Raw genomic sequence first — 42,199 nt, forward strand, 5'->3', positions numbered from 1 at the left:
AACATCCGACCGCGTCAAACCCTCGAATGGGACACCCCAACTGAAAGACTGACCAAACTAATCGACGGTGTTGCACTAGCAAGTTGAAACCGCCCCCTCCTAAAGAGCGTTATCTGTACAAAAACTCGCTAGCGGTTGGCGCGGAACCGCTCTGGTGCCACCCCGCCGTCGACGATGTCCTTCAGAACCCGTCCAATGGCCGGGGTGAACTTGAACCCGTGCCCCGAGAAACCGGCGCCCACCACCAGAGGACCGAAACCGTCCAGCACGAAGTCCTCGTTGGGGGTGGTGGTGTAGGTGCAGCTGATGGGCACCGCGGTGGAAGGGTCGACGCCGGGGAGCCACTCCTCTGCGTATCGCACCAAGGCGTCGAGCTGCTGGGGGATGGGCTCAAATGTGCGCTCATCGGGGTCCATGACGGGTCCGACGCCGTGCCAGCCGGCCTTGACGCCCTCGCCGGGAGTGAGCATTCCGTAAACGGGGCTGAACCAGTATTCGTAGAGTTCGTTGTTCGGGTCGGGGTCGGGATTGTGGTTGAAGCTGGGCCACACCAGTGTGTTGTCAGTGGGGGTGAAGTGGGCCGGTTGCTCCTGCGTCACCACCATGGCTGGGAGCTTGACCAAGCCATCGAGGACTTTCGGGGTCCAGGCCCCAGCGGTGACCACCACGCGGTGAGCCGTGTATTCGGTGTCCTCCGTCACGACAACCACGGAATCGGCGCCGTCGACGCGGATGTCGCGGACCGGCGTCGAGTACTTGAAAACTGCACCCTGGGCCTCGGCTGATGTACGGAGTGCAACCAACGCATCCGCCGAACGGACCCGTCCCGAGCCCGGCACGAAGAGGACGTCCGTGGCGAAGTTCATGCCCTGCCAGCGATCGGCGGCCTCGGAGGCGGAGATGAAGTAACTTTCGATGCCGCGTTCCTGGTGCGCTTCCTGGACCAGTTCCAGCTTGGGGACGTTCCCGTGGTTCGCGAGCCCCACCAGGTCCAGCAGGGGTGCGCCGTGTTCGGCAGCGAGTTCGTCCCACAGGATTTTGGACTCGGCCAGGAGGTCCAGGTAGTCGGCCTCGGCGTAGGCGGTGTTGAAGTTGCGGGTGGCGCCGTGGGAAGCGCCGATGTGATGGCCTGCTTCGAACTGTTCCAGGAGGACTACCGATTTGCCTGCACGGGACAATTGCCATGCGGCCGCTGATCCCATCGCTCCGCCACCCACAACAACAACGTCAACCTGCATGCCCGCTCCATCCACAAAGTCCGCAGCTCCGACCAGAGCCACCTCTTATTCTGCCCCCACTCACCCAACTAGGGGACAGCACCTGCTCCAATGGGGGCTCAGTGCGACGTTTGCTGTCCCCTAGTTGGGTTCACGGGGGTCAGGCAGCCAGGCGGCGGCGCACCCATGCGGAGAACTGGTCCACCACGATGATCAGGACCAGCACAATCAAAATGTGAGTCAGCATGGAATCGAAGCGGAACGACTTGATGGACTGGTTGATCAGGAGACCGATGCCGCCGGCGCCCACCAAGCCCAGAACCAGTGACGAGCGCACGTTGACGTCGAACCTGTACAGCAGCAGGCCCACGAATTGGGGGATCACCATCGGCAGCGTGGCGTTGAATACCTGCTGGATCCGGTTGGCGCCCGCAGTCCGGAGCGCCTCCTGCGGCCCGGCGTCGATCTCCTCCATGGACTCAGCCCACAGCTTCCCCATGACACCGGTGTTGTGGCAGATCAGGGCGAGGACGCCGGCGAACGGACCAAGCCCCACGGCCGTGACGAAGATCAGCGCGAACACGATGTCCGGCACGGCCCTGAAAAAGGACAGCACCGACCGCGAGGCTTGGTACACCATCGGATGCGGGCTGGTGTTGCGGGCGGCCAACGCGGCCAGCAGCAACGCGGACGGCACCGACAACGTGGTACCAAGCAGGCCAATCCACAGGGTCACCAGCGTCGCGTCAAGCCCAGGCTTCAGCGTCCGTTCCCAGCTCAGGTCCGGCGGAAACGCGTCGCCGATGAACGCCGCCATGCCTTTCCAGCCATCCACCAGCAGCTCAGGTTTGAAGCCCGTCCCCTGAATGGCCACAGCGTGAAGGCCGACGACGGCGGCAACCACTGCCGCCGTCGTCATCCACCGCAGCGGCTTCTTCGGGCGGATCAGAGCCACGCGGGTCCTGCCATTGGGGTGCTGTTGCGCAACAGCGGGGGTCAATGCCTGGGGCGTCATGCTGCAGTGCTCCTGTCCGGGGCGTACAACGCGTTGAGGTGCTCGGCAGTGACGTCTGTTGAGGGAAGGTCAAAGCTCATGGATCCGTGAAGCAGCCCGATGGACCGGTCCGCGTAACGAAGGGCAAGATCCGGCTGGTGCAGGACAGCCGTCACGGCCAGACCCTCGGAGTGGGCGAGTTCGCGCAGCAGGCCCATGACCTGTTCAGCCGCGTGTGGATCCAGTGCGGAGACGGGCTCGTCGGCTAGTACGACGTCGGCCCGCTGGCAGAGTGCCCGGGCGACAGCCACGCGCTGCTGCTGGCCGCCGGAGAGCCGTCCGACGCGGTCGAAAGCGCGGTCAGCGAGACCCACACGGTCCAGGCAATCCAAGGCTTCCTGCTGGACATGGGTAGGAAAGAGCAAAGGTGTCAGCGACCTGGCGGTGGGGATTCGTGCCAACGCTCCTGCGCACACGTTGTCCAAGGCGGTGCGGCGGGGGACCAAGTGGATCTTCTGGAAAATCATCGCCGTGCGCTGCCGCGTCTGCTGGAGGTCCCGCCCCTGGAGGGTGTTCAAGGCGGAACCGCCGATGCTGATGGTTCCGGCGTCGGGAGCGGTGATGCCCATGACACAGCGCAAGGTGGTGGATTTCCCCGAGCCGTTGGCGCCGAGGAAGGCAACAAGCTCCCCAGCAGCTACGGAGAAGCCGACGCCTTGAAGAACGGTCCTGCCGCTGAAGGACTTGACCAGGCCTTGCACGGAGAGCGTCATCACAGATCCTTTTCCGTGAGGTTCATGGTCTTCGCGAGCTGGAACAGTGGCGTGTAGTTGTCCTTGGTGACCTCGAGAAGCGGCCCAGGAGGGGTGACGTCCAGGAACTCTCCTACCTTGGCAACGTCCTCCGGTGAGAGCGATAGGAAGGCATCCTTGACGGCTTTCTTGAAGGCCGGATCCGCGTCGCCCCGGACGGTGATCGGATCGTTTGGGATGGGGTCGGAAGTCCACACCTTGCGGTAGTCCTCTTGTTTGAAAGTGCCCGCTGCGATGGCCGTGGCGAGGGTCTGGGAGTTGATCTCGGCGGCGTCGACCTTGCCGTTGGTCAGCGCCAGCAGGGCTTCTGGATGGCCGCCGGTGTAATCCATCCGGAGGTCTGCATCTGCGATACCGGCCTCGCGAAGGCCGAAGCGGGGCAGGACGTCGCCGGAGGTGGAACCCACGCTGCCCAGGGCGAGGGACTTGCCCTTGAGATCGCCGATGGACTGGATCGGGCTGTCCTTGGGGACCCAGACTCCCGCCGTGTAGCTGCTGAGCTCCTTTTCGGCCGTGCCAAAAGACACCAGTGGCTCGGCACCGGCCTTCGAGTCGGCGAAGACGTAGCCGAGGGGACCGAACTGGCCCAGGTCCAGCTTGCCGTTGCGCATGGCCAGTACTTCGGCCGCGTAGTCCTCCACCACCTGTACGTTGACGGGGCAGTCGAGCTTCTTGGACAGTGCGTTGGCCAGTACGTCATAGGCGGGCTTGAGCTTGGCAGGGTCCTCGTACGGCTCGATGCCGAAGGAGATACCGCCGTTGGGGCAGGATGCGGACTCGGGTCCGGAGGAGGCGGACTCGGCTGGGCCACCACATGCCGTCAATGCCAAAGCTGAAGCGAGGGCAAGCGCGGAGCCGGTCAAGAGCGTGCTTTTCATGGGAATCCTTTTAAGTTGGGGGAGTCATTACAGTCGTGAAATGTTGCGATGTGCCAAGCCGAAGGAGAGGGTCATGCCAACGCCGGAAGTCACGGAGACCACTGTGACGCCGGGCTGGACGTCGCGGACCAGGAGCGGTGCGACATCGGAGGATGCATAGACGCCCTGCCATCTTTGGATGATTTCCAGGGGCGCACCGATCCGGGAAGAGATGTCGGAGTTGAGGGTCCTGGTCACGGATTCGTCCAGGAACGGATCAGCGGTGGGGTGGTAATGGTGCGAATCGCCCAGGATGATGGTTCCGTCGGGGCGCTGGGTGAACATGACGTTGGCGCCGATGTCCAGCAGCCCGGGTTGGTTGGCCCGGACCTCGTCGCGCAGGGCTGCGGCAGCCGGCATATCGGTAAAAGCGGGGTACCGGAGCATGGATGTCGCAGTCAGCACAGCAGGAGCAAACTCGACGCCGGAAGGTTTTGCCGCGAAGGACATCTGCAGGGCACAGCGCTGGATTCTGTGCTCAGCGGCGAGATCAGGAAACAGATAGTCCACGTCGTGCCCGACGCAGACGAACACGTGCTTGGCGTACAGCTCCCCACGGGAAGTCTGGACGGTGGTCACCTCGCCTTCGCGGCTGAAACCGAGCGCCGCTGTGTTCCAGCGAAGTTCGACGCCGGGCTGGCGGCCAAGCCACTCGGCCAACCTTGCGACGGTGGTGCGGGGATCTACGCGCAGGTCGTCCCGGAGGAAAGCACCGCCGACCAGGCCGGGCCAGGCGCCCTGGTGAGTGCCGCCGTCGTGCATTGCTTCTGTGCCGGAACCGAGCCGGGCGCGTGTGTCCGCTGCCGTGAGCAGCTGGACCTGGCCCGGTTCCCGGACAGCGGACAGTTCGCGCAGGACGGCGAGCTCGGCGTCCGTCCGGGCCAGGACCACGGCGCCAGCCTCAGCGGCCCAGAAGCCCGCCCGCTCGGCGAACTCCAGCCAATACTTCCTTGAGGTTTGTGCGAGTTCGTACAGTTCACCGGACTGTGCGGTGATGCAGCAGTGGCCGAAGTTGCGCACTGAGGCGCCAATGGCGTGATGGTCGCGCTCGACGATGGTGACACTCAGGCCGTTGGCGACCGCGTGGGCTGCATGGGCAAGGCCGACGATGCCGGCGCCAATAATGACGACGTCGGTGGCTCGCCTGGCGTTGTCGGCGATGGCCGTGGTGGGGGTGCTTGGGTTGTTCACACCATTGACCTTGGCGGTACCGGGAAGTGGAATCAAGCCAAAATGCGACTTGTATAGACAAGTTAATTCAAATTTAACCTCCGTTCACCTGATTTCGCGTGCTGTTCACTAAGCAAAGCCGATTTACAGCGGGATTCGTCGATTCCAACTTGTATGATCAACTCGTGAGCAACCAGCAAAACACGCCCCTCCACGTCCAACTCAGCGAGGAATTCATGCGTCGCATCACGGACGGTGAGTGGCCTCCCGGCTTCCAGATGCCCAGCGAAGCGGAGCTGTGCCGGGAGTTCGGAACATCGCGGGGGCCGATCCGCCAGGCGCTCGCCTTCCTGCGCTCGGAGGGTGCGGTGACGGGTGGGCGGGGACGACCCCCGATGGTGCGTTCGTCCGTGCCGTCGCAGTCGTTCTCAACGTTCAATTCGTTCACGGAGTGGGCCGTCGGTATCGGGCGAAAGCCGGGGCAGCGGACGCTGGAGGTAGCGCGCAGGGAGGCAAGTCCCGAAGCGGCCGAAGCCCTCGGACTGACTCCCGGGACCATGGTGGTGGAGCTCCTGAGAGTGCGTTCTTTGGACGAATTGCCCGCCATGATTGAACGCACCACCTTCATCCTGGAAGTGGGCCGGAAGCTGTTCGATTTCGATACCGATTCCGGTTCCATCTTCGCGTTCCTCAAGGGACAGGGCGTAGACCTGCACAGCGCACGGCACACCATCGACGCCGTTGCGGCCAGCGAGGAAGACGCCGAGCTTTTGGGACAACCCGAAGGAATCCCGCTGCTGCGCGAACGCCGGGTCACCCGCTCCGCTGACGGGCAACCCTTGGAATATTCAGAGGACCGCTACTTGCCCTCCCTCACCAACTTCACCATCGACAACACCGCGGAGCGCCGGGCCGCCCTGGTTCGCATTCCCACCGAAGGAGCCACTCCATGATCAAGCTAGTTGCCTGCGATATGGCCGGAACCACCATCGACGAACACGGCGACGTCTATGTTGCGCTTGCCCGCTGTGTGGAAGAAACCGGGGTGTCCACAACACCCGAGGCTGTGCAGGAGTGGATGGGAGCGGACAAAGTCGAAGCCATCACTGCCCTCATCACAGCAGGGGGCGGAACGGCCGACCCCGCTACTGTCGGCGCTGCGTTCACACGCTTCAAGGAACTGCTCGCCGGGTTCTACGACGACAATCCTCCCGTCGCCCTGGAGGGTGTGGAGGAGGCCTTTCGCGAACTTCGGCTTCGGGGCGTGAAAGTCGCGTTGACCACCGGCTTCTCACGCGACGTCGCGGACCCCCTCCTGAAGCGGCTGGGATGGGGAGTTGGCCCCGGAGAGCTGCTGGACGCCGTCGTGTGTTCCGACGAAGTAGCCGCCGGCCGACCGGCGCCTTTCATGATTCATCGGGCCATGGAACTGACCGGGGTGCAGGATGTCCGTGCGGTCATCGCTGCGGGAGACACCGTGAATGACCTCGCCGCTGCCAACAACGCCGGGGTTTCCGCCGTCGGCGTTCTGACGGGGAAGCTCGGCCGCGAAGCGCTCGCAGCGCATCCGCACCACCGCATCCTCGCCGGGGTGAAGGACATCCCCGCGCTGCTCCATTCACCCAACTAGGGGACAGTACGTGCTCCACTGGAGGCTCATTGCGACGTTTGCTGTCCCTCAGTTGGGTAGCTGCGGTTGGGTTGGCGCGGCGACCGCGGGCATGGAAGATTGGAACCCGTGAAATTCCTTCACCCGTCACCCACGTCCTCTGCCCGCGGCATCACGATCCTGCGGGTGGTGTTTGGTGCGCTCGTCTTGGTCCACGGAATCCAGAAGCTCATGGCCGGCCACGCCGCGTTCGCAGCGTCCGTTGCTGCCATGGGTGTGCAGAAGCCGGAGATCGTGGCCTGGCTGGTCATCGCCGGGGAGGTTGGCCTGGGATTGCTCCTGGTCCTCGGGGCACTGACCCGTGTCGCCGGATTCCTTGCCGCGATCATGTTCGCGGGGATCTGGTTCGTGACCGAAGCCGGAAAACCCCTGCTCACGGACAAAGCGGGCGTGACTGCGGAGCTGCTCATCATCTACTTCGCGGTGTCTGTTGCTTTCGTCTTCCTGGGATCCGGTGCCTTCTCGCTGGACCGCAAGCTCGCCAGGCAGCCTGCCCGTCGGTGAACTTAACCTGGGCGCGTTAAATCAGCGGGCATCGTTGGGGTAGCGGACGCCCAGTTGCGAACGAACGCCGTCGAAGAGGCGCATCACGTGGATGGAGTCCTCCAACGGCATCACGGGACTCTCAAGAAGCCCTTGCTGGACACAGCGGGTCACCTCGCGCAGCTCGTAGGTGTAGCCGACGCCCACGACGTCGAAACGCTCGGTCCGCGGCTCGTCCCACCCGACGCGGACGAGCAGCTCGCGGGGATTGTTCACGGATCCCACTGTCTGGAGGAAGCCGAGGCCGCCCGCTACCGTGGCGGTCCTTGGCCCATGCGCCATCAGGGACGACGTCAGCTGCGCCTGTGCTCCTGTGTCGTAGCCCAGGGTCAGGGCGTTTTGGGTATCCACTCCGTCCTCGTTCAACGAACCGATTGCGGTGACCGACTGCGGAAAACCCAGCGTCCCCAAAGCCCAGAGCAGGGGATACACGGTGATGTCCAAGAGTGCTCCGCCGCCGTCGTTCAGGGCCCAGATACGGGCCGACGGATCATACGGTGCCGGGAAGCCGAGGTCCGCGCTGACCCACTGGAGCTCACCAAGCTCGCCGGAGGCAGCAATCTCGAACGCGCGCTGCATGCTGGGAAGGAACCGGCTCCACACGGCCTCCATGAAAAACACGTTCTGCTCGCGCGCAATCGCCGTCAGCTCCATGGCTTCACGGGCGTTGATGGTCAGGGCCTTCTCACAGAGGACGTGCTTCCCGGCGCGCAATGCGGCTGAAGCAATCTGGAAGTGCTGGGCATGGGGCGTCGCCACATAGACCACGTCCACGGCAGGATCGTCGAACAGACGCTGGTAGCCGGGAACACCGGCGTCGTCCCCGTACGCCTTCGTGAAGCCCAACGCGTGGGCGAAGGCGTCGGCGGCCGCCTGGGTGCGGGAGCTGACGGCGTAGAGCTCGGCATCCTCGAGCAGCGACAGGTCCTTGGAAACACTGTTGGCGATGTTGCCAGTCGAAACCACGCCCCAGCGCAATCGCCGGCCTGTGGCTGCCCGGGGATCCTGGTTGGTCTGGGAGGAAAGCCACGGCACGGCGATGGGGAGAGTCATGAGTCTCATCCTCTCATTACCGAAAGCGCCCGGAGAAAGCTCTGATAGCGTCCAGCGGGAAAACGTGGTCATTTTTTGGGGGAATTGTGGAAACGAATATTGGAAAGCCGTCGGCAGGCCCGCGAATTGCGTCAATAGTGCTCGCAGTGGTGGGGACGGTGCTTTCGCTACCGCTGGCAGCGCTAATGGGATTTTCCCTCGGCTTTTACCCGAGCCGGATGGAATGTACTAACGAAACGCTGGGTTCGGGATGCTACGAAGGTGATCTGCTGAACGCTGCCATCCTGTTTGCGCTCGTTTTCCTGCCTTTTCTGCTGCCGACAATCATCATTGCACTGCTCCAACGCAAGACCCGAAAATCCTCTGACCTCATGCCTCTGATCGTGCTGTGCCTCGTGCCCGGAGTTGTGATTGTCCTCTGCGCCGTTCTCGCTTTGGTGTCACCAGGCTCCCTCTGAAGCCCGACACAGTAAGTACTCTGTCCGTCCCGGGAATGCCCGCCACCGGTAACAACCTCGTTTAGGCTGAGGGCAATCATCCCTCGCAGAGGTTCTGTGGGGAGTTACCGAAATGGAGCAGGGATGGGTATTTTTCGGCGTGTGATTTTGCCGGTTGCCTGGTTGTTGGTTTTCGCGATAATCGCCGTGGCTTTGGTCAAGATTGCCTTTGTGGATGGTTTGAAATCGGCGGCTTCGGAGCCCGCACCGCTGGCCCAGGTGGATATTCCCACGGTCCCGGCGACCAGGGCCACCGTCACCAACACCGTCCAGATCAAGGGGACCGTCCAAAGTGACCCGGCCGAAGCCGTCCGCAGCACATCGGCGGGGAAAGTGGTGCAGGTTTTCGTTGACCAAGGCGCCACCGTCGCCAAGGGAGACGCGCTATTCCAGGTCAAGGCGGAGCGCGCCGTCGCCGCCGCCCAACCGCCTTCCCAGGACGGTCCCGCAACTGCCGCCAAACCCGTGTACGACTACTTCAACATCCTCGCCCCACGTGCCGGCACACTGCAGCAGCTCACCACGCTCGTGGACCAGCAGGTCAGCGTGGGGGAGTCCGTTGGAAGAATCGATCCCGGTACGTACACAGTGGCCGGCCCGGTTTCCGCCGCCCAACAGTATCGCCTCCTGGGCAAGCCCGGTCCCGCCGAGATCGCGCTGGTGGGTGGACCGGCTCCGTTCCAGTGCGCCCAAGTGACCCTCAAGAACAACGCATCCGACGACGGCGGGGCCTCCTCGGGCGGTTTGGCCTCCGCTGGCGGGGGAGCCGGTATGGCAGTCGGCGGAGCCATTGCCGGACCCGGTGGAGGTTCCGGGACCCAACCGGACGGGGGCGGCAACCCGACGGGGACCATCAGCTGTGCGGTCCCGGCCAATCAGCAGGTCTTCGCCGGCCTGGGTGCCACCCTGACCGTGAGCGCCGGCGTCGCGCCTGATGTGGTGACGGTTCCCCTCACCTCCGTCAAGGGCAGCGTCAAGGACGGCATTGTGTGGGTTGCCAGTAAGGCAGGCGCCGGTGCTCCGGAGCAGCGCACCGTGCAGCTCGGTTTGAACGATGGCAACGTGGTTGAAGTGACGTCGGGGCTTACCGAGGGCGAACAAGTCCTCGAGTTCGTTCCCGGCGCCCCCGCTGCCCCGGAGCCCATGATGGGGCCCGGACAAGGCACCTACATTCCGGCGGGCTAAGCATGGACGCTACTGCTACCAAAGAAACCCTGGTCAGCCTTCGATCGGTCACGCGGTCGGTCACGCTGCCGGATGATCAACAGCTGCACATTCTTCGCGGCATCGACCTCGAGGTGCTCAGCGGGGACCATACGGCGATCGTGGGTCGCTCCGGCTGCGGCAAATCAACGCTGCTCAACCTCCTCGGCCTGTTGGATGTCCCGACTTCCGGCGAGCTCGACTTCATGGGCCAACCATCGCAACGGCTCAGCAGCAACGCCCGGGCCCGGCTGCGGGGCTCCACGGTGGGTTTTGTCTTCCAACAGTTCAACCTGCTGCCGGGTCGCAGCGCCGTGGACAACGTCATTACTCCGCTCTTCTATGCCCAGGGCAGGGAGTTCCGCCGCCGCCGCGAACTCGCTATGGACATGCTGGACCGGGTCGGGTTGTCCGCCCGGGCGCACACGATGCCCAACATGCTCTCAGGCGGTGAACAGCAGCGCGTTGCCATCGCACGTGCGCTGGTTCGCCGGCCGAGGCTCATCCTGGCCGATGAGCCAACCGGTGCACTGGACGTGGAGACCGGCCAGGCTGTCATGGCATTGCTGGACACAGTTGCCACGGAAACGGCTGCCGCCTTGGTAACAATTACCCACGACACCAACGTCGCCGCACTTGCCCGTGCTTGCTACCGGCTCGACTCCGGGGTACTGGCTCCGCTGGCTCCGCTGGCGCTCGCAGAACCGCTCGCAGAACCACTCGCAGAGTCAGGAGCCCACGCATGACAGGCTTCATATCAACGCTGGTGGAAGCGTGGCAGGAACTTCGCATCAACAAAGTCCGCATCCTCTTGGCGCTGCTGGGGGTGGCCCTGTCCGTGGCGGCGCTGACGTCCGTGGTGGGCCTCGGCAACCTCGCCCGCGAAGGCATGAAGGTGCAATCCGAGCGCGACGGCGGCCGCGTGGCAACCTTGACATTGAGCGTCAACGGTCCGTCCTCTCCTGATGCTCAGGAACTGGACAAGGTCTACGAAGGTATTCAGCAGCGCTACGGAATCACCACCTCCACCCACGTGGGCCGCACCCAGACAGGCTTCCAATTTCCCCGCGGCGTGACAGCCGTGAACATGACCATCGTTGACTCGGGCTACGGCATCATCCACCGTGTGCCGCTCACGCAAGGTAAATGGTTCGAAGCCGACGACGACCAAAGGCTGGCCCCCGCCATCGTGGTCTCGGAAGCCTTTTACAACCGGGCCGGCAGGCCAAACCTCGCTACCAATCCCACAGTTCGCATCCCCGGTGACCTTCCGGCGACGGCGGTGATCATCGGCGTCGTACCTGACACCTGGCCTGACACCCCACCCGCGGCCTTCATCCTCACAAAGGGCGCAGTCATGACCGGGATGAAACCGGACATGTCCGAGTTCAAACTCTGGGTGGGGGAGGAACAGGCAGGCGCCCTGCAGTCCGCGATCACTGCAGACCTGCAGGGCCAATTCCCGGGATATTACGCCCAGGCCCAACGCGTTGACTACGCGGCCTATGGTGATCCGCTGGGGCCTGCACAGTGGATCGTCGGCGGCGTAGCCGGACTGGTGCTTCTTCTTGGAGCCGTGGGAATGCTCAACATTTCCATGGTCACAGTGCGTTACCGGGTCCGCGAGATCGGCATCCGCCGCAGCTTTGGCGCCACTTCGGGCCGAATCTTCGTGGGGGTCATGATGGAGTCCGTGGTGGCCACCGCGGTAGCAGGGCTCGTGGGCGTCATGGCGGCGATCGCCGTGGTGAAGAACCCATGGATTCAATCGAAGGTGGCCCCAGGCCTGACGGAGTACCCGCCGTTCCCCATCGATGCCGCGCTATTGGGCTTTGGAGCGGCGGTCCTTGTGGGCGCACTCGCCGGAGCCATTCCCGCGCTCGTGGCGGTGCGCGTCAAGGTCATCGACGCGATCCGCTTCTGACCTCCTCGGTCAGCCTGCCCTGTTGAAGGCGGAAGCAGCGTTCCGTTTTCTGCGCGAGGCTGCGATCGTGCGTGACCACCAGGATGGTGGTGTTATGGTCACGGCTCAGCGAGCTTAGAAGTTCGATGATGTGCTCACCGGTCTGCTCATCAAGGTTGCCGGTGGGCTCGTCCGCCAGGATCAGTTTGGGTTCGTTCGCCAGCGCCCGCGCGATCGCCACACGCTGCTGCTCTCCGCCGGAGAGCCGGTTGGTCCGGCGCGAGTGTTTCTCCGGATCCAGCTGCACCTGTTCCAGCAACTCCTTGGCGCGCTTCAGCCTGGACGCCTTGCGGATCCCGGCGAACTCCATGGGAAGCATGACGTTGTCCAGGGCACTGAGGTTGGGGATCAGGTTGAACTGCTGGAACACGAACCCGATGTCCCGACGCCGGTACTCCGTCAGTTTGCTGTCCGGCAGCCCTGCCAGGCTGACGCCATCGACGACGACGTCCCCTGAGGTGGGTTTGTCCAGCGCGCCCAGGAGGGACAACAGTGTGCTCTTGCCGCTGCCGCTCTTGCCCACGATCGACGACAGCGAGCCCTTTTCCAACTCGAAGCTCACGCCGTTGACGGGCTTGATGGTCCGGTCACCGGACTTGAACTGACGGACCAGGTCCTTGACTTCAATCACGGCTATTCTCCTCGGAGTACTTCGATGGGGCGGATACGGGCGGTCAGCAGTGCCGGAACAAGGGCACCAATGATTGCGACGGCGAACACGGCTGCGATGCCCGCCGCAAGGACACCGGGGGAGACACTGGCGGTAACCGAGGTGAGCAGTTGGGAAGCGCCGCCGAACGCGCCGCCCCGGCCACCAAAGCCCCCGCCCCCTGGGACCGCGCCATTTGGCACGGCACCGGCGAGGCCGCCCGCACGTTGGGTGGGTGCCGCCGTCGTGCTGGTATTCGAACTGATCAACGCCGAAGCGATGCCACCGCTGGCGAAGGACGCGATGACGGCGCCCACCACGCTGCCCATGGCAACAAGAACCAGGGACTCCAGGACAAACTGCAGGCCGATGGTGCGGTTCGGGGCGCCGATGGCTTTCAGCACGCCGATTTCACGACGACGCTCGCGGACCAGCATGACCATGATGAGCAGGATGATGATTCCGGCCGTCGCGAGAGCTGCGATGAAGGCGACCAGAGAGATGTTCTTGACGCTGTCCAGGGAGCTGACTGCGGTTTCCAGGTTCCGCTGGCCTTGGGTGACATCTGCTTTGTCCGTTCCGAGGGCGTTCTGGACCGCGGTCTTGGTGCTGTCCACGTTCTCCATGCTGTTGACCGTGACAATCATGGTGGAGAGCTCATCGGGTGTGGCTGCCAGGGTCTGGGCTTCAGGAAGTGTCACGTAGACGGCGTTGTTGCCGAAAGTGGTTCCGGCGTCGAAAATTCCTGCCACGGTGAAGGTCTTGTCCTGGATGGTGAAGGTGGACCCAACGGCCAGACCGTTCTTTTCGGCCAATGACGTGCCCACCAGTGCCTTGTCCGACGCCGTGGTGTAGTCGCCCAGGCCGCTGCCGCCGGTGATGTTCAATGCCTTGCCGGTGCTGTCCACCTCCGCGCCGATGCCGGTGGCCGTGATCGGAAGGGCGCGTGCCGGCTGTGTTCCCGTTGCACCGGTCGATCCGCTGGCGTTGTTCCGGTTGCCCAAGGTGCCGGCGTCGATGGCAGCAGTGAGGCTGGTGCTGACCGATGCCTGCTGTCCGCCGGGACCGAAGCCACCGGCTTGCCCGGACTGCTGGGCGGTGCCGGCGGAACCGGATGTGGCGGTTTGCAGGCGCAGGGCCTTCGTGCCTACCACCGACGTCACGTTGGTGACCGACGCAGCTGTCTGGGCTTGCGTCGTCGTGAGCGGTTCACCGCCGCCTTCGAAACCCTGCCCGCCAGCGGGGTTCACCGTCAAGGTGGTGCCCACCGAAGCGTTGAGCTCCTGCACCTTGGCGCCGACGGCCTGGTTGGCCACGAGCATGGCCAAGGCCAGGCCGATCGCCACAGCGAGGACGGCGACCACCGCCGCTGTTCTGATTTTGTTGCGGAAGGCGTTGCCTACGCTTCGGGCAAGGACGCTCACGTTTCTCCTTTGACCTGCAGGTTTGTGGGCCCACTGGTCGCGGGCTGCAGGTCCAACATTGCTCAGCGCTGCTGTGCGGCACACCAGCCAAAGCTATGCGTGGGCTGTGAAAGACCACACGGACACAGCAAAAAGCCCCGGCCCGCCTGCTGGCGGACCGGGGCTTCCCGTAAAGAGGTGTTACTTGGTGATCGGCCCAAGTACCGGATCGTCGACGTAAGCCGTCTTGACGTTCTCCTTGGTCACGATCTGCGGCGGGAGAAGGAAGGCCGGAACGGTCTTCACGCCGTTGTTGTAGGAGTCCTTGTCGTTGATCTCCAGCTGCTTGCCTGCCTGCAGGTCCTTCACCATGGTGATGGCGTGCTCAACGAGCTTGCGGGTGTCCTTGTTGATGGTGGAGTACTGCTCGCCAGCCATGATCGACTTGACGGACTCAACCTCGGAGTCCTGGCCGGTGACGACCGGGAGCGGCTTGCCTGCACTCCGGACGGAGGTCAGTACTGCACGGGCCAAGGTGTCGTTCGGGGACAGGACGCCGTCCAGGGCCGCGGTGCCGTAGCTGCCCGAAAGCAGTGAATCCATGCGCTTCTGGGCGTTTTCAGGCTTCCAGCCCTGGGTAACAGCCTGCTCGAACGAGGTCTGGCCGGAAACAACCTTGAGGGTGCCGTCGTCGATCTTCGGCTTCAGGACGCTCATGGCGCCGTTGAAGAAGACCTTGGCGTTGGCATCATCGGGGGAGCCGGCGAAGAGCTCGATGTTGTACGGGCCGCTGGCCTTCTTGGCCTTCATGCCGTCCAGCAGGGCCTGGCCCTGGAGGACACCAACCTTGAAGTTGTCGTATGCCACGTAGTAGTCCACGTTGTCCGTGTTCAGGAGAAGACGGTCGTAGGCGATCACTGTGGCGCCGGAGTCCTTGGCCTGCTGGAGCTGCGTACCCAGCTGGGCGCCGTCGATGGCTCCCACAATGATGACCTTGGCACCCTTGGTGACCATCGCGCTGATCTGGTTCTGCTGCTCGGACACGCCGCCGTTGGCGAACTGGACGTCGGCCTTGAAGCCGGCGCCGGTGAGGCCATCGTTGAACAGCTTCTCCGCGAGGACCCAGTTTTCACTGGTCTTCTGCGGAAGGGCGACGCCGATCAGCGAGTCCTTGGGGAACGCTTCCCCGCCTCCTGTGCTGCTGCTGCTTGAGCCGCTGTCCGTGCGGCCGCAGGCCGTCAGCGCCAGTGCCGCGATGGCAGCGACTGCTGCTGCCTTTCCTGCTTTACCAAACATTCGCATATCTTGGTTCACTTTCTGTGTGGGTGGGGTGGAGCGAGTCTTCTGCGTGGAGAAGTTTGTGGCGGAAAGCTCAGGCTTCCTTGGAGATGACCTCTTTGGTGGACGTGACTTCGTCCGGCTTGAGCTCGTTGTTGTTGCGCTGGAAGTTCTTCAGCAACAGGCCAGTGATGGAACGCTTGCCCTGGGACTTGTTGTAGACATCGAAGGCAACGGCTGCCAGGAGCACCAGGCCCTTGATGATCTGGGTGAGGTCGGCACCGACACCCAGGAGCTGGAGGCCGTTGTTGAGGACCGCCATGACCAGGCCACCGACGATTGAGCCGATCACAGTACCAACACCACCGGTAACGGCGGCGCCACCGATGAAGACGGCTGCGATGGCGTCCAGTTCCCAGCCGACACCGTCGAACGGGCCCGATGCCGTGGAGCGGCCAACGAAGATCATGCCTGCCAGACCTGCCAGCACGGACATGTTCATCATGACCATGAAGTTGACCTTCTTGGACTGGACACCGGACAGCTCGGCTGCGTGGCGGTTGCCACCCACGGCGTAAACGTGGCGGCCCAGGACTGTCTTGTCTGCGATGAAACCGTAGATGAGCACCAGGACCGCGAGGATCAGGCCCGGAATGGGGAAGGACGTTCCGGGGCGGCCGGTGGCAAACAGGTACGTGGCGTAAAGGATGGCGCCGCAGATCAGGACCAGCTTGGTGACTTCGACCCAGAGTTCGGGAACGTCGGCGCCGAGGGCTTTGTTGGCAGCGCGGGCACGGAGGGACATGATGATGACGAACGCGGCGGCAACGATACCGAGGAGCAACGTGAGGTTGTTGAATCCGGTGTTTGGTCCGATTTCAGGCAGGTAACCGGAGCCGAGGAACTGGAAGTCTTTGGAAACGGGGATGGTGTTGGACTTGCCGACGAACTGGTTGAAACCGCGGAACAGGAGCATGCCCGCCAATGTCACGATGAACGCGGGGATGCCCACGTAGGCCACCCAGAACCCTTGCCAGGCGCCGATCACAGCACCCAAGAGCAGGCCGAAGATGACGCCGGCCCACCAGGGGAGTCCCCAGTCGCGCATTGCAAGGGCCACGAATACGCCCACGAAGGCTGCCACGGAGCCTACGGACAGGTCGATGTGGCCGGCGATGATCACCAGGACCATGCCGATGGCCAGGATAAGGATGTAGGAGTTGCCGTTGAACAGGTTGATCACGTTGCCGGGGGTCAACGTGCGGCCGTCCGTGAAGATCTGGAAGAAGACGATAAGTGCCACCAGGGCGAAGATCATGCCGAACTGGCGGGTATTGCCACCAAATAGCTTCTTGAGCGCGTTCATTGTTTTGGTCCTTGTGTCAGGAAGGGGCGGGGCTGGGCCAAAGGGTCAAGCTGCTTTGCGTGAGGAAGTCATCAGCTTCATGAGGCTTTCCTGGCTTGCTTCGTTCTTGTCGAGAACGCCGGTGATGGCGCCTTCGAAAATGGTGTAGATGCGGTCGGACAGGCCCAGGAGTTCTGGAAGCTCCGAGGAAATGACAATCACTCCCTTGCCTTGGTTCGCCAGCCTTTGGATGATGCCGTAGATCTCATACTTGGCGCCGACGTCAATGCCGCGTGTGGGCTCGTCCAGAATCAGGAGGTCCGGGTCCGTGAACATCCACTTGGCCAGCACCACCTTCTGCTGGTTGCCGCCGGAGAGTTTGGCTACGCCTTCCTCAACCGATGGGGTCTTGGTCCGGAGCGACTTCCGGTACTCCTCCGCGACGCTGAACTCCTTGCGGTCATCCACAACCGAGTAGTTGCTGATGGCGCGAAGGTTGGCCGCGACCGTGGTGGTCTTGATGTCGTCCAGCAGGTTCAGCCCGAGCGATTTCCGGTCCTCGGTCACGTAGCCAAGCCCGGCGTCGATCGCGGCGCGGACGCTGCGGATCTGGATCGGCTTGCCGTCCTTGTAGATCTGGCCCTTGATGAAGCGGCCGTACGAATGGCCGAACACCGAGCGGGCCAGTTCCGTGCGGCCGGCGCCCATGAGGCCCGCGAAGCCGACGATTTCGCCGCGACGCACAAAGAAGTTGGAGCCCTTGCAGATGAGGCGGTCCTGGATCTGCGGGTGGCCCACGGTCCAGTCCTTGACCTCGAAGAAGACCTCGCCGATTTTCGGTTCGTGGTCCGGGAAGCGTGACTCGAGCGTCCGGCCGACCATGCCCTTGATGATGCGGTCCTCGTCCACGCCGTCGCGCTTGACGTTCAGGGTTTCAATCGACTTGCCGTCGCGGATGATGGTGATCTCGTCGGCGATCTGCTCGATCTCGTTGAGCTTGTGGGAAATGATGATTGAGGTGATGCCGCGGCCCTTGAGGCCAAGGATCAGGTCCAGCAGGTGCTGGGAGTCCGATTCGTTCAGGGCCGCCGTGGGCTCATCCAGGATCAGAAGCTTCACGGACTTGTTCAGCGCCTTGGCAATTTCCACCAGTTGCTGCTTGCCAACGCCGATCTCCTTGATAGGGGTGTCCGGGTCCTCCCGGAGGCCCACACGGGCCAGGAGTTCGAGGGAACGCTTACGGGCCTCGGCCCAGTCAATGACGCCCCACTTGGTGGGTTCGTTGCCCAGGAAGATGTTTTCCATGATGGAAAGTTCCGGGATCAGCGCCAGCTCCTGGTGGATGATCACGATGCCCGCTGCTTCGCTGGCACGGATGTCCTTGAACTGCTGCGTTTCGGCCTGGTACACGATGTCGCCGGTGTAGCTGCCGTAGGGGTACACCCCGGACAGGACCTTCATCAGCGTGGATTTTCCTGCACCGTTCTCGCCACAAATTGCGTGGATCTCACCGGCCATAACGCGCAGGCTTACGTTCGACAAGGCTTTCACTCCAGGGAATTCCTTGGTGATGGAGCGCATCTCCAACAGGATGGGCTCGCCTTGCGTGTCGAGGGATGTCATCAGCCCTTACGCCTCCAATGCATGACTTCGTTGTCGGCTCCGCAAGCGGCGGAGCTGTCTGATGAAAAAGTAAACTGGATCACCTATCTTGTCGTCAAGACTTGAACGCATGATCCAGCTAACGATTTCGTTACCTACCGGTAATACCGGCGTGTTGGAACACCAATGCGGCCGCTCCGAGGGCTTCGGCGCGGGCTCCTAGTGAAGACATCGCAAGGTGCGTCGTCTCGCCGACCACCGGCACGGCATGGCGCACCAGGCCTCTTCGGATAGGGTCCAGCAGAAGGTCTCCAAGCCCTGCCAACGGGCCGCCGACTACTATCACTTCGGGGTTGATCAGGTTGGAGACATTGCCCAGTGCGCGGCCGACCGCCAGGCCGGCGTCGTCGACTACGCGTTGGGTCGCGGAGTCTCCGGCGAGGCAATTGCGGACGATGTCCAGCGGCGTCAGCAGGGTGTCCTGGCCGCGCCCCAGCAACTCGATCATGGTGGTGGTGGACGCTATCGTTTCGAGGCAACCCCTGTTGCCGCAGCGGCACACCAAGCCATGCTCATGGATGGTCGCGTGGCCGATTTCCCCGGTGATGCCCACGTTGCCGTAATACGGGAAACCGTTCAGGATCAGGCCCGCGCCAATGCCCGAGCCGATCTTGAGGAACATCAGGTTGGAGACCCCGCTGTGTGGGCCCCAGGTCACTTCGGACAACGCGCCCAGATTGGCGTCGTTGTCAACAAAGACGGGGCAGTTCAGGGCCTCTTCCAGCCGGTGGAGAATGTCGATGCCAACCCACTCGGGCAGGATGGCTCCCTGGGCCACGGTGCCCGATCTGCGGTCGATCGGCCCTGGAATGCCGGCCCCTGCACCCACGACGGCTGTGCGGTCGATGCCGTTTTCGCGGAGCAGTTTTTCGAGCAGGCGGACGGCTGCGGCAATGCCCTCTTCTGCCTGATGACCCAGGGGCAATTCAATGTAATCCTCGGCAATGACGTGATACCCCAAGGAAGCCAGGACCACACGGAGGTGGCGGCGTCCAAAGTCGATTCCGACGGCGACGGCCCCGTTGCTGTTCAGCCTCACGTTGGTTGCCCGCCGGCCGGAGCTCGTGGTCGGTTCGGTGGAGACCAAACCGGCGTTCTGCATGATCTTGACGATGTTGGAGATCGTTGCCGTGGAGAGTCCGGTTTGCCGCGAAAGCTCTGCCTGCGTGGATGGCCCACTCAGCAAGCACTCGATGATGCGCTGCTGGTTCAGGTGGCGGAGCGCCGACTGCGAGCCGGGATTTCTTGGGTGGCTCTTCGTTGAGCGCTGCGTTGCGGGCATGACAAGAAGATTGCCCCAGAAGGCATGTTGCAGTCAAGAAGTGAACACAGCGAGTCAAGCTTCACTGACATACTCCAACACAAAGCTGACTGCCAGGCACCCCTTGCAAGGCCGGATATGCGCTCTATTTCCAAGTTTCAAGGCGTAGAGCAGGCCTGGCAACAAAGGGTCGCGTGCAATGAGTCCCGCGTTCGGGGCCCGCAGGTCCAATTGCCCCGGCGCACGCAGCGGAGCCGGGCCTAGGCTTGAAGCAAGAAGATGTTCCTGCCTGCGATCGGCGGGGATCAGGCGAAACAAGGTGGTAATGATGCTGCTAGCAATCCTGCAGGCGAACGCTTCCGTTTTGGATGTGGACGCCAACCTGCGCACTATCGACGACGCAGCCCGGCGCGCCGCCAACGCGGGGGCCGGCCTGCTCCTCACGCCGGAGCTCTTCCCGGTTGGTTACGCTCCGTTGCGCCTGCACGCGGAGTTGGACCCGGCAACGCTCCCGGCGATCCGCGACCGCCTGGCCGGGATTGCCAGCACGCACGGGATTGGCTTGGTCTACAGCCTCCCGGCCCTGGCGCGGGTACAGCGTCAGGACACGCACGACGACGCCGCGGAGCCACCGCACGCTGATGACGCATGGCACATCACGGCTACTTTGCTGGACGCCGCAGGCAACGAGGTCCTCAACTATGCCAAGGTCCACCTCTTCGGTCCCGAAGAGCACAAGGCATTCGTCGGCGCCGAAGAACCTCCCGGCGTCGTGGATTTCAACGGAATCCGCACCTCGATGCTGATCTGCTACGACGTCGAGTTCCCCGAGGCAGTGCGCGCCGCAGCCACCCGTGGTGCCGAACTCCTGCTGGTGCCAACGGCACTGTCAGCCGGATTCGACAACGTGCCCCAGGTACTCATTCGTGCGCGGGCCCTGGAAAGCCAATTGAACGTGGCATACGCAAACCACTCAGGGCATGAGGACGTGTACAACTTCCTGGGTGGCAGCGTGGTGGCCGGTCCCGATGGCTCGCTGTTGGCTGCTGCGGGGGAGGGAGCAGCACTGCTGTTCGCCGAGGTCCGCACGGATACGGTCAAAGCTGCCCGTGACGAAGTCCCTTACCTGCGTGAGCGCAGGCCGGAACTGTACCGGGAGTGGGCGAGCTAGGATCCTGTCCGGATCCGCTTGCGGTGGACGCGGATGAGGTTGGCCAGGGAGACGATGAGCCCGACGGTCAGCACCATGCCGAGGATGGCACCGTTTGCGATGTCGAGTCCAAGCCGGAATCCGCCGTCCGCGGTGTTCTGCAGGTCAAGATGAGCTGCTTTAACGATTCCGTGGCCCGGGAGTGAGCCGGTTGCAAACCAAACGAGCAGCGCCACTCCAAACGCGATGACGATCGACACCCGTAGTTTGGGGGTCAGTGCGGGCAGCTTGGTCACTGTATTGCTCCTTATGGATCGAACGCGGAAAGTGTTCCTGAAGCTTATGATTCATGAGGCTTCCCCCTAGGCGCCAAGTAGGCAAATTAGGTGGTGTAAACGGCAAAAATGAGTGGTGGAAGCTGCTTGCACAGACGAATTCGGCTTCATCTAGGTGGTGCCCCCAGGATCAGCCCCTGCCAATTCGTCCACATACTGCAGCGCGAACCACAGCTCGGCCCGGACCTGCGCCTGGTTGAGGTCCATGTCCAGGAGCTCGCCCAGCACGCCAATTTGCCGCCGCACACTGTTGCGGTGCAGGCCGAGCAGCTTGGCGGAGCCGTCCCAGCTGCCGTTTTCGCTCAGCCATCCCCGCAGGACGCACAACAGCGGATCCCTCCGGTCAGGTTCCAGGACCAGCACCGGTGCCAGCAGGCGCCCGGCAAGCATGGTCCCTGCTTCCCGGCCCAACAACCCGGTAACGGACCAGGTCACTTCATCCACCCGGGCACTCACGCCACTGGAGACCACGCGGCTTCGCAATGAGCTTGCACGCTGGTAGGCCGCTGAGAGGCCATGCAGTTCGGTGGGTTCGCCAATCACCAATCGCCAGCCGAGCTTTTCGACGTCGGCCAACAGGGAGTCGTCCACTTTCAGGCGGGTGATTGCCGCGAAGCCGTACTCGGTGATCTCCACGAGCTTCGTATCGAAGAGCCGGCGCCATTGGAGTACTTCGCGCACGGGACCATCGTCCACAGTCCCCTCTACCCGGACACCCTGTACCACCCTCATCTGGGCGGACCGGGTGGACGACAGGCTCTGGGCCAGCAGATCCTTCAGGCCATTGACGTGTTTCGTTCCGCCGGACACGAGCGACTCCGGATGCAGCAACATCGCCGTGGCCAGTTGACTGGGCGCAAGGGAACCGCTTGTTCGCTGCCGCACGAGTAACTCCAGCAGGCCCACGGCGGCCTGGACCACGTTGTTCTGTGCGGGAGAGAGGGGAGCATCCGAACCAAGGATCAACGCACCGAGGTTGGCGTCCTTGGTGCTGCGGAGCGGGTGCCCGAACACCAAGGCTGAACCTGGTTGTTCAAACCCGTCCATCTCCACGCGCGGACCGCTGCCGGACAGCAACCGCTCGAGCATGGGTGCCAGCAACGAATGTTCGACGCCGGTGCTGCCGCCGGCATTGTGCCCACGGGCACGGACCCGCCCGTCGGCCCCCACCAGCAGTGCCCACACCGGCACCCGTTGCACGAGGGCAGCCAGCAATTCGTGTTCGGGCCGCGGGGAGAGGACCGCGCGCATGAGTTGGCGGTTGGTCTCGGCGAGCTGCCGGAAAACCCGGGCATTGTCCGATTCAAGCAGCTGCGAGAATTCCAAGCCGATGGCCGCGAAAGGAACCGACTCCGGGACCTCGAACAAGGTGAGGTTGTGCGTGCGGCACGCTTCGAGCAGCGCGTCGGGAACGGCGTCGAAATAGGGTCGGATCCCGAAACCGAGCGCAGCAACCTTCGCATCCACCAGTCGCCGGACGTAGGCGTCCACCTTCGCCGCCGAACCACCCTTCCCAAGGAAGGGCAGCCCGGCGGTGAGGAGGAACTCGCCCTCCGGCAGGTAGGGCGTGGGGTCTTCCAGCTCACTGGGTTCCACCCACCTCAGCAACGAGGCGCCGCTGCCGCCGTCGTGAAGCATGGTCAACTCCGGCGGCAGTTGCTCAACGAACTGTTCGAGCGTGACGAAACTGAGGCGGGCGGTGGCGGGCTCAGGCGACATTGCCCTGCCCGGCGGAGGCCGGCTCCTGGTAGTCGGGGCACTCGTAAGCACTGGTGGAGTAGGCGCGCGGGAGGCGCGGCGCTATCCGGTTTATGATTTCGTCCCCGTGGCTGCCGATCGCGGCACCCCAGTCGTCGGCGCTCGCGGCCCCTTTGGCGGGATCACCGAAAAGCACAGCGGTGTCACCGACAGTAATTCCGGCAGCGTCCGGTCCAAGGTCCACCATGAACTGGTCCATGCAGACTTTGCCGATCACGGGGACACTGCGGCCTGCGATGTTCACTACCGAGCGTCCGCTGATGCCCTTGGGAATGCCGTCCGCATAGCCCAACGGGATGAGTCCAAGGTAGCGGGGCTCGTAGGTGATGGCTTGGTGCTCGTAGCTCACGCCTGTGCCTGCGGGGACTTTTTTGACCATCACCAGCGGGGCCGTGACGCTGAGCGCGGGGCGAAGTCCGAAGTCGGCGGGGTCCAGATGGTCGGCCGGAGCCAGGCCGTAAATTGCGAGTCCGGCTCGAACCATATCGAAGTGGAATTCGGGCCGGTCCAGGATGTTCGCAGAGCTCGAAACGTGCCTGAGTTCGGGTGTCAATCCTGCCTCACGGGCCTCGCGGACAGCGTCCTCGAACTCCGCCACTGCGGCGGCGTTGCCCGGGTGCGCGGGAACATCGGCCCAGGCCAGGTGGGTCCAGAGGCCCCGCACGCGCAGGGTGCCGTCAAGCTCCGCTTGCCGTGCCTGCGCCACGAGTTCCGGCCAGTCTTCCTTGCGCGCGCCGCCGCGGCTAAGGCCGCTGTCCAGTTCCAGATGCACGACGGCGGGACGGCCAAGGCGGGCCGCGATGCCTGCCAGCACCTCAAGTTGGCCGACGCTGCCGAGGGAGACGTCGATGTCGTTTTCCAGTGCTTCAAGAATGGTGGCACTTGTCTGGGATGCCAGATAGAGCCAGGAAAGAATGGGCAAGGTGATCCCCGCCTTGCGGAGGGCGATGGCTTCCGTGAGCTGGGCGGTACCCAGCCAGTCGGCCCCCGCGTCTGCTGCCGTTCTGGCAACTTCCACCAAGCCGTGGCCGTAGGCGTTGCCCTTGACCACAGCCATGAAAAACGGCGCTTCAGTGCGCCCTTTCAGGGCTTTGACATTGTCTGAAATAGCAGACAGATCAACGGTGACCTGCCCGGAGAGGACCGCCGTGGCGGGCTCTTGATAGTGTGCATTACGTCTCATGGTTGAACACTATAGGTCATTTTGCACCGTGGTGAGAGGTGGCTCACATGCCAGTCTTGTGGAGGGGAAATCGAAACTACTTGGAAGGGACGTCAAGGGTGACTGTGCCTGTGAACACCGAAAACACTGCGGCGGTGAGTGCTGCCAGGCTGGGCCTGGGAGCCCAGTTGTTGCGTCGTAAGCCCATTGGGCAAATGGTCAGCGAGTCCGGCAGCGGTGAAGGCGGCACTCCGCTGGTTCGCAGCTTCGGCGTGCTGCAACTGACCATGATCAGCGTCGGCGCCACCCTGGGCACCGGCATCCTCGTCATCCTTGGCGAATCCGTTCCACTGGCGGGTCCGGCGATTTGGATCTCCTTTGTCATAGCCGGGCTGGCCGCACTTCTCTCAGCCGTTTCCTACGCCGAAATGGCAGGGCTTGTCCCCGTAGCGGGTTCAAGTTACTCCTACTCCTACGCCACCATGGGCGAAGGAATGGCGTGGATCTGTGGATGGTGCCTCGTCCTCGAATACGCGGTCTCCGTAGCAGCCGTTGCCGTCGGGGCCGGACAATATGTCAACGAGACCCTGGCAGCCTTCGGGCAATTCCTTCCCGACGCGTTGTCGCAGCCGCCGGGGGACGGGGGCCTGGTCAACGTACCCGCCGTGGTGATCGTGGTCTTCGCCATGATTCTCCTGGTCAGGGGTGCCCGCGAGAGTGCGTGGATCAACACGGCAATCGTCATCATCAAGGTTGGCATCCTGATCTTCTTCTGCGCGGTGGCCTTCACGGCGTTCAACGCAGGCAACTTCGAGCCACTCCTGCCCATGGGTGCCGCCGGTGTTTCGGCCGCCGCCTCAAGCGTGTTCTTCTCCTACATCGGATTCGACGCCGCCTCCACCGCCGGTGAAGAGGCCAAGAACCCCAAGCGCGACCTGCCCAGGGCCATCATGCTCTCCATGGTGATCGTCACCAGCATCTATGTCCTGGTCTCAGTGGCGGCAATCGGTGCCCGTCCTTGGGGATGGTTCGACGGTACCGAAGCGGCACTGGTTCAGATCCTGCATGAAATCACGGGCCAGCCCTGGATTGCCCTGGTCTTTTCCGTCGGCGCTGTGCTGGCGATCGCCAGCATTGTCCTGACAGTTCTCTACGGGCAAACCCGCATCATGATGTCCATGTCCCGCGACGGCATGGTGCCCAAAATCTTCGGCCGGGTCTCCAGCCGGACCGGCACCCCGGTGGCCGGAACGCTCATCATTGGTACCGCCGTCGCCCTCACCGCCGGCTTGGTGCCGTTGGGAGCGCTCGCTGACGCCACCAGCATCGGCACACTCTTCGCCTTCGCGCTGGTAAACATCGCGGTGATCTACCTTCGGCGGAACCGTCCGGACCTTGAGCGCAGCTTCCGCGTCCCGCTGTATCCCGTCACGCCGATCCTGGGTGCCCTGATGTGTGCCTACCTGATGCTCAACCTTGGTGCCGACACCTGGATCACCTTCGGTGTCTGGATGCTGGTGGGCATCGCCATCTACTTCGGCTATGGACGCCGGAACTCCAAGGTAGCCGCGCTCAGCGAGCAGGACTACCGTGAACTGACAACCAGGGCCATGGGCCCGGAACCTGTGAAAGCAGCAAAGCCATGACCATCGCTACCGAACTCCCACTCGCAGACGCGGCCGCTGAGGCAGGTGACCGCGGCACCGGGGATCCGATCACCATGCTGAACCCGGACTTCCCCTTCAGCTACGACCACTACCTGGCCAACCCGGCCGGACTCGGGACAGTCCCGGAAGAGAAGTACGGAACCGAGGTGGCCGTCATCGGTGCCGGGCTCTCCGGACTCGTGACTGCCTACGAACTCATGAAGCTTGGCCTTAAGCCGGTCATTTACGAGGCCGACCAGATCGGCGGCCGGCTCCGGACAGCCAGTTTCCCCTCTGCTCCCGGCGTCGTGGCCGATCTCGGTGGCATGCGCTTCCCGGTGTCCGGCAGGGCTTTCTACCACTACGTGGATCTGCTGGGCCTGGAGACCAACGACTTCCCCAACCCCATGGCGCCGGCAACGTCCAGCACCGTGATCGAACTTGCTGGCAAGAAGCACTACGCCACCACTGCTGACGAACTGCCCGAGTTCTTCCGCGAGGTCGCAGACGCTTGGAAAGCCGCGATCAACGACGGCGCAGCCTTCGCTGAGATGCAGGAAGCAATCAAAGCGCGCGACACCAAGCGGATCAAGGAACTGTGGAACGCCCTCCTTCCGGAGTTGGATGAACAGACCTTCTATGGCTTCATCGCGGCCAGCAAGTCGTTCAAGGAAGCCGGGTTCGCGCACCGTGAGGCGTTCGGCCAGGTAGGTTTCGGCACGGGTGGCTGGGACACCGATTTCCCCAACTCCATCCTTGAAATCCTGCGCGTCGTGTACACCGACGCCGATGACCGGCACCGCTCCATTGCGGGAGGAGCGCAAAGGCTCCCCGAGGCACTGTGGAACCACGCGCCGTCGGGCATTAAGCACTGGCCGGAAGGCACCTCGCTGGCCTCGCTGCACTCCGGTTCGCCCCGCGGGGCGGTGGACAACATCCGCCGCGCGGATAACGGTGACCTTGTGGTCCGGGAGAACTGGGGGCGCGAAGCCAACTACCAGGCTGTGGTGACCACCTGCCAGTCCTGGCTGCTCTCCACCCGCATCCACACTGAAGAAGCGCTCTTCCCGGCTGAGATGTGGACCGCCATTGAACGCTCGCACTACATGCAGTCGTCCAAGACCTTCGTGATGGTTGACCGCCCGTTCTGGAAGGACATCGACCCGGAGACCGGCCGCGAAGTGTTGTCCATGACTCTCACCGACCGCCTCAACCGGGCAACGTACCTGCTCGACGACGGCCCGGACAAGCCCGCTGTCATCCTCCTGTCTTACACCTGGAATGATGATGCCCTGAAGTGGCTCGCGCTCACTGCGGAGGAGCGTGTGAAGCTGATGCTGCACTCGCTGGAGCAGATTTACCCGGGCGTGGATATTGCCAGCCACATTGTGGGCCAGCCCATTACGGTGTCCTGGGAAGCCGATCCGAACTTTATGGGTGCTTTCAAAGCGAACCTGCCCGGGCATTACCGTTACCAGCAGCGCCTGTTCACGCACTTCAAGCAGGACAAGCTGCCCCAGGACCAGCGCGGCATCTTCCTGGCCGGCGACGACGTGTCCTTCACGGCAGGATGGGCAGAAGGCGCCGTGACCACGGGCCTGAACGCGGTGTGGGGCGTCGTGAACCACCTGGGTGGATCTTCCGCTGCCGGGAACCCTGGTCCGGGTGACCTGCTGGACGAGCTCGGTCCGATCTCGCTGGACTAATACCCTCTAGCCTTGCGAGGCCCGTTTTGCGCACTACAACCTCATTGCAGGGCCCACGCCGCCCGGGTTCCCTGGCTGAGCTTGCGAAGTCAGGGAGGCGGTGGGGACGCAAAGCGGGCCTCGCATTCGCATTTAACCCCAGTGCATCTCCCTGTGCGCGGCGGCCAGATCCTTGTAATGCGCGGCGTTGTGCTTCACGCCTTCGAATTCCTCGTCCGTGAGCTCACGGCGGACCTTCGCCGGTACTCCCGCCACCAAGGAGCGCGGCGGGATGACCGTGCCCTCAAGGACCACGGCGCCGGCCGCGATGAGCGAACCCGTTCCGATCACAGCACCGTTGAGGATCGTGGCGCTCATGCCGATCAGGCAGTCGTCCTCCACAGTGCACCCGTGCACTACTGCGCTGTGCCCCACAGAGACGCGCTCACCAACGGTGCAGGGGAAGCCGGGATCTGCGTGCAGGACAACGTTGTCCTGGAGATTGGACCCCGCGCCAACCTTGACGGCGGCGGTGTCGGCCCGGACGGAGACGCCGTAGAAGGCGCTGGAGTCCTGGGCCAGCGTGGCCTTCCCGATGATGGAGGCAGTTGGTGCCACGAAGGCGGTTTCATGGATGGCCGGGGTATCCCCGGCGAACGTGTAAGAGGGAGCCATGTGCCCCAGCATATTCCCAACCAGGGGACAGCAAATGTCGCTATGAGGGGTCAGTGGAGCGTTTGCTGTCCCCTGGTTGGGTGCAGGGGTTAGTTGAACACCACGGTGCGGGTGCCGTCCAAAAGCACCCGGTGTTCGGCGTGCCACTGGACAGCCTGGGCAAGGGTGCGGCCTTCTACGTCGCGGCCCATCTGGACGAACTGCGCTGCCGTGCGGGCGTGGTCCACCCGGATGACTTCCTGCTCGATGATCGGACCCTCGTCCAGGTCCGCGGTCACATAGTGCGCCGTGGCACCGATGATCTTCACGCCGCGCGCGTGCGCCTGGTGGTACGGCTTGGCGCCCTTGAACGAGGGGAGGAACGAGTGGTGGATGTTGATGGCCTTGCCGTTCAGCTCCGTGCAGAGATCGTTGGAGAGTACCTGCATGTAGCGGGCCAGGACGGTGAGCTCAACGTCATGCTCGGCAATGAGTTTCAGGAGTTCGGCCTCGGCCTGCGGCTTGGTGTCGGCAGTGACGGGGATGTGGTGGAACGGGATGCCGTAGAACTCCGCCAAGGGCTCGAGGTCGCGGTGGTTGGACACAATGGCCGGAACCTCGATGGGCAGGGTTCCGGCGCGCTGCTGGAACAACAGGTCGTTCAGGCAGTGGGCATCTTTGGAACACAGAATGATGGTGCGCACCTTTTCGCCGACGGGGTTGATCTGCCACGTCATGCCGAAGGTTTCGGCGACAGGCTGCAGGGCCGCCGTCAGTTCCGCCTGGGTGCTCGACGTCGTTGCCTCCACACGCATGAAGAAGTTGCCTGTGGTGGGGCTTCCGTATTGTTGCGAATCGGCGATGTTGCACCCCGCACCAAGGAGGGCGCCGGCAACGGCGTGGACGATGCCGGGACGGTCGGGGCAGGAAAGGGTCACAACAAAAGCGGTGGAGTCAGTCACACGAACAAGCCTACCGGTGCTGCCTTGTTGTACTGTTAACGGGTCGCAACTGGCGTTGGGTGGACTACCACCAGGGAGCGGCAATCACGAAGACCACGGATCGTACGCCTGGGCCGAGGGTCATGTCTTACCGTCGCACGCACGTGACCGATGCCTCCCGTCATCAACGGGACGCGGGAATGCTGCTGCCGGTAGCCTGACCTGTAGCACCACCCGTTGCCTAGCCAGGAGATCTCCGTGACTAACACCACCACTTCAGCGTCTGTCAGCAACCAGTCGCTCGCCGAACTCGACCCCGAGATCGCCGCAGTCCTCGACCAGGAGCTTGGCCGCCAGCGAGGCACCCTGGAAATGATTGCCTCCGAAAACTTCGCCCCCCGCGCCGTGATGGAAGCCCAAGGCTCCGTCCTGACCAACAAGTACGCCGAGGGTTACCCGGGCAAGCGCTACTACGGCGGCTGTGAATACGTCGACGTCGCTGAGCAGCTCGCGATCGACCGCGTCAAGGAACTGTTCGGCGCTGAGTACGCCAACGTCCAGCCGCACTCCGGTGCACAGGCCAACGCCGCAGCACTGTCCGCCATGATCACCCCGGGCGACAAGATCCTTGGCCTGTCCCTGGCACACGGTGGCCACCTCACTCACGGCATGAAGCTGAACTTCTCCGGCAAGCTCTACAACGTGGCCGCCTACCAGGTCGAAGAAGACAACTTCCGTATCGACATGGACAAGCTCCGCGAGCAGGCCATCGCCGAGAAGCCGCAGGTCATCATCGCCGGTTGGTCCGCGTACCCCCGCCACCTCGACTTCGCTGCCTTCCGCTCCATCGCGGACGAGGTTGGCGCCCTGCTCTGGACGGACATGGCCCACTTCGCCGGCCTGGTCGCAGCAGGCCTGCACCCGAGCCCGGTGCCGCACTCCGACGTCGTCACCTCCACCGTGCACAAGACCCTCGCAGGCCCGCGTTCAGGCGTCATCCTTGCGAAGGAGCAGTACGGCAAGAAGATCAACTCCAACGTCTTCCCGGGCCAGCAGGGTGGCCCGCTCATGCACGTCATCGCGGCCAAGGCTGTTGCCTTCAAGATCGCCGGCAGCGAAGAGTTCAAGGAGCGCCAGGAACGCGTCCTTGAAGGTGCCAAGATCATCGCCGACCGCCTGAACCAGTCCGACGTCGCCGACGCCGGCGTCTCGGTCCTCACCGGCGGCACCGACGTCCACCTGGTCCTGGTTGACCTGCGCAACTCGAAGCTGGACGGCCAGCAGGCCGAAGACCTCCTGCACTCCGTAGGAATCACGGTGAACCGCAACGCCGTTCCATTCGACCCCCGCCCGCCGATGGTCACCTCCGGCCTCCGCATCGGTACGCCTGCCCTGGCTACCCGCGGGTTCGGCGCCACCGAGTTCACCGAGGTTGCCGAGATCATCGCCACCGCCCTCGTAAAGGGCGCCACCGGCAGCGTCGATGCAGAAGCCCTCCAGGCCCGCGTCGACAAGCTGGCCGCTGACTTCCCGCTGTACCCGCAGCACGAGCAGTGGTAAACAGCCTGGCTAGCACCAAGAAGCAGTAAAAAGCACTACCCGGGCATTGAACCGGAGCAACGGGATCCGCCGCCACATCTACGGCGTCGGATCCCGTTGGCATGAGCCTCCCACAGTTCACCCACCAGAAAGAGCAGCTGGAATGACACAGTCCACCGCACAGATCCTTGACGGCAAGGCCACCGCCGCAGCCATCAAGGCAGAACTGACCGAACGCGTTTCCGTCCTGGCCGGCAAGGGCATTGTCCCGGGCCTGGGTACCATCCTGGTGGGTTCGGACCCCGGCAGCACCTGGTACGTCGGCGGCAAGCACAAGGACTGCGCCGAGGTCGGCATCCAGTCCATCCGCCGCGACCTGCCTGAGGACATCACCCAGGAAGAACTGCTCAAGGTTGTCCAGGAGCTCAACGAAAACCCTGAATGCACGGGCTACATCGTCCAGCTTCCGCTGCCCAAGCACATCGACCAGGACGTCATCCTTGAAGCCATGGATCCGGACAAGGATGCCGATGGCCTGCACCCGATGAACCTTGGCCGCCTGGTGGCCAACGTGAACGGCGAGATGAAGTCGCCGCTGCCCTGCACGCCCAAGGGCTGTGTGGAGCTGCTTCGGCGTCACAACATCGAACTTAAGGGCAAGCGCGTCCTGGTGGTCGGCCGAGGCGTCACCATCGGCCGCCCGATCGGCTTGCTGCTGACGCGAAAGGAAGTCAACGCCACGGTGATCCTGGCCCACACGGGAACCGTGGACCTGCCCGCGGAACTGAAGCAGGCCGACGTCGTCATTGCTGCCGCCGGCGTGCCGCACATGATCAAGGCTGGGGACCTCAAGCCGGGCGCCATCGTGCTCGACGTCGGTGTCAGCCGCGTGGACGACGGCAACGGCAAGGCTGTGGTCACCGGAGATGTGGACCCGGCCGCTGCCGACGTCGCCGCCTGGCTGTCCCCGAACCCGGGTGGCGTGGGTCCGATGACCCGCGCGATGCTCCTTGCCAACGTCGTGGAGAGCGCCGAGCGCCAGGCCGGCATCGCGTAGCTTTCTCCAAACCCCGGCAGGGCGCCTACTCCCCACGGAGTAGGCGCCCTGCTCCGTTAATCCGACGACTAACGGCATCACCGAAGCTAGGCTCTGTGTATGCAGCCCCGTTCCCGTGAGCCCAGGCGGCGTCCGGGGCCACAGCACTTCCCCGGCCCACGCCGTTTCCAAGGCCGCCGTTTCGCGGGTCCGCCCACAAGCTTTATCGTCATCACGGTGGCTTTTATCCAGATTGTGGGGACGCTGTTCTCCGCCGGCCATCAGGATGCGCCACGGCCGTTGGACGCGTTGGCGGTCCTGCTGCTGCTCGCCGGTCCAGCCGGCCTCGCGTTCCGGAAGCGCGAGCCGCGGGCGATGCTCCCTGTCGCGCTTGCCGCCACCGCCGCCTACTTGTTGCTGGGCTATGCCTGGGGGCCTATCGTCCTGTCCCTGGCGCTCGCCATCATCATGACGGCAGCCGCAGGCCTGCGCTGGCATGCCTGGACCGGTGCGGGAATCGCCGCTGCCGCCGTTATCGCGGCGGCCGCCCTGACCGGCGACGAAAACTGGCCGGTGCGTGCATCAGCCGGTGTGGCCTGGGCGGCGATCCTGGTGTTGATCGGACAGGGGATACGACGCCGGAGCGAACGGTTCGCCGAATATCGGCGCCGCCGGGAGGACGCACAAAAAGCCGAACGTGACGAGTACAGGCTCACGCTGGCCCGCGACATCCACGACGTCGTGGCCCACTCCTTGTCCATGATCAACGTGCAGGCTTCCGTGGCTTTGCATGTGGGCGCCGACGATCCAGAGAAGCTCAGGCCCGCCCTCGAAGCCATCAAGGCCGCCAGCAAGGAATCGCTCAACGAAGTCCGCCAACTCCTGGGCGTATTGCGTGAAGACATCCCACTGGCACCGGCCGCCAGGCCCACTCTGGACCGCATTCCCGAACTTGTGAAGAATGCGGGGCTCGGCGGTCTGCGGGTCATCCTGCAGGACGACTCCGACCCCCAGCTCGTGGGCCCCGCACAACAGGAAGCTGCCTACCGGATCGTCCAGGAAGCCCTCACCAACGTCGGACGGCACTCAGGTGCCCAATCCGCCGTCGTGCGCCTCGCCCCAGCCGCCGGTGCCCTGATGGTGACTATTGAGGACGACGGCGATGGCATGGGTGGCGCGCTACCCGGCAACGGACTCACGGGGATGCGGGAGAGGGTCGCCGCGTTGGGGGGCCGTCTCACCCTCGACGAGTTGGACCAGGGTCTGCGCGTCGAAGCGATCCTGCCGATGCAGCCCGAAGGGACCCGCCCATGATCCGCATCCTCCTGGCCGACGACCAAACCCTCATCAGGGCAGGCTTCCGCGCGCTCCTGGATGCTGAACCGGACATGGAAGTGGTGGGGGAAGCGGGCACCGGGCGCGATGCCGTCCGCCTCGCGAACCGGGACAGGCCCGACGTCATCCTCATGGACATCCGGATGCCGGACGAAGACGGCCTGGCTGCCACCCGAAGGATCCTCAGCGACCCCGCACTGGTGGGAACGCGGGTCATCATTCTCACCACCTTCGAACTGGACGAGTACATCGCGGAGGCCGTTCGTGCCGGCGCGGCAGGGTTCCTGGTCAAGGACACCGAACCGACCGAACTCATCCGGGCCGTCCGCGTGGTCCACGACGGTGACGCCCTGCTCTCGCCCTCCGTGACGCGGCGCATCATGGCCCAGCTCGCCTCACAGAGTCGCGCCGCAGGGAAGGTCATCCCGCTGGACCAGGTCACGGACCGCGAAAGGGAAGTCCTTGCGTTGGTGGGGGCAGGCCTGAACAACGCGGAGATCGCCGAACGGCTTTACATCACGCCCCTGACCGCCAAAACCCACGTATCCCGCATCATGACCAAGCTGATGGTCCGGGACCGCTCCCAGCTGGTGGTGCTGGCCTACGAGTCCGGACTGGTGAAACCCGGCTGGAGCAGCTGACCCACTCCCCGCGGAGTAGGCGGGCACCGCAAGGTGACTCCCGACGTCGGACGCCTTTCCGGCGGTGGCTGGACAGACTGGACCCAGAGCCGAAAGACGGTTCACGCCGCAACCGGCGGAGAGAGTTTGGACCACTGACATGTTCACAGCACTGACGTCAATCGTTGGCGAAACCACCACGCTGGGAAGCTCCCTTGCGCAGCTCCCGGCCGTCGTCGCCGCCCATGGTCCGTGGGGAGACGGTGTCGCCTGGCCGTTCTTCCTCTTGTTCCCGTTGTTTTGGATCATCGTGATCGGCTTGGTCATCTTCACCGCCCGCAGAACCTGGCGGCGTAATCACCAGTGGGCGGCAACGCAGGGAGCTGAGGGTGTGCTCCGCGAACGGTATGCCCGCGGAGAGATTGATGAGACCGAGTTCCGGCAGCGGCTGGAAGTGCTGCGCTCGCAGCCCTCGTCTTGAAGGTCCGGAATCAGTTCGTTGTCGCTGCAAACACACGACGGTAGAGCGCCGCTGCTGCGACGGCGCCGGCGATGGGAGCGACTATGAAGACCCAAAGCTGCCCGAGAGCCCAGCCATCGCCGTAGAGGGCCGTTGCGATGGAACGGGCCGGGTTCACTGAAGTGTTGGTCACGGGGATGCTGACCAGATGGATCAGCGTGAGGCTGAGGCCAATGGCAAGAGCAGCGAACCCTGGCGCAGCACGCCGGTCCGTGACGCCGAGGATGACCAGGACGAAGACCGCCGTCAGCACAAATTCGATGACCAGGGCCGAGACGAGGCCAAAGCCTCCGGGGGAGTGATCACCGAAACCATTGGAGGCGAAGCCACTGGCCCGGGCGGAAGTGAAGAAGCCGTTGGGACCCCCTGCCGCGATGGCGGCCAGCACGCTGGAGGCTGCCGCGCCGCCCACAACCTGGGCCACGATATATGCTGCGATGTCCTTGGCGGGAAACCGCCCGGCAACTGCCAGCCCGATGGTGACAGCCGGGTTGAAATGTCCACCGGAGACGTGGCCAAACGCGTAGGCGCCTGCAACGACGGTCAGACCGAACGCCAGTGATACGCCGAGAAACCCTACGCCCAACGTGTTCGCTGCATCCGGGAAGTTCGCTGCGAACAGGGCGGTGCCCACGCCACCAAAGACCAGGATGAAAGTACCAAGGGCCTCGGCTCCCAGCCTGGAAGTCAACGTCGGGCTAGTATCACGATCCGTGGGACGTGGGGTGGTTCGGGTATTTCGGCTGGCCATTCTTGTCCTTTCATCGCGGAGGCGTTTCGCTCCACATATGGACGGTCTGCCGAAACCCAGGTTCGTGACGCGGTTCAGCCCATCTTTTCCGGAACACGCGGCGCTCGCGGGGGCGACTATATTCAATAAATTTGCGGAATAGATCTTTCACATCTTCCCCGGCGCTACTAGTCTGCTGAGGGTGCACAATGAAGCAATCCGCTCTGCCTCGCCGGAATCACCACAAGCCAGCTTCGACATGAACCCACCTGCAGTCATCAGCGCACGCAACCTCACCAAGACCTACGGTGAGCTCACCGCTGTCGACAACATCTCCTTCGACGTCCCGGCGGGGGAGTCTTTCGGCCTGCTGGGACCCAACGGCGCCGGTAAGTCGACCACCATGAAAATGATCGGCGGCGTCTCCCAACGCACTTCCGGGTCGCTGAGCATCATGGGCCTGGACCCCGAGACGCACGGCCCCGAGGTCCGCGCGCATCTGGGCGTCGTTCCACAGCAGGACAACCTGGACGAAGAGCTCAAGGTCCGCGAGAACCTCATTGTCTATGGCCGGTACTTCGGGCTGCCCCTGAGCTACCTGCGGCCCAAGGCCGATGAGCTCCTGGAATTCGCCCAGCTGACGGACAAAGCCACCTCAAAGGTTGATGCGCTCTCCGGCGGCATGAAGCGACGGCTCACCATCGCCCGCTCGCTCATCAATGAACCCCGCATCCTGCTCCTGGACGAGCCCACCACCGGCCTGGACCCGCAAGCGCGCCACATTCTCTGGGACCGGCTGTTCAGGCTCAAGGAAAGCGGGGTCACGCTCATCCTCACTACGCACTACATGGACGAGGCCGAGCAGCTTTGCGACCGGCTCATCGTGGTGGACAAGGGCCGGATCATGGCCGAAGGCTCGCCGGCTGCATTGATCCGCGAGCATTCGTCGCGCGAAGTACTTGAGCTCAGGTTCGGTTCCGAGCGGAACGCGACCATCGGCGTCGAACTTCAAGGCATCGGCGAGCGTCTCGAGACGCTGCCCGACCGCGTGCTGATCTACGCGCACGATGGCGAGGCCGCACTGGAGCAGGTCACCGCCCGGGGGCTGCGGCCGCTGACGTCTCTGGTGCGCCGATCATCGCTGGAGGACGTGTTCCTGCGGCTGACGGGCAGGAGCCTCGTTGACTAGGGGGACCGTTGACTGACAAACCAATCACGACGGCGGTGCCCCCTTTGCGGGCGCACCCACCTGAGGTTTCGGCTGCCCGGGCGCGCCGTTGGGGCTCCTTCTTCTACGCCGAGCAAGTCCTCCGGGTCATGCGCAATTACGGCTGGTCCGTGATCCTGTACAGCGTTGGGCAGCCCGTGGCATATCTGTTCGCCATGGGTGTCGGCTTGGCCAGTTTGGTGGACGCCAACAGTGCGTCGGCCTTCGGCGGGGTGAGCTACCTGGAGTTCGTTGCGCCGGCGTTGCTGGTGTCCGCGGCGGTGATGACGGCGTCGGGAGAGTTTTCCTATCCTGTCATGGACGGATTCAAGTGGCGCCGCGTGTTTTACGGGCCGCATGCATCGCCGTTGACACCGCAGCAGATCGCCAGCGGACACATCATGGCCAGCACGCTGAGGTTCCTGCTGCAGTCGGTGGTCTACTTCGCGGTGGTGGCCATGTCCGGTGCATCGCCGGGTCCGTGGGGTTGGGTCTCTGCCATCGTCGCGACTGTTGCGGCACTTTCCTTCGGGTTGCCACTTATGGCCTATGCGGCGGGCATCACCCAGGACAAGGGGCAGTTCGCGTTGGTTCAGCGGTTCATCGTGATGCCCTTGTTCCTCTTCTCCGGAACGTTCTTCCCCTTGGATACCTTGCCGATTGCCGTGCGCTGGATCGGCTGGATCTCTCCGGTGTGGCACGGCACGGAGCTGGGCAGGGTGTTCACCTACGGGATGGACGAGAACCCGCTGCTGACCATCACCCACGCAGTGTTCCTGCTGGCGTCAGCCGCCGTGGGCTGGGTGCTGGTCCGCCGCCAATTCGTCAAAAGGATGGGCTCATGAGCGTCCTGACAGGCGGGCACAGCGCCACCGATCTTGCCAGGGAACGGAAGTTCGGTTCCCTGTACTCCCGCAACGCCCGGGCCGTGGTGGGGCGCGGCCTGATGGCGGCGAAATCGAGCACCTGGCTGGTCCTGGTGTCCGGCTTTTTCGAGCCCGTGCTCTTCCTGCTGGCCATGGGGGTGGGTATGGGCTCGATCGTGGGTACCGTGCAAGGGCCGGGAGGTGCGGAGATCAGCTACGCCGCCTACATCGCCCCTGCACTCCTGGCGGTTTCGGCGATGAACGGCGCCATCTACGACTCCACGTGGAACGTCTTCTTCAAGATGAACTTTGCCAAGCTGTATCAGGGGATGCTCTACACCTCCCTTGGCCCGTTGGACGTTGCCATCGGGGAAATTTTCCTGGCGTTGCTGCGCGGTCTTCTCTATGCCACGGGGTTCACGGCGGTCATGGGTGTGATGGGGCTGCTCACCAGTTGGTGGGCCATCCTGGTGATTCCAGCGTCGGTGTTGATCGCTTTCGGCTTCGCCAGCTTCGGCATGGGCATCACCAGCTTCATGAAGACCTTCCAGCAGATGGACTGGATCAACTTCTTCCTCCTGCCCATGTTCCTGTTCAGCGCCACGTTCTATCCGCTGAGTGTCTACCCGCAGCCGATCCAGTGGTTCATCCAGGCCATGCCCCTGTGGCACGGAGTGGAGCTTCTGCGGCAGATCAGTGTGGGTGTCTTCACCCCTGCCACCGCCATCCACGTGGGCTATTACCTGGTGATGATCGCCCTGGGAATCATGCTCACCACGGGAAGGCTGCGCCGACTCTTCCTCAAATGATGGAGTTTTTGTACAGCTAACGCGCTTATGCGGGCCTTTTAGGCGCATTAGGTGTACAAAAACCCGCGTGTTCGCCGTCCGTGGAAGCGTCCGGGGCACCTTTGTGCGTTTGAGAGAATGGGTTCATGCAATCTCTCGGTGACCCGCACCCGTCCACGTCCGCCGCCGGCAAAGGCATGTTCAAGGGCTTCCGCATCGGTGGCCTGGGGATGACGGTCGTCATCATCGCCTTCCTGGTAGCCGTTATCTTTGCGGCCAACCAGAACGACGTCGTCGGTTGGGTTGTGGCGGTGGTGGCCTTCGGTTGGCTGGCCTTGGCCACCTTCGTGGTCCTGAGCATCCGCAGGGCAGCCCAGCGGGCGGGCGCAAAGCTGACCGAAGCGCACAATGCGTTCAACGCAGCAGCCGGCCGCGCGCCATCGTCGAACGTCGCTGACAACGGCGGCACCCGTGTGGTCGCCGAGCGAAGCCAGGCAGACGAGGTCCGGGACCTCAAACTGGACCACTCCTTCAAGATCGTCCAGGTCCAGGTACGTGTCGTGGATGAGGAGCGCGCCAAGGGTGCCGCCGCGAACCAGGACACCATCGACCGCGCACTGGAAACCATCGCCATTACGGCCACCAATGCCAGGGATATGATCAAGTCTTCCGGCGGCTCCGACGAGCCCGTGGCCGGCACCATCATCGACTAGAGTAGAGCGGGTGAGTACGGCATTGAAGAAGGACTTCCTTCGCATCGCATCAGTCAACGTCAATGGCCTCAGGGCTGCCTACAAGAACGGCATGGCGGAATGGCTGGAGCCGCGCGGGGTCGACATTCTTTGCCTGCAGGAAGTCCGCGCACCTGACGACATCGTCAGGAAGCTGATCGGCGAGGGCTGGCACATCCTCCACACCGAAGCTGAAGCAAAGGGCCGCGCAGGCGTGGCCATTGCTTCCCGTGAGGAACCCACGGCAACCCGCGTGGGCATTGGCGATTCCTACTTCGATACCTCAGGGCGCTGGGTTGAAGCCGACTTTAACGTCAAGAACGCGGCGGGGGAGTCCTCCACGCTGTCGGTGGTCAGCGCGTACGTGCACTCCGGCGAAGTCGGCACCCAGAAGCAGGATGACAAGTTCCGCTTCCTCGACGCCATGATCACCCGGCTTCCTGAGCTCGCCAAGCACAGCGATCATGCTTTGGTGGTTGGCGATCTCAACGTCGGGCACACAGAACTCGATATCAAGAACTGGAAGGGCAACGTCAAGCGTGCCGGCTTCCTCCCGGAGGAGCGGGCCTATTTCGACCGCTTCCTCGGCGAAGAAATCGGATGGAGGGATGTCCACAGGGGCCTGGCAGGAAATGTCGCCGGCCCCTACACCTGGTGGTCCCAGCGCGGTAAGGCCTTTGACACTGACACTGGCTGGCGCATCGACTACCACCTGGCCACCCCGGACCTCGCGGCAGCTGCTTTATCCGCTGTGGTTGACCGGGCGCCTTCGTGGGACACCCGCTTTTCTGACCACGCACCGCTGGTAGTCGACTACCGGCTCCAAGTTCCCTAAGGTATTCCTCCATGACAAGCTCCACCACTGAAACCGCCACGTCTGCCGGCACATCCACCAAGCTGGCCGTCGGCGCCAAGCACAGGGTGCTCTCCGGCATGCAGCCCTCCGCTGACTCGCTGCACCTCGGCAACTACCTCGGCGCCTTGGTCAACTGGGTCCGTATGCAGGACGAGTACGACGCCGTCTTCTTCATCCCGGACCTGCACGCCATCACGGTGCCGCAGGATCCAGCGGAGCTCGCCCGGCGTACCAGGGTCACTGCCGCCCAGTACATCGCTGGTGGGGTTGACGTGGAGAAGTGCACCTTGTTCGTCCAGTCCCAGGTGCCGGAGCATGCCCAGTTGGCGTGGGTCCTGAACTGCATCACAGGCATGGGCGAGGCCGCCCGCATGACCCAGTTCAAGGACAAAGCCCAAAAGCAGGGGTCGGACCACGCCAGCGTTGGCTTGTTCACGTACCCGATCCTGCAGGCTGCGGATATCCTCCTGTACCAGCCGCACGGTGTACCGGTGGGCGAGGACCAGCGACAGCATGTGGAGCTGAGCCGGGACCTGGCCAACCGCTTCAACAGCCGGTTCGGGGAGACGTTCCAGGTACCTGAGGCCTTCATCCAGAAGGAATCGGCCAAGATCTACGACCTCCAGAACCCCACAGCCAAGATGTCCAAGTCCGCGGAATCACCGGCCGGTCTCATCAACCTGTTGGACGACCCCAAGACTGTGGCCAAGCGCATCAAGTCCGCCGTCACGGACACCGAAACCGAGATCCGCTACGACCGTGAGAACAAGCCAGGCGTATCCAACCTGCTGACCATCTACTCGGCCATCAGTGGTACTCCGGTGGAGAAGATTGTGGCGGACTACCAGGGCAAGATGTACGGACACCTGAAGGTGGACCTGGCCGAGCTTGTCTCCGGCCACCTGGCACCTATCCGTGAGCGGGCGAACGAACTCCTGGCCGATCCCGCGGAACTGGACCGGCTCCTGGCACACGGTGCAGACAAGGCACGGGAAATCGCCTCTGCCACGCTCGCTGACGTCTACTCCAAGGTTGGCTTCCTGCCCTACCGCGGGGCCCTCGGGAACCAGGGAGCCCTCTAAGTCCATGTGCGCCGCTGGCCAGCTCAACGTCAAGACCGACACCCGCAAGGGTGTGGGCCCTGACGACTCCCGCCAGCCCGCTGTCACCGGCGCTGATTGCGGCGCCGGTGACGCCATGTGTGTGGGAGTGATCCTGGGTTTCCCGCCCGAGGTAGCCCGTGAGCTCCAGGAATGGCGGGCTTCCTTCGGGGACCCGATGGCTGATGTCATTCCCGCCCACATCACGTTGATCACCACCACTCCTACCCAGGACTGGGCGGCTACCCGTGAACACGTGAGGGAAGTAGCCCGCAACCAGGAGCCCTTCCACATCACGATTTCCGGCACGGGATCCTTCCGGCCCGTCTCGCCCGTGGTGTTCGTAAATGTCGAAGAAGGCTTTGAGGAGTGCGTGCAATTGCACGAGAAACTCCAGAGCGGCCCCCTCGAACGGACACTTCCTTTTCCGTACCACCCGCACGTGACCGTGGCGCACGACGTCGCCCAGGAAAATCTTGATGAGGCCGAAACGGTCCTCAGAGATTACCGAGCCACCTTCCCTGTGGTTAGCATGGGACTTTACGAGCACGACACCAATGGAATTTGGCAGCTACGGGAAGAGCTCGACTTTGGCGGCGATACTGACGAAGAACAGCAAGCGGATTCAGGCCGCGGAGGCAGACGCTCCTCCACTGCCAACTGAACTGGCGAAACTCAAGCTTGAGCTGCTCCGGAAGCGGCAGGACTGGGGTCATGCCAAGCGCGCCGGGGAAGGTCCGCTGAAGAAAGCCGGTGCTTTCTTCGCGCTCTTCATGGCACGGTTGAACACCAACCGGGTCATGCGCTCGTTCCAGCACTACACGCGCCAACACGGGCCCCTGCTGAGTGCCGGCATCGGCTTCAACATGTTTTTCTCCGTAACAGGTCTTCTCACCACGGGCTTCGCCATCGCCGGCATTGTCTTGGGCGGCAACCCGATACTGGAGGACGCAGTCATCCGAAGCGTGGCCTCCGCGGCGCCGGGCTTGCTGCAGGTCAATGGCGGCGAGGGCCTGGTGGATCCCCAATCGCTGCTCAATCCCTCGGGCCTGGGCTGGACTGCAGTCATCGCTGCTGCCGTCACCATCTTCACCTCCCTCGGCTGGATCGCCAGTGTCAGGGAAGGCTTGCGTGGCGTCATGAACGACGGCCCTTTGGTGCGCAACGCCATCCTCCAGAAGCTCATCGATGCCGGCACCCTGCTGCTCCTCGGCGTGATCCTGGTGGTCAGTGCCGGTGCCTCCCTGATCTTTGGAACAGCGGCGGATTGGTTTTTCCAGCTGCTGCATCTTGACGAGAATGTTGCCGCCCCCATCGCCGCGGTCATCAAAATTGCGGTTCCGCTGTTGCTGAACTGCGCGACGGCGGCAGTGCTGTTCCGCGTCGCCGGTGGCCTCTCGTTGACCCGGCGAGCGTTCCTTGAAGGAGTAGTGCTGGCAGGAGTAGGCACCACCATTCTGCAGTTCTTCAGTACTGAACTTCTTGCCCGCTCCGGCAACAATCCCGTCCTGGCATCGTTCGCCATCATCATTGGCCTGCTGATCTGGTTCAACCTGGTGAGCCAGGTGTACCTGGTTTCGGCATCGTGGTCGGCTGTTCGTGAGGCGGATACGGAATCGGGGGAGAATCCACGGAAGAAGGTCCTCGGTTCGCGTCGTGTAGTGCCGCGTACCTGAGCCACCATTGGAGGCAGAATGAACAATCAGCTGTGGATTTCCTGCCTCCTGGGTGCTGCTGTGGGGCTCATCGTAGGGCAGTTGATCTTCAACTCTCCCTTTCTGGGAATCCTTCTGGGCGTTGGTCTTGGTGCCCTCGTGGGCGCGGCAGTGGGCCCCCGCCGTCGTTGACAAGAGCAACGCGGGGTCACTTATGGCCCATGATCCACCCCAGGATGGGCCATAAGC

At 63.5% G+C, this 42,199-nt stretch carries 42 protein-coding genes; 24 read left to right on the forward strand and 18 right to left on the reverse strand.

Annotated elements, in window-relative coordinates; all coding sequences use genetic code 11:
• Nucleotides 1-128: 128 nt before the first annotated feature.
• The 5 genes from ACFVSI_RS20395 to ACFVSI_RS20415 form a co-directional block, all read right to left on the reverse strand.
• Nucleotides 129-1,238 carry an FAD-dependent oxidoreductase gene (locus ACFVSI_RS20395; RefSeq protein WP_387827794.1) on the reverse strand — a complete coding sequence of 370 codons (1,110 nt, stop codon included), beginning with the start codon at nt 1,236-1,238 and terminating at the stop codon, nt 129-131.
• A gap of 139 nt (nt 1,239-1,377) precedes the next feature.
• Entirely contained in the window at nt 1,378-2,232 is an 855-nt protein-coding gene (phnE, locus tag ACFVSI_RS20400) for a phosphonate ABC transporter, permease protein PhnE (protein ID WP_387827797.1), read from the reverse strand.
• The gene (locus ACFVSI_RS20405; RefSeq protein WP_387827800.1) at nt 2,229-2,984 is read right to left on the reverse strand and encodes a phosphonate ABC transporter ATP-binding protein; all 756 of its coding nucleotides are present in this window, start codon (nt 2,982-2,984) and stop codon (nt 2,229-2,231) included. The genes phnE and ACFVSI_RS20405 overlap by 4 nt, the downstream gene beginning before the upstream one ends.
• A complete protein-coding gene (locus tag ACFVSI_RS20410) occupies nt 2,984-3,901 on the reverse strand; it encodes a phosphate/phosphite/phosphonate ABC transporter substrate-binding protein (protein WP_387827803.1) in 918 nt (305 codons plus the stop codon). The genes ACFVSI_RS20405 and ACFVSI_RS20410 overlap by 1 nt, the downstream gene beginning before the upstream one ends.
• A 27-nt stretch (nt 3,902-3,928) precedes the next feature.
• Nucleotides 3,929-5,167: a TIGR03364 family FAD-dependent oxidoreductase gene (locus ACFVSI_RS20415; protein ID WP_387827805.1), complete on the reverse strand. Its 1,239-nt coding sequence runs from the start codon at nt 5,165-5,167 to the stop codon at nt 3,929-3,931.
• Between the two features lie 128 nt (nt 5,168-5,295).
• Here ACFVSI_RS20415 and ACFVSI_RS20420 point away from each other — a divergent pair, with 128 nt between their 5' ends.
• From ACFVSI_RS20420 to ACFVSI_RS20430, 3 genes are all read left to right on the forward strand, one after another.
• On the forward strand, nt 5,296-6,063 hold the full coding sequence (locus ACFVSI_RS20420) for a GntR family transcriptional regulator (RefSeq protein ID WP_387827808.1): 768 nt from the start codon (nt 5,296-5,298) through the stop codon (nt 6,061-6,063).
• Nucleotides 6,060-6,740: a phosphonatase-like hydrolase gene (locus tag ACFVSI_RS20425; RefSeq protein WP_387827811.1), complete on the forward strand. Its 681-nt coding sequence runs from the start codon at nt 6,060-6,062 to the stop codon at nt 6,738-6,740. The genes ACFVSI_RS20420 and ACFVSI_RS20425 overlap by 4 nt, the downstream gene beginning before the upstream one ends.
• 108 nt (nt 6,741-6,848) lie before the next feature.
• The gene (locus ACFVSI_RS20430; RefSeq protein ID WP_387827814.1) at nt 6,849-7,283 is read left to right on the forward strand and encodes a DoxX family protein; all 435 of its coding nucleotides are present in this window, start codon (nt 6,849-6,851) and stop codon (nt 7,281-7,283) included.
• Nucleotides 7,284-7,304: 21 nt separating this feature from the next.
• Here the strand turns inward: ACFVSI_RS20430 and ACFVSI_RS20435 are convergent, their stop codons facing one another.
• The gene (locus ACFVSI_RS20435) at nt 7,305-8,375 is read right to left on the reverse strand and encodes a Gfo/Idh/MocA family protein (RefSeq protein WP_387827817.1); all 1,071 of its coding nucleotides are present in this window, start codon (nt 8,373-8,375) and stop codon (nt 7,305-7,307) included.
• 218 nt (nt 8,376-8,593) lie between these two features.
• On the opposite strand from ACFVSI_RS20435, the gene ACFVSI_RS20440 reads away from it, so the two are divergent.
• The 4 genes from ACFVSI_RS20440 to ACFVSI_RS20455 all read left to right on the forward strand — a co-directional run bounded on the left by ACFVSI_RS20440 (nt 8,594) and on the right by ACFVSI_RS20455 (nt 11,999).
• Complete coding sequence (locus tag ACFVSI_RS20440) at nt 8,594-8,833, forward strand: hypothetical protein (protein ID WP_387827820.1); 240 nt, start codon at nt 8,594-8,596, stop codon at nt 8,831-8,833.
• A 123-nt stretch (nt 8,834-8,956) separates the two neighbouring features.
• Nucleotides 8,957-10,057, forward strand: a complete 1,101-nt coding sequence (locus ACFVSI_RS20445; RefSeq protein ID WP_387827823.1) for a biotin/lipoyl-binding protein — start codon at nt 8,957-8,959, stop codon at nt 10,055-10,057.
• Nucleotides 10,058-10,059: 2 nt separating this feature from the next.
• Nucleotides 10,060-10,821 carry an ABC transporter ATP-binding protein gene (locus ACFVSI_RS20450; RefSeq protein ID WP_387827826.1) on the forward strand — a complete coding sequence of 254 codons (762 nt, stop codon included), beginning with the start codon at nt 10,060-10,062 and terminating at the stop codon, nt 10,819-10,821.
• Entirely contained in the window at nt 10,818-11,999 is a 1,182-nt protein-coding gene (locus ACFVSI_RS20455; RefSeq protein ID WP_387827829.1) for an ABC transporter permease, read from the forward strand. Before ACFVSI_RS20450 ends, ACFVSI_RS20455 begins: the two co-directional genes overlap by 4 nt.
• On the opposite strand, the gene ACFVSI_RS20460 is transcribed toward ACFVSI_RS20455, so the two are convergent.
• The 6 genes from ACFVSI_RS20460 to ACFVSI_RS20485 form a co-directional block, all read right to left on the reverse strand.
• On the reverse strand, nt 11,977-12,669 hold the full coding sequence (locus ACFVSI_RS20460; protein ID WP_387827832.1) for an ABC transporter ATP-binding protein: 693 nt from the start codon (nt 12,667-12,669) through the stop codon (nt 11,977-11,979). The two genes, ACFVSI_RS20455 and ACFVSI_RS20460, sit on opposite strands and share 23 nt — an antisense overlap.
• A 2-nt stretch (nt 12,670-12,671) precedes the next feature.
• Complete coding sequence (locus ACFVSI_RS20465) at nt 12,672-14,111, reverse strand: ABC transporter permease (RefSeq protein ID WP_387827835.1); 1,440 nt, start codon at nt 14,109-14,111, stop codon at nt 12,672-12,674.
• Between the two features lie 180 nt (nt 14,112-14,291).
• On the reverse strand, nt 14,292-15,392 hold the full coding sequence (locus tag ACFVSI_RS20470) for a substrate-binding domain-containing protein (RefSeq protein ID WP_387827838.1): 1,101 nt from the start codon (nt 15,390-15,392) through the stop codon (nt 14,292-14,294).
• Between the two features lie 70 nt (nt 15,393-15,462).
• Nucleotides 15,463-16,734 carry a multiple monosaccharide ABC transporter permease gene (gene mmsB / locus ACFVSI_RS20475; RefSeq protein WP_262277754.1) on the reverse strand — a complete coding sequence of 424 codons (1,272 nt, stop codon included), beginning with the start codon at nt 16,732-16,734 and terminating at the stop codon, nt 15,463-15,465.
• Nucleotides 16,735-16,779: 45 nt separating this feature from the next.
• Nucleotides 16,780-18,336 (reverse strand): multiple monosaccharide ABC transporter ATP-binding protein, encoded by a 1,557-nt coding sequence (mmsA, locus tag ACFVSI_RS20480; protein WP_262277755.1) that lies wholly within the window; start codon nt 18,334-18,336, stop codon nt 16,780-16,782.
• Nucleotides 18,337-18,466: 130 nt separating this feature from the next.
• Nucleotides 18,467-19,657: an ROK family transcriptional regulator gene (locus ACFVSI_RS20485; RefSeq protein WP_387827842.1), complete on the reverse strand. Its 1,191-nt coding sequence runs from the start codon at nt 19,655-19,657 to the stop codon at nt 18,467-18,469.
• Between the two features lie 304 nt (nt 19,658-19,961).
• Here ACFVSI_RS20485 and ACFVSI_RS20490 point away from each other — a divergent pair, with 304 nt between their 5' ends.
• Nucleotides 19,962-20,807 carry a carbon-nitrogen hydrolase family protein gene (locus ACFVSI_RS20490; protein ID WP_387827845.1) on the forward strand — a complete coding sequence of 282 codons (846 nt, stop codon included), beginning with the start codon at nt 19,962-19,964 and terminating at the stop codon, nt 20,805-20,807.
• On the opposite strand, the gene ACFVSI_RS20495 is transcribed toward ACFVSI_RS20490, so the two are convergent.
• The 3 genes from ACFVSI_RS20495 to alr form a co-directional block, all read right to left on the reverse strand.
• Nucleotides 20,804-21,082: a hypothetical protein gene (locus ACFVSI_RS20495; protein WP_387827848.1), complete on the reverse strand. Its 279-nt coding sequence runs from the start codon at nt 21,080-21,082 to the stop codon at nt 20,804-20,806. The two genes, ACFVSI_RS20490 and ACFVSI_RS20495, sit on opposite strands and share 4 nt — an antisense overlap.
• A gap of 150 nt (nt 21,083-21,232) precedes the next feature.
• Entirely contained in the window at nt 21,233-22,840 is a 1,608-nt protein-coding gene (locus tag ACFVSI_RS20500; protein WP_387827851.1) for a PucR family transcriptional regulator, read from the reverse strand.
• Nucleotides 22,830-24,062 carry an alanine racemase gene (gene alr / locus ACFVSI_RS20505; protein WP_387827854.1) on the reverse strand — a complete coding sequence of 411 codons (1,233 nt, stop codon included), beginning with the start codon at nt 24,060-24,062 and terminating at the stop codon, nt 22,830-22,832. Before alr ends, ACFVSI_RS20500 begins: the two co-directional genes overlap by 11 nt.
• 110 nt (nt 24,063-24,172) lie before the next feature.
• Between alr and ACFVSI_RS20510 the strand changes: the two genes are divergently transcribed.
• The gene (locus ACFVSI_RS20510; RefSeq protein WP_387827857.1) at nt 24,173-25,687 is read left to right on the forward strand and encodes an amino acid permease; all 1,515 of its coding nucleotides are present in this window, start codon (nt 24,173-24,175) and stop codon (nt 25,685-25,687) included.
• Entirely contained in the window at nt 25,684-27,393 is a 1,710-nt protein-coding gene (locus tag ACFVSI_RS20515; protein WP_387827860.1) for a flavin monoamine oxidase family protein, read from the forward strand. Before ACFVSI_RS20510 ends, ACFVSI_RS20515 begins: the two co-directional genes overlap by 4 nt.
• Before the next feature lie 132 nt (nt 27,394-27,525).
• On the opposite strand, the gene ACFVSI_RS20520 is transcribed toward ACFVSI_RS20515, so the two are convergent.
• Together ACFVSI_RS20520 and purU are read right to left on the reverse strand one after the other, a co-directional pair.
• Nucleotides 27,526-28,047: a gamma carbonic anhydrase family protein gene (locus ACFVSI_RS20520; protein ID WP_387827863.1), complete on the reverse strand. Its 522-nt coding sequence runs from the start codon at nt 28,045-28,047 to the stop codon at nt 27,526-27,528.
• An 89-nt stretch (nt 28,048-28,136) separates the two neighbouring features.
• Entirely contained in the window at nt 28,137-28,988 is an 852-nt protein-coding gene (gene purU / locus ACFVSI_RS20525; RefSeq protein WP_387827866.1) for a formyltetrahydrofolate deformylase, read from the reverse strand.
• A gap of 237 nt (nt 28,989-29,225) precedes the next feature.
• Here purU and glyA point away from each other — a divergent pair, with 237 nt between their 5' ends.
• The 5 genes from glyA to ACFVSI_RS20550 all read left to right on the forward strand — a co-directional run bounded on the left by glyA (nt 29,226) and on the right by ACFVSI_RS20550 (nt 33,978).
• Entirely contained in the window at nt 29,226-30,527 is a 1,302-nt protein-coding gene (gene glyA, locus ACFVSI_RS20530; protein WP_387827869.1) for a serine hydroxymethyltransferase, read from the forward strand.
• 142 nt (nt 30,528-30,669) lie between these two features.
• Complete coding sequence (locus ACFVSI_RS20535) at nt 30,670-31,563, forward strand: bifunctional methylenetetrahydrofolate dehydrogenase/methenyltetrahydrofolate cyclohydrolase (protein ID WP_387827872.1); 894 nt, start codon at nt 30,670-30,672, stop codon at nt 31,561-31,563.
• A gap of 216 nt (nt 31,564-31,779) precedes the next feature.
• Nucleotides 31,780-32,856 (forward strand): sensor histidine kinase, encoded by a 1,077-nt coding sequence (locus ACFVSI_RS20540; protein WP_387827875.1) that lies wholly within the window; start codon nt 31,780-31,782, stop codon nt 32,854-32,856.
• Nucleotides 32,853-33,518, forward strand: coding sequence for a response regulator (locus ACFVSI_RS20545; RefSeq protein ID WP_387827878.1), 666 nt, complete (start codon nt 32,853-32,855; stop codon nt 33,516-33,518). The genes ACFVSI_RS20540 and ACFVSI_RS20545 overlap by 4 nt, the downstream gene beginning before the upstream one ends.
• A gap of 139 nt (nt 33,519-33,657) precedes the next feature.
• Entirely contained in the window at nt 33,658-33,978 is a 321-nt protein-coding gene (locus ACFVSI_RS20550; RefSeq protein ID WP_387827881.1) for an SHOCT domain-containing protein, read from the forward strand.
• A gap of 10 nt (nt 33,979-33,988) precedes the next feature.
• Here the strand turns inward: ACFVSI_RS20550 and aqpZ are convergent, their stop codons facing one another.
• A complete protein-coding gene (aqpZ, locus tag ACFVSI_RS20555; RefSeq protein ID WP_387827884.1) occupies nt 33,989-34,768 on the reverse strand; it encodes an aquaporin Z in 780 nt (259 codons plus the stop codon).
• Nucleotides 34,769-35,006: 238 nt separating this feature from the next.
• On the opposite strand from aqpZ, the gene ACFVSI_RS20560 reads away from it, so the two are divergent.
• The 9 genes from ACFVSI_RS20560 to ACFVSI_RS20600 all read left to right on the forward strand — a co-directional run bounded on the left by ACFVSI_RS20560 (nt 35,007) and on the right by ACFVSI_RS20600 (nt 42,142).
• Nucleotides 35,007-35,936, forward strand: coding sequence for an ABC transporter ATP-binding protein (locus tag ACFVSI_RS20560; RefSeq protein ID WP_387827902.1), 930 nt, complete (start codon nt 35,007-35,009; stop codon nt 35,934-35,936).
• A gap of 8 nt (nt 35,937-35,944) precedes the next feature.
• Nucleotides 35,945-36,799: an ABC transporter permease gene (locus ACFVSI_RS20565; protein WP_387827887.1), complete on the forward strand. Its 855-nt coding sequence runs from the start codon at nt 35,945-35,947 to the stop codon at nt 36,797-36,799.
• Nucleotides 36,796-37,629: an ABC transporter permease gene (locus ACFVSI_RS20570; protein WP_262277770.1), complete on the forward strand. Its 834-nt coding sequence runs from the start codon at nt 36,796-36,798 to the stop codon at nt 37,627-37,629. The genes ACFVSI_RS20565 and ACFVSI_RS20570 overlap by 4 nt, the downstream gene beginning before the upstream one ends.
• A 125-nt stretch (nt 37,630-37,754) precedes the next feature.
• Nucleotides 37,755-38,321: a hypothetical protein gene (locus tag ACFVSI_RS20575; RefSeq protein WP_387827890.1), complete on the forward strand. Its 567-nt coding sequence runs from the start codon at nt 37,755-37,757 to the stop codon at nt 38,319-38,321.
• A 10-nt stretch (nt 38,322-38,331) separates the two neighbouring features.
• Complete coding sequence (locus tag ACFVSI_RS20580; protein WP_387827893.1) at nt 38,332-39,174, forward strand: exodeoxyribonuclease III; 843 nt, start codon at nt 38,332-38,334, stop codon at nt 39,172-39,174.
• A gap of 11 nt (nt 39,175-39,185) precedes the next feature.
• A complete protein-coding gene (gene trpS, locus ACFVSI_RS20585; protein WP_387827896.1) occupies nt 39,186-40,277 on the forward strand; it encodes a tryptophan--tRNA ligase in 1,092 nt (363 codons plus the stop codon).
• 4 nt (nt 40,278-40,281) lie between these two features.
• Nucleotides 40,282-40,959 carry a 2'-5' RNA ligase family protein gene (locus ACFVSI_RS20590; RefSeq protein ID WP_144662363.1) on the forward strand — a complete coding sequence of 226 codons (678 nt, stop codon included), beginning with the start codon at nt 40,282-40,284 and terminating at the stop codon, nt 40,957-40,959.
• Complete coding sequence (locus tag ACFVSI_RS20595; RefSeq protein WP_387827899.1) at nt 40,886-41,971, forward strand: YihY/virulence factor BrkB family protein; 1,086 nt, start codon at nt 40,886-40,888, stop codon at nt 41,969-41,971. Before ACFVSI_RS20590 ends, ACFVSI_RS20595 begins: the two co-directional genes overlap by 74 nt.
• A gap of 18 nt (nt 41,972-41,989) precedes the next feature.
• Nucleotides 41,990-42,142 (forward strand): hypothetical protein, encoded by a 153-nt coding sequence (locus tag ACFVSI_RS20600; protein ID WP_262277776.1) that lies wholly within the window; start codon nt 41,990-41,992, stop codon nt 42,140-42,142.
• The last annotated feature ends 57 nt before the right edge of the window (nt 42,143-42,199 follow it).

The organism is Paenarthrobacter sp. NPDC057981, from assembly GCF_042886835.1.
In the GTDB taxonomy this organism is placed as follows: domain Bacteria; phylum Actinomycetota; class Actinomycetes; order Actinomycetales; family Micrococcaceae; genus Arthrobacter.

Excerpts from the sequence above, each read along its gene's own strand:
- ACFVSI_RS20575 (WP_387827890.1), top strand. The coding sequence starts at position 37,755 with ATGCAATCTCTCGGTGACCCGCACCCGTCCACGTCCGCCGCCGGCAAA.
- ACFVSI_RS20450 (WP_387827826.1), top strand. The coding sequence starts at position 10,060 with ATGGACGCTACTGCTACCAAAGAAACCCTGGTCAGCCTTCGATCGGTC.
- ACFVSI_RS20455 (WP_387827829.1), top strand. The coding sequence starts at position 10,818 with ATGACAGGCTTCATATCAACGCTGGTGGAAGCGTGGCAGGAACTTCGC.
- ACFVSI_RS20560 (WP_387827902.1), top strand. The coding sequence starts at position 35,007 with ATGAACCCACCTGCAGTCATCAGCGCACGCAACCTCACCAAGACCTAC.
- ACFVSI_RS20490 (WP_387827845.1), top strand. The coding sequence starts at position 19,962 with ATGATGCTGCTAGCAATCCTGCAGGCGAACGCTTCCGTTTTGGATGTG.
- aqpZ (WP_387827884.1), bottom strand. The coding sequence starts at position 34,768 with ATGGCCAGCCGAAATACCCGAACCACCCCACGTCCCACGGATCGTGAT.
- ACFVSI_RS20425 (WP_387827811.1), top strand. The coding sequence starts at position 6,060 with ATGATCAAGCTAGTTGCCTGCGATATGGCCGGAACCACCATCGACGAA.
- trpS (WP_387827896.1), top strand. The coding sequence starts at position 39,186 with ATGACAAGCTCCACCACTGAAACCGCCACGTCTGCCGGCACATCCACC.
- alr (WP_387827854.1), bottom strand. The coding sequence starts at position 24,062 with ATGAGACGTAATGCACACTATCAAGAGCCCGCCACGGCGGTCCTCTCC.
- ACFVSI_RS20520 (WP_387827863.1), bottom strand. The coding sequence starts at position 28,047 with ATGGCTCCCTCTTACACGTTCGCCGGGGATACCCCGGCCATCCATGAA.
- ACFVSI_RS20485 (WP_387827842.1), bottom strand. The coding sequence starts at position 19,657 with ATGCCCGCAACGCAGCGCTCAACGAAGAGCCACCCAAGAAATCCCGGC.
- ACFVSI_RS20535 (WP_387827872.1), top strand. The coding sequence starts at position 30,670 with ATGACACAGTCCACCGCACAGATCCTTGACGGCAAGGCCACCGCCGCA.
- mmsB (WP_262277754.1), bottom strand. The coding sequence starts at position 16,734 with ATGAACGCGCTCAAGAAGCTATTTGGTGGCAATACCCGCCAGTTCGGC.
- ACFVSI_RS20515 (WP_387827860.1), top strand. The coding sequence starts at position 25,684 with ATGACCATCGCTACCGAACTCCCACTCGCAGACGCGGCCGCTGAGGCA.
- phnE (WP_387827797.1), bottom strand. The coding sequence starts at position 2,232 with ATGACGCCCCAGGCATTGACCCCCGCTGTTGCGCAACAGCACCCCAAT.
- ACFVSI_RS20600 (WP_262277776.1), top strand. The coding sequence starts at position 41,990 with ATGAACAATCAGCTGTGGATTTCCTGCCTCCTGGGTGCTGCTGTGGGG.
- ACFVSI_RS20445 (WP_387827823.1), top strand. The coding sequence starts at position 8,957 with ATGGGTATTTTTCGGCGTGTGATTTTGCCGGTTGCCTGGTTGTTGGTT.
- ACFVSI_RS20440 (WP_387827820.1), top strand. The coding sequence starts at position 8,594 with ATGGAATGTACTAACGAAACGCTGGGTTCGGGATGCTACGAAGGTGAT.
- ACFVSI_RS20435 (WP_387827817.1), bottom strand. The coding sequence starts at position 8,375 with ATGACTCTCCCCATCGCCGTGCCGTGGCTTTCCTCCCAGACCAACCAG.
- ACFVSI_RS20395 (WP_387827794.1), bottom strand. The coding sequence starts at position 1,238 with ATGCAGGTTGACGTTGTTGTTGTGGGTGGCGGAGCGATGGGATCAGCG.
- ACFVSI_RS20590 (WP_144662363.1), top strand. The coding sequence starts at position 40,282 with ATGTGCGCCGCTGGCCAGCTCAACGTCAAGACCGACACCCGCAAGGGT.
- ACFVSI_RS20570 (WP_262277770.1), top strand. The coding sequence starts at position 36,796 with ATGAGCGTCCTGACAGGCGGGCACAGCGCCACCGATCTTGCCAGGGAA.
- ACFVSI_RS20545 (WP_387827878.1), top strand. The coding sequence starts at position 32,853 with ATGATCCGCATCCTCCTGGCCGACGACCAAACCCTCATCAGGGCAGGC.
- ACFVSI_RS20470 (WP_387827838.1), bottom strand. The coding sequence starts at position 15,392 with ATGCGAATGTTTGGTAAAGCAGGAAAGGCAGCAGCAGTCGCTGCCATC.
- ACFVSI_RS20550 (WP_387827881.1), top strand. The coding sequence starts at position 33,658 with ATGTTCACAGCACTGACGTCAATCGTTGGCGAAACCACCACGCTGGGA.
- ACFVSI_RS20405 (WP_387827800.1), bottom strand. The coding sequence starts at position 2,984 with ATGACGCTCTCCGTGCAAGGCCTGGTCAAGTCCTTCAGCGGCAGGACC.
- mmsA (WP_262277755.1), bottom strand. The coding sequence starts at position 18,336 with ATGACATCCCTCGACACGCAAGGCGAGCCCATCCTGTTGGAGATGCGC.
- ACFVSI_RS20410 (WP_387827803.1), bottom strand. The coding sequence starts at position 3,901 with ATGAAAAGCACGCTCTTGACCGGCTCCGCGCTTGCCCTCGCTTCAGCT.
- ACFVSI_RS20500 (WP_387827851.1), bottom strand. The coding sequence starts at position 22,840 with ATGTCGCCTGAGCCCGCCACCGCCCGCCTCAGTTTCGTCACGCTCGAA.